The sequence below is a fragment of the Haloarcula halobia genome (assembly GCF_029338255.1).
Lineage (GTDB): Archaea > Halobacteriota > Halobacteria > Halobacteriales > Haloarculaceae > Haloarcula > Haloarcula halobia.
Genome location: NZ_CP119787.1, coordinates 496309 through 553200 on the forward strand (window position 1 = coordinate 496309; position 56892 = coordinate 553200).

Annotated in this window: 53 protein-coding genes (2 of these 53 cut by a window edge); 24 read left to right on the top strand and 29 right to left on the bottom strand. The window is 64.7% G+C overall.

Annotation, left to right across the window (positions count from 1 at the left end; translation table 11 throughout):
• The 3 genes in view from P1K88_RS02640 to P1K88_RS02650 are tightly spaced (at most 46 nt apart) and all read right to left on the bottom strand, a layout consistent with a single transcriptional unit that may run on beyond the window.
• Positions 1-149 carry the 5' end (the start) of a poly(R)-hydroxyalkanoic acid synthase subunit PhaE gene (locus P1K88_RS02640; RefSeq protein ID WP_276412327.1) on the bottom strand. The gene continues 397 nt to the left of window position 1, outside the view, so 149 of the gene's 546 nt are visible here — the first part of the coding sequence; its start codon is at positions 147-149; its stop codon lies beyond the left edge, outside the window.
• Between the two features lie 46 nt (positions 150-195).
• Complete coding sequence (locus tag P1K88_RS02645; protein WP_276412329.1) at positions 196-759, bottom strand: hypothetical protein; 564 nt, start codon at positions 757-759, stop codon at positions 196-198.
• Positions 760-766: 7 nt separating this feature from the next.
• Positions 767-1066 carry an AbrB/MazE/SpoVT family DNA-binding domain-containing protein gene (locus P1K88_RS02650; RefSeq protein WP_276412330.1) on the bottom strand — a complete coding sequence of 100 codons (300 nt, stop codon included), beginning with the start codon at positions 1064-1066 and terminating at the stop codon, positions 767-769.
• Positions 1067-1371: 305 nt separating this feature from the next.
• Here P1K88_RS02650 and P1K88_RS02655 point away from each other — a divergent pair, with 305 nt between their 5' ends.
• Positions 1372-1914: a MaoC family dehydratase gene (locus P1K88_RS02655; protein WP_276414110.1), complete on the top strand. Its 543-nt coding sequence runs from the start codon at positions 1372-1374 to the stop codon at positions 1912-1914.
• Here the strand turns inward: P1K88_RS02655 and P1K88_RS02660 are convergent.
• Both P1K88_RS02660 and P1K88_RS02665 read right to left on the bottom strand, forming a co-directional pair.
• Positions 1911-2753 carry an alpha/beta fold hydrolase gene (locus P1K88_RS02660; protein ID WP_276412332.1) on the bottom strand — a complete coding sequence of 281 codons (843 nt, stop codon included), beginning with the start codon at positions 2751-2753 and terminating at the stop codon, positions 1911-1913. The two genes, P1K88_RS02655 and P1K88_RS02660, sit on opposite strands and share 4 nt — an antisense overlap.
• Before the next feature lie 112 nt (positions 2754-2865).
• Positions 2866-4176, bottom strand: a complete 1311-nt coding sequence (locus tag P1K88_RS02665; RefSeq protein WP_276412334.1) for an oxidoreductase — start codon at positions 4174-4176, stop codon at positions 2866-2868.
• Between the two features lie 195 nt (positions 4177-4371).
• Here P1K88_RS02665 and P1K88_RS02670 point away from each other — a divergent pair, with 195 nt between their 5' ends.
• Complete coding sequence (locus tag P1K88_RS02670; RefSeq protein ID WP_276412336.1) at positions 4372-6309, top strand: cation:proton antiporter domain-containing protein; 1938 nt, start codon at positions 4372-4374, stop codon at positions 6307-6309.
• Positions 6310-6380: 71 nt separating this feature from the next.
• On the opposite strand, the gene P1K88_RS02675 is transcribed toward P1K88_RS02670, so the two are convergent.
• The 4 genes from P1K88_RS02675 to P1K88_RS02690 all read right to left on the bottom strand — a co-directional run bounded on the left by P1K88_RS02675 (position 6381) and on the right by P1K88_RS02690 (position 12054).
• Positions 6381-6833 (bottom strand): PaaI family thioesterase, encoded by a 453-nt coding sequence (locus P1K88_RS02675; RefSeq protein WP_276412338.1) that lies wholly within the window; start codon positions 6831-6833, stop codon positions 6381-6383.
• Positions 6834-6898: 65 nt separating this feature from the next.
• Complete coding sequence (locus tag P1K88_RS02680; protein ID WP_276412339.1) at positions 6899-10204, bottom strand: glycoside hydrolase family 97 N-terminal domain-containing protein; 3306 nt, start codon at positions 10202-10204, stop codon at positions 6899-6901.
• Positions 10205-10532: 328 nt separating this feature from the next.
• Entirely contained in the window at positions 10533-11798 is a 1266-nt protein-coding gene (locus P1K88_RS02685) for a tRNA(Ile)(2)-agmatinylcytidine synthase (protein WP_276412341.1), read from the bottom strand.
• A gap of 40 nt (positions 11799-11838) precedes the next feature.
• A complete protein-coding gene (locus P1K88_RS02690; RefSeq protein WP_276412343.1) occupies positions 11839-12054 on the bottom strand; it encodes a DUF7561 family protein in 216 nt (71 codons plus the stop codon).
• Between the two features lie 66 nt (positions 12055-12120).
• On the opposite strand from P1K88_RS02690, the gene P1K88_RS02695 reads away from it, so the two are divergent.
• The 3 genes from P1K88_RS02695 (at position 12121) to P1K88_RS02705 (ending at position 14721) form a co-directional block, all read left to right on the top strand.
• Positions 12121-12981, top strand: coding sequence for a YkgJ family cysteine cluster protein (locus P1K88_RS02695; protein WP_276412344.1), 861 nt, complete (start codon positions 12121-12123; stop codon positions 12979-12981).
• A gap of 70 nt (positions 12982-13051) precedes the next feature.
• Positions 13052-13990, top strand: a complete 939-nt coding sequence (locus tag P1K88_RS02700) for an NAD(P)H-binding protein (RefSeq protein ID WP_276412345.1) — start codon at positions 13052-13054, stop codon at positions 13988-13990.
• A complete protein-coding gene (locus P1K88_RS02705) occupies positions 13987-14721 on the top strand; it encodes a DUF7530 family protein (RefSeq protein WP_276412346.1) in 735 nt (244 codons plus the stop codon). The genes P1K88_RS02700 and P1K88_RS02705 overlap by 4 nt, the downstream gene beginning before the upstream one ends.
• On the opposite strand, the gene P1K88_RS02710 is transcribed toward P1K88_RS02705, so the two are convergent.
• Positions 14705-14881, bottom strand: coding sequence for a DUF5786 family protein (locus P1K88_RS02710; RefSeq protein ID WP_276275878.1), 177 nt, complete (start codon positions 14879-14881; stop codon positions 14705-14707). The two genes, P1K88_RS02705 and P1K88_RS02710, sit on opposite strands and share 17 nt — an antisense overlap.
• Before the next feature lie 224 nt (positions 14882-15105).
• Between P1K88_RS02710 and P1K88_RS02715 the strand changes: the two genes are divergently transcribed.
• A complete protein-coding gene (locus tag P1K88_RS02715; RefSeq protein WP_276412351.1) occupies positions 15106-16080 on the top strand; it encodes a DUF5784 family protein in 975 nt (324 codons plus the stop codon).
• Here the strand turns inward: P1K88_RS02715 and leuS are convergent.
• On the bottom strand, positions 16077-18737 hold the full coding sequence (gene leuS, locus P1K88_RS02720) for a leucine--tRNA ligase (RefSeq protein WP_276412352.1): 2661 nt from the start codon (positions 18735-18737) through the stop codon (positions 16077-16079). The two genes, P1K88_RS02715 and leuS, sit on opposite strands and share 4 nt — an antisense overlap.
• 146 nt (positions 18738-18883) lie before the next feature.
• Between leuS and P1K88_RS02725 the strand changes: the two genes are divergently transcribed.
• Positions 18884-20092: an inorganic phosphate transporter gene (locus tag P1K88_RS02725; protein ID WP_276412354.1), complete on the top strand. Its 1209-nt coding sequence runs from the start codon at positions 18884-18886 to the stop codon at positions 20090-20092.
• A gap of 17 nt (positions 20093-20109) precedes the next feature.
• Here the strand turns inward: P1K88_RS02725 and P1K88_RS02730 are convergent, their stop codons facing one another.
• Positions 20110-20541 (bottom strand): universal stress protein, encoded by a 432-nt coding sequence (locus P1K88_RS02730; RefSeq protein WP_276412356.1) that lies wholly within the window; start codon positions 20539-20541, stop codon positions 20110-20112.
• A gap of 318 nt (positions 20542-20859) precedes the next feature.
• On the opposite strand from P1K88_RS02730, the gene hisI reads away from it, so the two are divergent.
• Both hisI and P1K88_RS02740 read left to right on the top strand, forming a co-directional pair.
• A complete protein-coding gene (hisI, locus tag P1K88_RS02735) occupies positions 20860-21222 on the top strand; it encodes a phosphoribosyl-AMP cyclohydrolase (RefSeq protein ID WP_276412358.1) in 363 nt (120 codons plus the stop codon).
• Between the two features lie 4 nt (positions 21223-21226).
• Positions 21227-22345 carry a DUF7118 family protein gene (locus P1K88_RS02740; protein ID WP_276412359.1) on the top strand — a complete coding sequence of 373 codons (1119 nt, stop codon included), beginning with the start codon at positions 21227-21229 and terminating at the stop codon, positions 22343-22345.
• Positions 22346-22379: 34 nt separating this feature from the next.
• Here the strand turns inward: P1K88_RS02740 and glmM are convergent, their stop codons facing one another.
• Complete coding sequence (gene glmM / locus P1K88_RS02745) at positions 22380-23735, bottom strand: phosphoglucosamine mutase (RefSeq protein WP_276412360.1); 1356 nt, start codon at positions 23733-23735, stop codon at positions 22380-22382.
• A gap of 123 nt (positions 23736-23858) precedes the next feature.
• Between glmM and pyrE the strand changes: the two genes are divergently transcribed.
• From pyrE to P1K88_RS02765, 4 genes are all read left to right on the top strand, one after another.
• Positions 23859-24404, top strand: a complete 546-nt coding sequence (gene pyrE, locus P1K88_RS02750; RefSeq protein ID WP_276412361.1) for an orotate phosphoribosyltransferase — start codon at positions 23859-23861, stop codon at positions 24402-24404.
• 100 nt (positions 24405-24504) lie between these two features.
• The gene (locus P1K88_RS02755; RefSeq protein ID WP_276412363.1) at positions 24505-25941 is read left to right on the top strand and encodes an NCS2 family permease; all 1437 of its coding nucleotides are present in this window, start codon (positions 24505-24507) and stop codon (positions 25939-25941) included.
• A gap of 65 nt (positions 25942-26006) precedes the next feature.
• Complete coding sequence (locus P1K88_RS02760) at positions 26007-26264, top strand: glutathione S-transferase N-terminal domain-containing protein (RefSeq protein WP_276412364.1); 258 nt, start codon at positions 26007-26009, stop codon at positions 26262-26264.
• Between the two features lie 285 nt (positions 26265-26549).
• Positions 26550-26744: a DUF7511 domain-containing protein gene (locus P1K88_RS02765; protein ID WP_276412365.1), complete on the top strand. Its 195-nt coding sequence runs from the start codon at positions 26550-26552 to the stop codon at positions 26742-26744.
• A gap of 36 nt (positions 26745-26780) precedes the next feature.
• Here the strand turns inward: P1K88_RS02765 and P1K88_RS02770 are convergent, their stop codons facing one another.
• Positions 26781-27749, bottom strand: coding sequence for a transcriptional regulator (locus P1K88_RS02770; RefSeq protein WP_276412366.1), 969 nt, complete (start codon positions 27747-27749; stop codon positions 26781-26783).
• Positions 27750-27916: 167 nt separating this feature from the next.
• Between P1K88_RS02770 and P1K88_RS02775 the strand changes: the two genes are divergently transcribed.
• Both P1K88_RS02775 and P1K88_RS02780 read left to right on the top strand, forming a co-directional pair.
• On the top strand, positions 27917-29635 hold the full coding sequence (locus tag P1K88_RS02775; protein ID WP_276412368.1) for a helicase C-terminal domain-containing protein: 1719 nt from the start codon (positions 27917-27919) through the stop codon (positions 29633-29635).
• A gap of 253 nt (positions 29636-29888) precedes the next feature.
• A complete protein-coding gene (locus tag P1K88_RS02780) occupies positions 29889-30869 on the top strand; it encodes an AAA family ATPase (protein WP_276412370.1) in 981 nt (326 codons plus the stop codon).
• Between the two features lie 18 nt (positions 30870-30887).
• Here the strand turns inward: P1K88_RS02780 and P1K88_RS02785 are convergent, their stop codons facing one another.
• The 4 genes from P1K88_RS02785 to P1K88_RS02800 are packed head-to-tail and all read right to left on the bottom strand — an operon-like array spanning position 30888 to position 34289.
• Positions 30888-31622 (bottom strand): DUF7519 family protein, encoded by a 735-nt coding sequence (locus P1K88_RS02785; RefSeq protein WP_276412371.1) that lies wholly within the window; start codon positions 31620-31622, stop codon positions 30888-30890.
• Positions 31619-32890: a DUF58 domain-containing protein gene (locus P1K88_RS02790; RefSeq protein WP_276412373.1), complete on the bottom strand. Its 1272-nt coding sequence runs from the start codon at positions 32888-32890 to the stop codon at positions 31619-31621. Before P1K88_RS02790 ends, P1K88_RS02785 begins: the two co-directional genes overlap by 4 nt.
• The gene (locus tag P1K88_RS02795) at positions 32887-33549 is read right to left on the bottom strand and encodes a DUF7269 family protein (protein ID WP_276412374.1); all 663 of its coding nucleotides are present in this window, start codon (positions 33547-33549) and stop codon (positions 32887-32889) included. Before P1K88_RS02795 ends, P1K88_RS02790 begins: the two co-directional genes overlap by 4 nt.
• Complete coding sequence (locus P1K88_RS02800; protein ID WP_276412375.1) at positions 33546-34289, bottom strand: DUF4129 domain-containing protein; 744 nt, start codon at positions 34287-34289, stop codon at positions 33546-33548. Before P1K88_RS02800 ends, P1K88_RS02795 begins: the two co-directional genes overlap by 4 nt.
• A 255-nt stretch (positions 34290-34544) precedes the next feature.
• On the opposite strand from P1K88_RS02800, the gene aglM reads away from it, so the two are divergent.
• On the top strand, positions 34545-35846 hold the full coding sequence (gene aglM / locus P1K88_RS02805) for a UDP-glucose 6-dehydrogenase AglM (protein WP_276412376.1): 1302 nt from the start codon (positions 34545-34547) through the stop codon (positions 35844-35846).
• 66 nt (positions 35847-35912) lie between these two features.
• Here aglM and P1K88_RS02810 read toward each other — a convergent pair whose 3' ends face one another.
• The 3 genes from P1K88_RS02810 to P1K88_RS02820 are packed head-to-tail and all read right to left on the bottom strand — an operon-like array spanning position 35913 to position 39028.
• Positions 35913-36947: a class I SAM-dependent methyltransferase gene (locus tag P1K88_RS02810; RefSeq protein ID WP_276412377.1), complete on the bottom strand. Its 1035-nt coding sequence runs from the start codon at positions 36945-36947 to the stop codon at positions 35913-35915.
• Complete coding sequence (locus tag P1K88_RS02815; protein WP_276412379.1) at positions 36940-38076, bottom strand: 60S ribosomal export protein NMD3; 1137 nt, start codon at positions 38074-38076, stop codon at positions 36940-36942. Before P1K88_RS02815 ends, P1K88_RS02810 begins: the two co-directional genes overlap by 8 nt.
• 55 nt (positions 38077-38131) lie before the next feature.
• On the bottom strand, positions 38132-39028 hold the full coding sequence (locus tag P1K88_RS02820) for an NAD-dependent epimerase/dehydratase family protein (RefSeq protein WP_276412381.1): 897 nt from the start codon (positions 39026-39028) through the stop codon (positions 38132-38134).
• 107 nt (positions 39029-39135) lie between these two features.
• On the opposite strand from P1K88_RS02820, the gene htpX reads away from it, so the two are divergent.
• The 6 genes from htpX (at position 39136) to fer (ending at position 44738) form a co-directional block, all read left to right on the top strand.
• On the top strand, positions 39136-40017 hold the full coding sequence (htpX, locus tag P1K88_RS02825) for a zinc metalloprotease HtpX (protein WP_276412382.1): 882 nt from the start codon (positions 39136-39138) through the stop codon (positions 40015-40017).
• A gap of 214 nt (positions 40018-40231) precedes the next feature.
• Positions 40232-41425 (top strand): AI-2E family transporter, encoded by a 1194-nt coding sequence (locus P1K88_RS02830; RefSeq protein WP_276412383.1) that lies wholly within the window; start codon positions 40232-40234, stop codon positions 41423-41425.
• 485 nt (positions 41426-41910) lie between these two features.
• The gene (gene pspAB / locus P1K88_RS02835; protein ID WP_276412385.1) at positions 41911-42528 is read left to right on the top strand and encodes a PspA-associated protein PspAB; all 618 of its coding nucleotides are present in this window, start codon (positions 41911-41913) and stop codon (positions 42526-42528) included.
• The gene (locus tag P1K88_RS02840; RefSeq protein WP_276412387.1) at positions 42525-43007 is read left to right on the top strand and encodes a hypothetical protein; all 483 of its coding nucleotides are present in this window, start codon (positions 42525-42527) and stop codon (positions 43005-43007) included. The genes pspAB and P1K88_RS02840 overlap by 4 nt, the downstream gene beginning before the upstream one ends.
• 81 nt (positions 43008-43088) lie before the next feature.
• Positions 43089-44279 (top strand): inorganic phosphate transporter, encoded by a 1191-nt coding sequence (locus P1K88_RS02845; RefSeq protein ID WP_276412388.1) that lies wholly within the window; start codon positions 43089-43091, stop codon positions 44277-44279.
• A 69-nt stretch (positions 44280-44348) separates the two neighbouring features.
• Positions 44349-44738 carry a ferredoxin Fer gene (fer, locus tag P1K88_RS02850; RefSeq protein WP_276412390.1) on the top strand — a complete coding sequence of 130 codons (390 nt, stop codon included), beginning with the start codon at positions 44349-44351 and terminating at the stop codon, positions 44736-44738.
• Positions 44739-44892: 154 nt separating this feature from the next.
• On the opposite strand, the gene P1K88_RS02855 is transcribed toward fer, so the two are convergent.
• The 6 genes from P1K88_RS02855 to P1K88_RS02880 form a co-directional block, all read right to left on the bottom strand.
• Positions 44893-45105: a hypothetical protein gene (locus tag P1K88_RS02855; protein WP_276412392.1), complete on the bottom strand. Its 213-nt coding sequence runs from the start codon at positions 45103-45105 to the stop codon at positions 44893-44895.
• Between the two features lie 54 nt (positions 45106-45159).
• Entirely contained in the window at positions 45160-46071 is a 912-nt protein-coding gene (locus P1K88_RS02860; RefSeq protein WP_276412394.1) for a S1C family serine protease, read from the bottom strand.
• A gap of 144 nt (positions 46072-46215) precedes the next feature.
• Positions 46216-47550 (bottom strand): Cdc6/Cdc18 family protein, encoded by a 1335-nt coding sequence (locus P1K88_RS02865; protein WP_276412397.1) that lies wholly within the window; start codon positions 47548-47550, stop codon positions 46216-46218.
• Positions 47551-48600: 1050 nt separating this feature from the next.
• The gene (locus P1K88_RS02870; RefSeq protein WP_276412399.1) at positions 48601-49200 is read right to left on the bottom strand and encodes a hypothetical protein; all 600 of its coding nucleotides are present in this window, start codon (positions 49198-49200) and stop codon (positions 48601-48603) included.
• Positions 49201-49210: 10 nt separating this feature from the next.
• Positions 49211-50239, bottom strand: a complete 1029-nt coding sequence (locus tag P1K88_RS02875) for a hypothetical protein (RefSeq protein WP_276412401.1) — start codon at positions 50237-50239, stop codon at positions 49211-49213.
• A gap of 417 nt (positions 50240-50656) precedes the next feature.
• Complete coding sequence (locus P1K88_RS02880; RefSeq protein ID WP_276412403.1) at positions 50657-51409, bottom strand: hypothetical protein; 753 nt, start codon at positions 51407-51409, stop codon at positions 50657-50659.
• 751 nt (positions 51410-52160) lie between these two features.
• On the opposite strand from P1K88_RS02880, the gene P1K88_RS02885 reads away from it, so the two are divergent.
• Positions 52161-52529 carry a DUF7344 domain-containing protein gene (locus P1K88_RS02885; protein ID WP_276412404.1) on the top strand — a complete coding sequence of 123 codons (369 nt, stop codon included), beginning with the start codon at positions 52161-52163 and terminating at the stop codon, positions 52527-52529.
• Between the two features lie 13 nt (positions 52530-52542).
• On the opposite strand, the gene P1K88_RS02890 is transcribed toward P1K88_RS02885, so the two are convergent.
• Complete coding sequence (locus tag P1K88_RS02890) at positions 52543-56115, bottom strand: Eco57I restriction-modification methylase domain-containing protein (RefSeq protein WP_276412405.1); 3573 nt, start codon at positions 56113-56115, stop codon at positions 52543-52545.
• Positions 56116-56158: 43 nt separating this feature from the next.
• The gene (locus P1K88_RS02895; RefSeq protein ID WP_276412407.1) at positions 56159-56440 is read right to left on the bottom strand and encodes a hypothetical protein; all 282 of its coding nucleotides are present in this window, start codon (positions 56438-56440) and stop codon (positions 56159-56161) included.
• Between the two features lie 270 nt (positions 56441-56710).
• Here P1K88_RS02895 and P1K88_RS02900 point away from each other — a divergent pair, with 270 nt between their 5' ends.
• A protein-coding gene (locus P1K88_RS02900) for a hypothetical protein (protein ID WP_276412409.1) crosses the window boundary here: on the top strand, positions 56711-56892 show its beginning. Its footprint extends 235 nt past the window's final position; only the first 182 of its 417 coding nucleotides appear in the window; its start codon is at positions 56711-56713; its stop codon lies beyond the right edge, outside the window.

The following is a 56892-nucleotide window of genomic DNA, read 5'->3' on the forward strand; positions in this document are numbered from 1 at the left end:
TGGGGCATGCTGTCCTCGACGGCGTCGGCCCAGGATTCGACGAACGCGGCCTGTGCCTTCATGTTCTGTTCCATCGAGTCGACGACCGCGTCGTTCATCTCCTCGACCATCTCGGTCCACTCGTCCTGCATCTGGTTTGTATCACTCATTTGTTGTAATTGGCGGGTACGCGCACAAAAAACGGCTGGTTCGTTGTTACGCCTCGACGTCGACGTCGACGGCGTCGGCGGCCTGGGCCTGGACTTCTTCGACCTGGGCCTGGATCTCCTCGACCTGCTCCTGGACCTCTTCGAGCTGGTCGCCGAACTGCTCGGCGGCCTCGACGGACTGGGCCTCCAGTTCCTCGTGGGCGTCGACGAGCATCTCGACCTGCTCGCTGACGGCGTCCAGGTACTCCTGGGTCATCTCGTCGTAGGCGTCGACGCCCTCGACCATCTCGCTTTCGACGTTGTCGAAGAGCTCGGCGTGGTTCTCGAGCAGGAAGTCGTACTGCTCGTCGACGGCGCTGCGCATCTCCTTGACGGTACCGGCGACGCCGGGGACGGTCGACTCGATGGCGTCGAGGTAGCTGTGGAAGGCGGTCTTCGAGAGCTCGACGCCGCGGCGCTGGGCCGACTCCTGGGTGTCGAGGCTGTCGATGAGCGCCTCGTTGACGTTCTGCTGGAACGCGACGCTCTGCTCGAGGGCCTTCTGGCTCTGGGTGATCGTCGCACGCTGCATCTCGAACGCTGTCGTGACGGGGGTGGTGTAGTCTACCATTGGTGTATTACTCCTGTGAGGTTCGCTTGACCGGAAGGACGACTGCTTGGACGATGTCCCCTTCTTCGATGTCGAGCGCCTCGCGCTCGGCGTCGGGGATGCTGATGCGACCGCCGCTCTGCACGCGGGTCTTGAAGGTCGCCATCTGACTCATCGCGCCGAGCTGGTTCATATCCATGCTCGGCATCCCACCGCCAGCGAACAACTGCTTCATCATCTCCTGCTGTTGTTCCAACGCTTGTTCGCTGGCCTGCTGCATCCCCCGGAACATCGGGGGCCACATCAGACTGTCGTCCTCGTCGGCCATCGTGATACCACCTACACCCTTCAACGACTTAAAACTTCCGCTGAATACCATCTGATACCATTCGTTACCATCAGTTGGTTTGAGATAGGATACTCCTGATTTCCACCGCTCGGCCGGGTGAACACCGATTTCTGTCAATCCGGGACAGAGTAAACCGGCGTTTCTGCAGGGTAGACGGCTTCTATCAGTCGAGAACGATGAACCATCACCAAGGTTTAATAGGCCGACCGCTAACGTACGGGGCAATGAGTTCTGAATCTCATCGGAACCCGCTGTTGGACACCTGGACGGAGACGTCTTCACACATGTTCAACAGCGTCGTGGCTGCAAACCGGGCGGCCTTCGCCGCGTTCGGTGTCCAGCACGATGGGGAGGACGTAGCGCCCGCCGACCGAATCGAACCGGACGAGGACCTCCCGGAGTGGCACGTCTCGCTGTCGGCGGACCACCCGGACCACCTCGGCGTGGGCGACCGCGCGGAGTTCACGAAGACCATCTCTGAGAACGACATCCAGCAGTTCGCCGCCGCGAGCGGGGACACGAACCCGCTGCACCTAGACGAGGAGTTCGCCGCGGAGACCCGCTTCCGCGGGCGCATCGCCCACGGGACGCTGGTCGGCAGCCTCATCAGCGCCGCACTGGCGCGACTGCCCGGCCTCACCATCTACCTCTCGCAGGACCTCGAGTTCCACAACCCGGTCCGCATCGGCGACCGGCTCACCGCCGAGTGCGAGATCGTCGAGGACCTCGGCGACGACCAGTACCGCCTGACGACCCGCGTCCTCAAGGAGGAGACCGTCGTCATCGACGGGGAGGCCGTCGTCCTCATCGACGACCTGCCGAACTAGCAGAACGACCGGACCGCCCGGTTGAACCGCTCGGGGCGCTCGCGTGGGGGACAGTGCCCGCAGTTCTCGAATATCTCTACCCGACCCTCGTCGAGCGACTCGCCCGCCCGTCGCGACCAGCTGGCGGGCAACAGCGGGTCCGCGCGGCCGTGGACCACCAGCGTCGGGACCCCGATCTCCGCCAGGCGGTCCGAGTAGTCCGTCCTGAACCCGTTTCGCTGGAACTCGTGGCGCTGCCAGCGCCGCATGGCCCGCACCGTCCGGTAGTCGACGACCGCGTCGACGTCCTCGACCAGTTGCTGTGGCGGTTCGGTCGCGCCCATGCTCCGGAGGCTCGCCCGGATCGCCGGTTTCGAGGCGCTCACGCCCTGCCAGAGCATGTTCCCCAGCACCGGCGTCTGGAGGACGCCCGTCGCTGCCTGGCGCCAGTAGGCGTCCGACCCGAGGCCGTAACTGCCGACGAGCACGAGGCGTTCGACCGGGCCGCCGTCGAGCGCGTGGCCCAGCGCGAGCGCACCGCCCATCGAGAGGCCCGCCAGCGCGGGTTCCGCGACGTCGACGCCCGCTAAGAACGCCGCGACCGTCTCGAGGTAGTAGTCGGTCGTGTACGCGCGGTCGGGCTTGTCGCTCTCGCCGTGGCCCGGCAGATCGGGCGCGTAGACGGTCCGGTCGGTCGCGAGCGCCGGGAGCGCGTGGCGCCAGGAGACCGTGGCGGCGTCGAGGCCGATGCCGTGGAGGAAGACCAGCGGCGGGCCCTCGCCGCCGGTTCGGTAGTGGATGTCGACCTCCTCGCCGTCGACGGTCACCGTGACCCGTTCCGACCGTATCTCGCCTGTCATTCTCCGACGCTCGGTGGCGGAGGGCAATCAGCCTTTCTCTCACGCATCCGACCGGTGAATTACCGTGTCGGTAGGCCAACGTTTCCCCCCCGCCGGGGTGTGTGTCGCTGTCTCAGTCGCGCCTCTCTCGCTCGTAGGCACCATCCCGTTCGAGGCGTGCCTTCGCCCGGACGACCGAGGGGGTCCGGCACCGCCCCGGTTCGCCGGCCACCTGCGGGACGGTGCAGTTGTTGCAGCTCGCACAGAGGGCGTCGTGGCCCTCGAGCAGCCGGGCCCCGAGTCGCGGTTCGGCGTAGAACGGCCGTGCCATCCCCACCATGTCCGCCGCGGGTGGCCGCTTGCCCGCGCCCAGGAACCGGTCGCAGTCCGCCCGCGTCCGCACGCCCCCCTCCAGCAACACCGGGACGTCGACGCGCTCGCGGACCGCACGACAGAACGGGGCGTTCCACCCCGGCTCCGGTCCGAAGCGGTGCGCCTGCCACCGGTTCAACAGCTCGACCACCCGCGCACGGACGGGCCCGCCGAACGCGGCGGCGTAGTCGTCCTGCAGGTCGCTGGCCGCCCACGCCCGGTCCGGGAACGCGCCGCGGACGATGCTCATGTCCCAGAACGTCGAGACCTCCACCGGGACCAGCGCGTCGTAGCCGATCGCCGCCAGGCGCTCGGCGACGTCGACGGCCTCGGCCCGGGAGATGTACCGGCGGACGAACGCCGGCGCGACGGTCTCTGCCGGCACCTTCGTCACCAGCGGCACGTCCCCGGCGTGGTCCCGGACGGCGTCGTGGACCGCCTCGAGGAACCGCACGCCGTCCGCGAACTCGTCGTCGCGCCGGTTGTAGAACGGCGAGAGGAACTGCTGGACGAGGCTCATGTTCGCCGCCGAGAGGTGGATGCCGTCGTAGCCGGCGTCGGCGGCGTAGCCCGCTACGCGGCCGAACTGCTCGGCCAGGTCCCAGACGTCGGTCGTCGAGAGCACCTCGGGGCGCAGCGAGACGATGCCCGCCCGGTCCAGCGCCCGAAGCTGCCAGGGCGGGTCGGAGACGGCCAGCTGGCGCTGGTCGGGGTGGCGCTCGCGGTACCCGGCGTGCCAGGTGCTCATGCTCCGGAGGCCGCCGTGGGCCAGCTGGACGAAGATGGTCCCGCCCGCGTCGTGGACGGCGTCGGTCAGGCGCTCCAGTCGCGCCACGAACGCCGGGTCGTGCACGCGAGTCATGTTCGGCGCGGCACACCCGCCCCTGTCGGTGACGATGCTCGCACCCTGGAAGACGAGGCCGACTCCCGAATCGGCCGTCGGGACGAGCTCGTCGACGAGCGTCTCGACGGCGTCGGGACCGTTGCCCGCACACTCCAGAACGGGCGCGCGGTACAGGCGGTTCGGGAGCGACAGGCCGCCGACGCTCACGGGGTCCGTGAGTGCCGTCACGGCACACCGCCCGGACCGTGGCCCGACTCGAGTCCCGTCATGTGTAGACGTACCGTCCCGGCGAGGCAAAACTCTCTCGCCCGCCCCCCGTCGCCGGCGTCGGGCGCACACGGCTCCGTCGCTCGAATCCCGTCCGACGCAGTAGACGCGTTTATCAACAGCGGGTTCGTTGGCCTGCACAGATGGAGGGAACACGTGGCTGGTAGCACGCAACTGCTCATCCCGCTGGTCGCGGGTATCATCGGGCTGGGGGTGCTCGCACAGGTACTTGCCGCCAGGCTCAGGATGCCGAGTATCATCTTCTACCTCCTCGTGGGGGTCCTCATCGGCCAGCCGGGGCTGGGCATCGTCAACTCCGAGACGTTCGGCGGGGCGCTGTCGGCCATCGTCGGCCTGGCGGTCGCCATCATCGTCTTCGAGGGGGCCTACCACCTCCGCTTCGAGCGCATCCGCGAGGCGCCGGCCGCGACCTTCCGCCTGGTGACGCTGGGGGCGGCCATCGCGCTCGTTGGCACCGCAGTTGCCGTCAAGTTCGCGTTCGGCGTCGGGTGGAACCTCTCCGTTCTCATCGGCGCCCTGCTGGTCGCCACCGGCCCGACGGTCATCACGCCGATCCTGAACGTGGTGCCGGTCCGGGACCGCGTCGCGACGGCCCTGGAGACGGAGGGCATCGTCAACGACGTCACCGCGGCCATCATCGCTGTCGTCGTCTTCGAGACGGTCAACCCCACCACGTCGAGCGAGGGCCTGCTCCAGGCGTTCGCGCTGCGGCTCGGAACCGGCCTGTTCGTCGGCCTCGTCGTCGCGGGCCTCCTCTACTACCTGCTTCAGTACGTCGACCTCTCGCCGGGCGACGCCCCGCGGAACGCTCGCCTGCTGGTACTCGCCGGGGCGCTCGTCGCGTACGCGGCGGCCAACACCATCGCGACGGAGGCCGGCGTCGCCGCCGCCGCGACGGCCGGGATCGCGCTGGGGAACATGGACCATCCCTACGAGGCGGACGTCGAGTCGTTCAAGGGCGACATCACGCTGCTGGTGCTCTCGTTCGTCTTCATCGCACTGGCGGCCCAGCTCGACCTGGCGGCGCTGTTGCGCGTCGGTATCCCCGGCCTCACCGTCGTCTTCGCCGTCGCGCTCGTCATCCGTCCGCTCCTGGTGTTCATCTCGACGGCCGGCGACCGGTTTACGACAAACGAGAAGCTCTTCATCAGTTTCGTCGGCCCGCGGGGCATCATCCCCGCGTCCGTCGCGACGCTCTTTGCCGTGGAGCTGAACAACGTCGCGGCAGAGCTGCGGACGGAAGCGGCGAACGCCAGCGGGGAGGAGGCCACGCGACTCGCCGCCGAAGCCGCGGCGCTGAGCACGCAGGCAGAGATTCTGCTGGGCACCGTCTTTCTGGTCATCTTCGCGACCGCGCTCTTCGAGGGCGGTCTCGCGCGATTCCTCGCGGAAAAACTACACGTCATACCAATGCGTCTGATAATCGTCGGCGGCGGTGAGGTGGGCCGAGCGCTCGCCGAGCGCCTCGAAGACCGGGGCGAGAACGTCGTCATCATCGAACAGGACGAACAGATCGTCGAACGAGGGCGAAACGAGGGACACACCGTCGAGATCGGGGACGGCACCGACACGGACGTGCTGCGTTCTGCCGGGGCCGACAACGCCAAGACCGTCATCGCCGCGACCGGCGACGACGACGTGAACCTGCTGGTCTCGCAACTGGCCAGCTCCAAGTTCGACGTCGACCGGATCATCGCCCGCGCGAACAACCCCGACAACGTCGAGGCCTTCGAGGACCTGGGCGTGCGGACCATCTCCTCGGCGATGGCGACGGCCTGGGCCATCGACAACCAGATCGAACGCCCGGCCATCGCCCACTGGATGACCGACATCGGCCGCGTCGGCGACGTCCAGGAGGTAGCGGTGACGAACGATGATATCATCGGGAAGTCGGTCCGCGAAGTCGGGCCGATGCTCCCCGAGGCCTGTCTCATCGCCCTGGTCAGCGGCGACCAGCACGGCGACGCGGAGGTTCCGACGGCGGACTACGTCATCCAGGAGGGCGACATGGTGACCCTGCTGGGGCGACGCGAATCGGTCCGGGACGGGATGGAACTCGTCGGCAGCGCCTGAGCAGGCTCGTCGGACGGCGACACTCACGTCCCCGTAGAGGCTGGACCTGGCGGGACGCCGGACCGGGCGACTCAGTCGTTCCGGAGCGTCTCGATGGCCGCCTCGTCGACGCCGTCGGTCCACGGCGATCCGTCGCCCTCGCCGTCTGTCTTGTACGTCCCGCGAGCGCTGGCTACGTGGTGCCCGTCGGCGTCGTACACCTCGACGTCGACGACGGCGACGCTGCCGCCGTTCCTGACCACGTCGGCCTCGGCCCGGAGGTCGGCCGTCGCCGGCGCGAGGTAGTCCATCCGCATGTCGACCGTCGGCGAGATGGTCCCCGACAGCGAGACGACGGCCGCCCCGCCGGCGGTGTCGGCGAGCGAGTAGGTGACCCCGCCGTGGGCGATTCGGGTGGCTGGGTTCGAGGAGTGTTCCTCGCGCAGGGGGAGTTCGGCCTCGGCGTGACCGTCCGCCGCGGCCGTCATCTCCATCCCGAGTTCCTCGACGAACGGAATCGCGTTGAAGGTCGCTGTGACGCTCATTGGACGGTCCTTGCGCTCGTGGCGTATAAGTCCACGAGAACTGCGAGCAACGGGCCCGCCGTGGTCTACTCGACGGTGAACTCGTCGAACTCGGCGATGCCCATCGAGTTGGTGTGCGAGCAGGTGAACACGGCCGCGTCCTGGCGCGCCGCGGCCTCCGGCAGGTCGGCGCTCCCCACCTCGGTCCAGTCCTCGCCGTCCTTGCTGTAGGCCCCGGTGAACGTCTCGCCGTCGCGCTCGATGCGGAGCCAGAGCGGGGCGTAGGTCTCCGTGTCGCGCTCGTCGCTGTCGAGGTGGCCGTCGCCGTCGGCGTCCCAGGCGAACTGGAGGCCGTTGAACGGCGTCACCGCGAGCACGACGTAGCCCGCCGACTCGCCGGCCGCGGTCGCGTCGTCGCGGACCATGATGCCCGACTTCGCCCAGTCGTGGCTGTCCTCCTGGCCGAGCACCCGGGCGACGACCGTCCCGCCGTCCGCGAGGCTCCGGGCGTCGACGACGGCGCCGTACTCGTCGGCGTCGGTCCAGACGTCCCGCCCGGCGGCGTTGACGTGGAGCGTCTCGCCGTTCTGGTCGAGTCCGAACTCCGCGTCCCCGGTGGCGAACGTCGTCAGTCCCTCGGGAATCGGCTGTGTCATCGGGATGCGGTCGTCGATGCGGACGTCGTCGAACGTCGCCCGCCCGCCTTCCGTCGTGCTGGCGCTGTGGACGAGCGCGGCGTCCTGTCGCTCGGCGGCCGACGGGACGGTGCAGGTCCCGACCGACTCCCAGGTCGTGCCGCCGTCGGTGCTGACGAGTCCCTCGAACGTCGATCCGTCGCGCTCTAGGCGCAGGCGGACCGGCGTCGACCCGAAGGCCCCGACCGCGCGGTCGACGTAGCCGTCGTCGTCGCCGTCCCACTGGAGGTGGACCCCGAGGTTGGGCGTCACGACCAGCGCGACGTAGCCCAGCGACTCGCCGGGCGCGGTGACGTCGTTCCGCAGGACGATGCCCGAGCGAGCGGTGGGGTCGGTGCCGGCCTGGGACGTGACCGCGGCCTCGACGCACCCCTCGGACCCGACGGCGTCGGGTTCGTAGACGGCGGTGTAGTCGTCGGTGCCGCCCCACATCCCCTCGCCGGCCGTCTCGATGGTGAACTCCGCGGCGTCGTAGGCGACGTCGTGCTCGGGGGCCGACGCGAACGTCTCGTAGTGGCCCGGAACCGGGTCCAGGTCGCCCGTCGCTGGCGTCAGGTGGACCGCCTGGCCGCCGCCGTGGGGCAGGGGCGCCCACAGCGTGTCCCCGCCCTCGATCTCGAAGTGCTGGACGTCGACGGCCGACTCGTAGCCGTAGGTCGTCGCCTTGTAGCCGTCCTGGTAGACGTGGGCGTCGTAGGTGCCAGCGAGGAAGTCCAGTTCGATGGGGACCCACTCGGGGTCGGCGACGGCGGTCCCGAGCCACCAGTCCTCACCCTTGCGGCGGGCGACGGTGACGTGCTGGCCGATGTCGCCGTTCAGGACCCGGGTCTCGTCCCAGTCGACGGGGACGTCCGTGACGAACTGGAAGGCCTCCCGATCGAAGTCGTAGTTGACCGGTCGATCGGTCACCATCTGGAGGCCGCTGTGGAAGATGACCAGCTGGGCGAGTTCCCGGGCCCGGGTGTTGTTGACCCGCGTCCCGGTGTACTCCCGGTAGGTGAGGTTGAAGATGCCGGTGTTGTAGTCGACGGGGCCGGCGAGCATCCGGGTAAAGGCCAGGCTCGGCGTGTGGCTCGGCGGGTTCCCGCCGCCCCGGAAGTTCTGGTACTCCATCCCGGAGACGCCCTCGCGGGTCATGAAGTTCGGGTAGGTCCGGCGCTTGCCCGTGGGCTTGACCGGCTCGTGGTTGTTGATCAGCAGGCGGTACTTCGCGGCGGTCCGGACGACGTGGTCGTAGTGGTTGATGACCGGCTGGGAGTGGTGGTGGTACCTGACCCCCGAGTCGTCCATGTAGACGCCGTCCTCGTTGACGTAGCCGGTCTTGACCGCGCGGACGCCGTTCTCGGCGTACCACTCGAAGGCCTCCTCCAGCTGGCCCTCGTAGGAAAAGCGGTCGAGGCCGGCGACGTTGGACCCCGTCTCGTTGTGGGCCATGAAGGAAACGCCCTTCCGGTCGGCGTAGTCGGTGACCTCGTCGAAGTCGAACCGGTCGTGGGTCTCGGTAAAGAGCATGTCCTCCCAGCCGAAGGGGCCGTCGTCGGGCTTGTTGTCGCCGTGGCCCCACCCGGAGTTCCACCCCTCGGCGAAGACGTTCTCGATGCCGTGCTCGGCGGCGAAGTCGATGTACTCCTTGACGTTCTCGGTGGTCGCGCCGACGTCCGGGCCGGGTTCCCAGGTGGTCTTGCCGATGTGGATCTCCCACCAGACCCCGCAGTACTTCTGTGGCTCGATCCAGTCGGTGTCCTCGTAGGCAGAGGGCTCGTTGAGGTTCAGGGTCAACGTCGACTCGAGCAGGTCCGCGGGCTCGCTGCCGAAGATGAACGTCCGCCACGGCGAGGCGTGGGGCGCGACGCCGACGACCCGCCGGACGTAGTCGGGGTACGGGACCAGGTCGGCCTCGAACCGCGTCGGCCGGTCGTGGTAGCGTGCGAGCGTCATCTCGGCCCAGTCGGAGAGCGCCGCCTCGTGGATGGCCATGTAGCAGTCCTCGGTGACGCGCATCGTCACCGGCGTGTTCATGCCGTCGACGTCGGAGGTCTTGTCGTGGTTGCCGTAGTCGTAGCCGGCCTCCGAGAGCGGCGTGTTCTGGTAGACGTACTCGTAGTTGTTCCAGTTGTTCGGGATCCACCAGGCGCTGAAGTCGTCGGTGAACTCGAAGCCGGTGCGCTCGGCGGTCAGCGTGAACTCGTCGATCCCGTCGTCGGACGGGATGGTGTAGCGAAACGCCACGCCGTCGTCGTAGGCCCGGAACGTGAGGTTGAGGTGGTGGCCGGAGTCGTGTGCCAGGCAGACGGTGAGCTCGTTGTAGTGGTCGCGGACGGACTCGTGTTCGCCCCACACCGGCTCCCAGGTGGTGTCCGCGGTGGTCCGGTCGGACCCGACGACCTCGAAGTCCTCGAGGAGGTCCGGCTGGTGGGCGAACTCGAACCCGAGCGTGGAGGGCGCGATGGGTGTGACGCCCCGGTAGGAGACGCTGTAGAAGGGACGCCCGTCGACGAGTTCGAACGTGATGGTGGCGTCACCGCTCGGCGACGAGACGGACTGCTCGCTGGCCGTCGACCCATCGACGACGAGCTCGGTGGCCGCGCTCGCTGGGACAGGGGTGGACGCTCGCTGTGACGGCGGCTGGTGGCGGCTCGACCCGTCTGTCGACGGGCTCGAACCGATGTCAGCGCCACCCGTGTCAGGATTGGGCATGCTCTATATTTCCAACGGGTGTTGTTAATTCTGTCCTTTTATACCGTCCACTCGCCGAGCGGTCGCCGCGCGGCTGTCGAGCAGTGCTTCCGCCCGGTCCTGTCCGTGGATTCGTACGTGTCGTAATCACTTTGCTACGAGCGCGCGCTCGACTACAGGCGGCGCCGCACGCCCGAACGCGCGCCGTGTCGCCCGCCGCCGCTCGCGTCGCCGGCGTCTCTCCGCCCTCGGTTTCCCCTCGAGATGCTCTGTAATGTGCCGGTTATCGCGGTAAGTGGTAACAAATCTTTCGGGCGCGGCCCCGCGCCCGCCTGTCCGCCGGCCCCGCTCACCGCTCCGGGTGTGTCGGCGCGTCGAACCCGCCGCGGACGAGCGGTTTGGCGATGTGCCGGCGGGCCACCGGTGGCACCTCGTACCACCCTCGCTCCAGGTCCCGGGTCAGCGTACGCTCTGCTTTCACGTCGGCGTGGGTCGAACAGTCCCGGCAGCGGTAGCCCTGGTCGCGCCCGGCCGAGGACATCGACCGGCCACACGACGGGCAGTCGGGGGTCACCAGCTCGGTCCGCACCAGGTCGCGGACGGCGAACTTCTCCAGCTTCAGCGTCCCGTCGCTGACCTCGCCACAGGCGGTGACCCGGTCGCCGACCCGGAGCGCCCGGACCAGGCCGCGGAACCGCTTGGTCGGTTCGAACGCCGCACAGGGCAGTCGCGCGCCGTCGGCCGCCAGATCGACGAAGACGTGGCCCCCCTCGCGCGTCTCGGGGGCGGTCGCCACCTCGCCGGTGACCCGGAACGCCCGGTCGTCGGCGACGTCGTCCAGCGCGGCGTCCTGCAGGTGGCCGTCGGTGCCCTGGTTGGTGACGAACGTCGTCGCCGTCGCGACGGGTTCGCTCTCGATGGCCGCGGCGACCTCCCGGCACGCGTCGGGGTCGTCGCCGCGGATGCCATAGAGGACCGGACAGGGCGTCCGGGGGACACAGACGGGGTAGCCCGACGCCCGGTCGACGGTGTCCCAGACCGACGGGTAGTAGTCGTCGGCCGCCGCGAAGACGCTCTCTGTGTCGACGTCTCGCTCGGTCCCCCAGCGCCCGCGCTCGCGGTAGGCGATGTGTTCGTAGGTCCACTCGTCGAAGGCCGCCCAGGCTCCGGCGGCCGCGAGCGCGCCCACCAGGCCACGGCCGGTGCCCCGCTCGATGCGGGCGAACCCGACCGCGTCGGCGAGCGTCTTCGCGGCCGCCGGGTCCTGAATCGTCCGGACGGCGCCGACGGCGAAGTCGGCCACCGCGTCGGGGACGGCCCCGGGCGCACAGTCGGCGACGACGGCGCCCGGGTTCGTGCGGGGGTCGTCCGTCTCGGCCATCTCGAGGACGTCGGCGAGCAGGCGGCGCGCCCGGTCGGCCGCCAGGTCCGTGTGGACCGCCAGGGCGGCGTTCCCCCGGGTCTTGTGCTCGACGGCGGGGTTCAGGCGCACGAGCAGCACGCGCTCGACGCGCCCGCCCGCGTCGCGAATCGCGTCGGCCAGTCGGCTGGCGGCGTAGGTGGTACACATCCCGCGCTCGCGGGAGTCCGTGTCGTCGATGCCGACCAGCGTCACGGGCGCGCCTAGCCGACTGGGGCCCAAACCGGTTTCTATCTCATTCGACGCCCGTGAGGTCGGCCACGTCGGCCTCGGTGACCTCGCGGTCGTCGGGCAGTCGGTCGATGCAGTCGTAACAGAGGAAGTGCTCGGTGCCGTCGGCCAGCTCCAGGATGATGCCCTCGGTGGGGTCGTTGGTGAGCGACCAGAGGTTGGCGATGCCGCCGCCGATGGACACAGACGTCCCGCACCCGTCACAGGGCTGTGTGGCCATGGGCTTTCTAGGGCCGACCGCCGCTAAGACCTTTCCTTTTTGTCATACGGTATCGACTACCACGACATGGAGGTCGACTGCGAGGGCTGTGCCGGCTGTTGCATCGACTGGCGCTCGCTCACCGACGCCGACATCGATCACGAGCGCCGCGGCCCGTTCGAACCGCTCGACGACACCTACAACCTGGCCCCGCTGACGCGCGACGAGGTGCGCGAGTTCGTCGCCGCGGGCTACGGCGATGCGCTCTGCCCCCGCCTCTGGAAGGCTACCGACGACCGGAGCGTCACCATCGGCGACGTCGACGTGGCCGCCATCCAGGGGCGCCCGGTCTTCTTCGTCGGCTTGCGAAAGCCACCCAAACCCGTCGCCCCGTTCGACGGCGACTCGACCTGGCTGCACGCCTGTGTCTTCCTCGACCCGACGACCCTCCAGTGTCGCATCCACGGCGACGACCTGTATCCAGAGACCTGCGCCCGGTACCCCGCCGAGAACCTCCGTCTCGACGTCGAGACGGAGTGTGAGCGCGTCGAGCGCGTCCACGGCGGCACTCGGCTCCTCGACGACACCGCGCCCGACGTCGACCCGCTCTTTGGCCCGGCCGCCGTCGGGAGCAAGGTGTTCGCCCATCCCGCGCCCGACCGGGTGACAGACAGCGTCGCGCGGTTTCGCGACGGCGAACCGACCGCCGCCGACCGCGCGGAGTTCGTCGGCGTTGCGGCGGCCGCCAGCCCGGGCACCCTGCTGGTCAACGACGCCCGCTACGAGGCGGCCCGCGATGCCGTCATCGAGGCGGACTCCTGGGCCGGGCGTGCCATCGACGCGTGGGGCGCCGACGCAGGCGCCGTCGGGAGCGCTGGGCCGCCGCCGGCCGTCGCCCGCGACGTCGAAGACGTGGCCGGCGCGCCACCGACGCCCGGGTGGGAGTGACCGGCGTCCGTCCGCCGGCCACGCCCGCGAGGGGGAGTCTTTTAGCGCCTGGCCCCCGTCCATCGCAGGTATGCACGTGCTGGTCACCGGTGCGACGGGGTTCGTCGGGAGCCACCTCGTCTCTGCCCTCCGCGCCGCGGACCACGACGTCCGCGCCCTCGTGCGCGACCCGGCGGGGTACGACCCCGCGCCGGGCGTCGAGGTAGCGACGGGTGACCTGCTCGAACCCGGCAGCTTCGACGCGGCCCTCGAGGGCGTCGACGCTGCCGTCTACCTCGTCCACTCGATGGGGGCCGGCGACGACTACGAGGATCGCGACCGCCGCGCGGCCCAAAACTTCCGGGCGGCGGCCACCGAGGCGGGCGTCGACCGGGTCGTCTACCTGGGCGGCCTGGGCGGCGACGACGCCCCGCTCTCGAGGCACTTGCGCTCGCGGCGCACCGTCGAGCACCTCCTTGCGGCCGGGACCTACGACCTGACCACGCTCCGGGCGGCCATCATCGTCGGGGCCGGCAGCGCCAGCTTCCAGCTGATCTGTGAGCTGGCCGCCCGGTTCCCGCTGCTCGTCACCCCGCGGGCCGTCGCGACGGACTGTCACCCCATCGCCATCGCCGACGTCGTCGAGTACCTCGTCGGCGTCCTCGAGACCCCGGCGACGGCCGGCGGGACCTACGAGATCGGCGGCCCGGAGGTGATGAGCTACGCGGAGGTCCTCCGGCGGACGGGCGCCCGGGCCGGGTCGGGTGTCCCACGGATCGTCTCGCTCCCGGTGCTCTCGCCCGGCCTCTCCTCGTACTGGGTCGGGTTCCTGACCGACGTCCCGGCGAGCGTCGCGCGGCCGCTGGTCGCCGGCCTCGACACCCCCGTGGTCGCCGACGACGCCCCGATTCGCGACCTGGTCCCGGTCGACCTGACCCCGTTCGAGACGGCCGTCGACCGCGCGAAAGCCCAGCTGCGCGACGACCACGCGCCGCGGCCGACGGCCACCGACGGCGGGGCGGGCCGATGAGCGGCGACTCGCCACGCCCCGAGTACGGCGAGACGTGGGTGTACGAGAGCATCGTCGGCGCGCTGCCGGGCATCCGGTTGCCGACGTGGGCGGCCATCGCCATCCAGCTGCTCATCTTCGAGACCGCCATCGTCGCGCTGTCGTGGTACTACGACACCTGGAACGCCGCCATCGCGGCGACGGCGGTGGTCTTCGTCGCCACCGTCGGGAGCGTCGAGATGCTGCGCATCAGCACTCTCATCCGGCGCATCGACGTCCCACAGCCCTACCGGGCGCTGCTCTTCTCGTCGAACATGGAGGTGGTGCTCTCGGTGCTCGCCTACGTCGCCATCCTCTCGCACCTGTTCGTCTTCGACCCCCAGACCAGCAGCAGGCCGCTGGTGACCACGCTGTTCGGCGAGGAACCGCCGGTGCTCGTCGTCTACCTCCTCCTGCTGGTGCTGTGGGACGTCAGCTACCGCATCGGCACCGGGTGGTGGGCCACCGTCACCGGTCTGTGGCGTTCCGCGCGGTACCGCTTTGACCCCGAGACGGCACGGGTCTTCCAGCGCGCCGACGTAGAGACCTGGGGCTTCGGCGTCCTGCAACTGGTCCTGGTGCCGTTCGTGCTGGACCAGCCGGTCCTGCTCGCGTCGCTCCTTGCCCACGTCACCGCCGTGACGGTCGTGACGGCCGTCTCCGTGGCGCTGTTGCGAATCAGGGCGAGAAAGCCGGCTACTGCTCCGAGTTGATCTGCTTGAACTGGTCCAGCAGCTCCTCGGTGGACTCGTCGCCGTCGTAGGTCACGGTCCCGTGATACGCTGTCCGGTCGTCGTCCTCCGAGAGGTCGACTTCGGTGTTCTTGCGCTCACGGCGTTCGTGTTCGTCGTCGTCGTACGCTCCCATCGACATAGGTTACCACATGACAACTAGCGTGGTAGCGCCTATCAATGTAACGGTCGTTCCAATAGTTTCGGCAACAGCTGTTTTCGCAACGGTCGTCCGTACCCGCGTGGTCCGGCGGTCGCCGGATCGAGGCGGCGCCCCTCGCGCCGGCCCGCCTGGTACCGGCCACCGTGTCCACCGCTGACACGTCGTTCGGAACGCATTAGAGCGCTGACCGACTACGATCTACCGTGGCTGGTCCCTTACGATTTCGACACTCGACCGACCGCTGGAGCGAAGACCGCATCCGGCGCGACCTCCTCGAACCCCTCCAGGACCGTTTCGGCGCGACGCTGAACGGCCCGTGGTTCGCCCCGCCCGAGGGGTGGGCCGCCCGGCGCCTGGAGATGGACAACGGCGACCTCGCGCTGTTCGTCTGGAACGGCCAGGAGGCCTACTGGATGGGCAACACCGAGACGCCCGAGACGCTGTGGCGCACCGACAAGTACACGTTCGACGAGGTGGCCGACCCCATCGCCGAGTGGGGCGAGCGCGAACTGCTCGCCCAGCTCGAGGTCGAGGACCCGTGGCTCGCCGACTACGAGCACGTCGCCCACTTCTTCCTGCCCGTCTTCCTCTCGAAGGACGGCCGCGAGTCGACCCGCACGTTCTTCCGGGACCACGCCGGGGGGTTCCCAGACGCGACGCGCGAGGCGGGCCTGCGGTTCTACGACGACTTCCTCGCGACGGGCGTCTTGGACGACTACCGCTACACCATGGCGAGCAAGCTCGGGACCAGCCAGGGCTTTGACCTCTCGCGGATGCAGGCGACGATGGGCGAGTTCAACGTCGCCAAACTGCTCGTCGAGGCCGGCAACGACTTCGAACCCGAGGTCGAACTCGGGTCGGGCCACGCCATCGACTTCCGCGTCGGCGACACGCTCGTCGAGGTGACGCGCCCGCGCCCCCCGTCGCGCCGGCAGGTCAACACCGGCGTCGCGGCGGTCAAGGCCTCCGGCGACGCCAAGACCCGCGACCAGCTGGCCGCGCACCCCGGCGCCGTGCTGGTCGTCGACGCCACGTCCTTCGCCGACGACGAGTGGCGCCGCGTCCTCGGCGAGCGCCCCGACGTGGGCTACCAGCCGCTGGTCGTCTTCCGCTATCGCCCCGACGGCACCGTCGAGGGCTACTCCCACGGGTCGATTCCGTTCCCGCTGCCCTTCTAGGAGATGTGAATCGCGGGTTTGTTCGGCCGGGCCTTCGTCGCTAGGTCGTCGCCCTCGCTCGCCCGGCGCACGGACACTTCGGCCCCGAACTCCTCGGTGAACAGCCAGGCGGCCTGCTCTAAGACCTGGAGCTCGCGCTCGCCGTCGACGATCGGTTCGAGGCCCGCCCCGTTCGCGGCGAGTTCGCCCGCGTACTCGGCGACCGCGTCGCCGTGGGCCGCGACACTCTCGTCGGCCATTATCTCGCCGACGATGGCGTCGTCGGGGTCGGCCGCGCGGGCGATCTCGTAAGCCCGGTACTTCCAGTCCTCGGCGACGACGACTTCGATCTCGTCGGGGTCCTCGATGTCGACCACGTCGGTGATGTCCCGGACGTCGCCCAGCGTCCGGCGGACGAGCTCGCGCTCGATGCGGTACTCCGAGACGTCCCGCAGCGCCTCGGGCCAGCGCGCCGTCGACACCAGTCCCTCCTCGTCGAGCAGGTGCCACAGCTCCTCGCCAAGGTAGGGGGCGATGGGCGCGACCAGCGCGGAAAGCGTCCGCAGGCCGCGGCTGTAGGCGAACCGGTAGGGCGTGTCGTAGCTCGCGTAGCGGCGCAGGAGGCTGGCAAAGCGCTGGAGCTCGCCGACGACGCGGTGGAACCGGAACCGCTCGTACTCGTCGGTGACGGCGGCGATGGTGCGGTCGATCTCCCGCTCGAGGTACGCGTCGTGGGGCTCGCTCTCGGTGCGGGCGTCGATGCCGTCGGCGTACTCGCTCACCAGCCGGTACAGCGTCTGCTGGAAGTCGTAGACGGCCGAGACGTCCTTGACGGTCCACTCGAAGTCCTGGTTGGGGTGGGCCGCCGAGAGGACGAACAGCCGCGTCGTCTCCGCGCCGTACTCGTGGGGGGCGATGTCGTTGCCCTTCGACTTTGACATCTTCTCGCCGCTGTGGAGCACCGTCCCCTGGTTGATGAGTCGCTCGACGGGCTCGCGCCGCTCGAGCAGGCCGATGTCGGCCAGCGCCCGCGTGAAAAAGCGGATGTACAGCAGGTGGAGGACGGCGTGTTCCTCGCCGCCGACGTAGACGTCCACCGGGAGCCACTCGTCGGCGGTCTCCTGGTCGAACGGGGCGTCCTCGAACTGCGGCGAGAGGTACCGCAGGAAGTACCACGAGGAGTCGACGAAGGTGTCCATCGTGTCCGTCTCGCGTTCCGCCGGCGCGCCGCAGTCGGGGCACTCGGTCCGCTTCCACTCTTCTGCCGCGTCAAGCGGGTTCCCGGTCGTCTGGACGTACTCGGGCAACTCGACGGGCAGGTCTTCGTCGGGCACCGGCACGTGGCCACAGTCGTCACAGTGGACGACGGGGATGGGCGTGCCCCAGTAGCGCTGCCGGGAGATGAGCCAGTCCCGCAGGCGGTAGGTCGTCGCGGCGGTGGCAGCCTCGTGGTCCAGCAACCGGTCGCGGGCGGCGGTGCTCGCCAGGCCGTCGTACTCGCCGCTCGCGGTCAACATTCCGTCCTCGGTGAACGGGGCGTCCGGCAGGGCCGTCCCGCTGCCGTCGACGGGTTCGACCACCTGCTCGACGGGCAGGCCCTGCTCCGTGGCGAAGGCGTGGTCACGCTCGTTGTGCGCGGGGACGCCCATGACCGCGCCCGTGCCCACGTCGTCTAGCACGTAGGCGGCGACGTACACCGGCAGTTCCTCGCCGGTGAACGGGTGGGTCGCGGTGAGTCCCGTCTCGACGCCGCTCAGGCCCGCGTCGTCGGTGGCGGCGACCGACTCGACGTACTCTGCAACCGCGTCGTCGCGGTCGGCCACCTCGCGAGCGACGTCGTGGCCCGGCGAGAGCGCCAGGTAGGTCGCGCCGTAGACCGTATCCAGGCGCGTCGTGAACGCCTCGACGGTCGTCTCGACGCCCTCGCCCGCCAGCTCGAAGGCGACGCGGGCCCCCTCCGTCCGCCCGATCCAGTTGCGCTGGCTGTCGCGAACCCCCTCTGGCCACCCATCCAGGTCGTCGAGACCGTCGTACAGCGCCTCGGCGTAGTCGGTGATGGTGAAGAACCACTGGTCGAGATCGCGCTGCTCGACGTCGGTCCCACAGCGCCAGCAGACCCCCTGGACGTGGGCGTGTGAGTGGTCGTGGTCGGCGTCGGCGGGCGTCTCGACCTGTGCGTCGGCCAGCACCGTCTCGCAGTCCGGACACCAGTTGACCGTCGCCGCGCCGTACTCGACGAGCCCCTCGTCGTAAAAGCGGGTAAAGAGCCACTGGTTCCACCGGTAGTACTCCGGGTCGCAGGTGGTTATCTCGCGGGACCAGTCGTATCCAAAGCCCATCTCCCGGAGGTCCGCGCGCATCCGGCTGATGCAGCTGCGGGTCCACGACTCGGGGTCGGTGTCGCGCTCGTAGGCCGCGTTCTCGGCCGGGAGGCCGAAGGCGTCCCACCCCATCGGATGGAGCACGTCGTCGCCGGCCATCCGCCGATAGCGGGCGTAGGCGTCCGTGATGGCGTAGTTGCGGATGTGACCCATGTGCAGCGACCCCGACGTGTAGGGGAACATCCCCAGGACGTAGGTGGGGTCCTCGGCGTCGTCGGGGCACTCGTAGACGCCCTCTCGCTCCCAGACGTGTTGCCAGTACTCCTGGACCTGCGCGTGGTCGTACCGTCGGGACATTCGATACCTCGGTGTGGGTCGGGGTGACACATGAGTGTTCGGCTACGGCGCCCCCACCCGGCCTCCGCTCGCGAACCCTTATGCCTGCCGGGCGTGAACCGCCCTGGCAATGACCGAATACGGACCGCGCCGGGGTGACTGACGCCGTGGTCGATGTCGTCTTCTGGGTGCTGGTCGCCCTCGCGACGGTGACCGGCCTCGTGACCGCCTGGGCGCTCGGCGCCAACAGCAACTCGCCGCCCTTCGCTCCCGCTATCGGCGCGAACGCCATCTCGACGATGCGGGCCGCCTTCCTCATCGGCATCCTCGCGGCCGCCGGGGCACTCACGCAGGGCGGCAGCATCTCCGAGACCGTCGGTGCGGGGCTCATCGGCGACGCCTCGATCACCTCGCTGGCGGCGACGGCCGGCCTGCTGACCGCGACGCTGTTCATGGCCTTCGGCGTCTACACCGGCTACCCGGTCCCGGCGGCGTTCGCGACGACGGGCGCGATGGTCGGCGTCGGCCTCTCGCTGGGGGGTACGCCGGTCTTCGACACCTACCGGCGCATCGGCCTGTTCTGGGTACTGGTGCCCCCCGTCTCGGGTGGCCTGGCCTACCTCACGGCGACGCTCCTGCGCCGCGACGACATCCCCGAGACGGTGGGCGTGCCGCTGCTCGCGGCCGTCGTCGGCGGCATCGTCGCCAACGTCGAACTGAGCGTGATTCCCGCGCCGCCCGGCGCCACGCAGAACTCGCTGGCCGGCGCCCTGGCGATGGCCGTGCCAGCACCCGCCGTCGGGGGCGTCGACCCCGTCGTCGTCGCGGCGACGCTCCTGCTCGCGGCGGTCAGCTTCGCCTTCATCCGCCGGCGCACCCGGCAGTCCGTCGACCGCGGCATCAAGACGTTCCTGGTCGTGTTGGGCAGCGTCGTCGCCTTCTCCAGTGGCGGGAGCCAGGTCGGCCTGGCCACGGGGCCACTGGAGAACCTCTACCGGGCCGAACTGGGCGCGCCGGCGCTCGTCCTGCTGGGCATCGGCGCCACCGGCATCCTCGGCGGGGCGTGGATGGGCGCGCCGCGACTGCTCCAGGCGACCTCCCGCGAGTACGCTCAGCTGGGGGTCAGACGCTCCATCGCGGCGCTCGTCCCCGGCTTCATCATCGCCCAGCTGGCCATCGCGCTGGGCATCCCCATCTCGTTCAACAACATCATCATCTCGGGGGTCATCGGCGGCGGCCTCGCCGGCGGCTCCGCCGGCGTCTCGCGGCGCAAGATCGGCGTGACAATCGGCTTCTGGCTCGTCACGCTCGTGACGTCGGTCGTCGTCGGATTCGGTCTCTACCGCGTGTTCTCGACGGTGCTGGGCATCTCCTGAGGCTCCCTGTCCCGTGACTACCGGACGACCGTCACCGTCACGGGCGCCTCGCTGACGACGCTGGTCGCCACCGTCCCGAGCAACCGCCGGGCGATCTCGTGGCGCTCGCCGCCGTGGCCGCCCATCACCACCTGGTCGACGTCGTTGTCCTCGACGAACGAGAGGATGGTCTCGGCGGGGTCGCCCGTCTCGACGGCCGTCTCGACGGTCCGGTCGGCGTCGGCCGCACGGCGCTGTGCACGCTCGACGAGTCGCTCGGCACGCTGGCGGGCGTTCGTCTCCCGCTCCGTGCCCGCTCCGAGGACGCCGCCCTCACTCATCCCCTCGTCCAGCGGCGTGACCACGTTCAGCACCGTCACCCGGCAGTCGAAGGTGTCCAGCGCGTGGACGAGCGCCTCGTCGGCCAGCGGCGAGCCGTCCAGCGGGACCAGTACGTGCGATGGGGCCATACTCGAACTGGTGGACGGAGGTACAAGTAGCCATGCCCCTAGCAGTGGTTTCTGGTTACGCGGAGTAGAACGCTGACAGCCAGAAAGCCCCCTCGTTCTCAACTCCCGCGGCTCGCTGCGCGCGCTTCGCGTGCCTGCTTCGCCGGGGTTCGTTGAGAACTCGTCCCCTTTCACTCCCGCCCATGCCGGCTGATAATCCGGCGTCGGGTGGGACTGAGCGCGGGGGCTTTCTGACTGTTCATATCCAAACCAACTGAATCACGCACCACTCCTAGCCCTGTCACAAGACCTATCTTCCGGACGGGCCTCCGACCGAGTATGACCGACGTGGACCTCGCGTTCGACGGGCAGGCGTACATTCCCGCCGTCGCCCAGGACGCCGAGACCGGCGAAGTACTCATGCTCGCCTACGTCACCGAGGCGGCGCTGGAACGGACCCGCGAGACCGGCTACGCCCACTACTACTCCCGGAGCCGCGACGAGCTCTGGAAGAAAGGCGCCACCAGCGGCCACACCCAGGCAATCGAGGAGGTCCGCGTCGACTGCGACGGCGACGCCCTGCTCTATCTCGTCGACCAGACCGGCGGCGCCTGCCACACCGGCTACGAGTCGTGTTTCTACCGGACCGTCGACGGCGATGAGGTCGGCGAACAGGTGTTCGATCCCGACGACGTCTACTGAATCGATGGCCGACTCCGACGCCGTCAGAGAGCTAGAGGCCGCCGCCCGCGAGTACGAGACCGCAAGCGAACGCGTCGAGGACGTCGGCCGGGAGCGCCTGGCGACCTGCCGGGAGATATACCGGGAGTTCCGCGACCTGCTGGACCGCTACGAGGAGACGGCGACGGGCAGCGGGAACTTCCAGGCGTTCACCGAGTTCCAGGGCGCCGTCGCGTCGCTGACCGCCGATCTGGACGACGACCTCCCGGAGCGCGAGACCTTCGAGGCCGTCGACGAGGCCCTCCAGAAGCGACGGCTCACCGAGGCCGACTTCGAGCGGGCCCGCCGTGACCTCGAACCCGTCGCTGACCTCGTCGCGCGTCTCGACGACCTCGAGGCGGCCCGGGAGGCCTCCCGCAAGGCGCGCCGGGACGCGCGGCGTCGCCTCGACGACCTCGAGTCCCGCATCGCGGACCTCGAGCGCCTCCAGCGCCTGGGCGAGGCGGATCTGGACGCCCCGGTCGAGGCGCTGCGCGACCCCATCGAGGCCTACAACGAGTCCGTCCGCGAGGCGTTCCGGGCGTTCCGTAGCGAGCAGTCGGCCCGCGAGGTGCTGGAGACGGTGGCGCGGGCCGACGCCTATCCGCTGGTATCGTTCCGGCCCCCGCCCGAGGACCTGCTCGAGTACGTCCGGACCCACGAGGCCGGCGCGGAACCCGTCCCGAGGCTGCTCGAGTACGCCGACTATTCGACCTCGAAGCTCGACCACTACGTCGACGACACGGCCGCGCTCAAGCGCGCCGTCGCGACCCGGCAGACGTACCTCGAGCGCCTCGACGCGGGGCCGGTGACCGTCGACTGGCCGCCCCCGCCCGCCGACCACCTGGTCTGGGTCACCCGTGCCTACCAGTCGGTCGTCGTCCGTTTCGCCGACGAACCGGTCGTGGCCCGCCTCCGCGAGGTCCGGGCGCTCTCCCGCCGGGACGACTACGCGCGGCTCCGGGACAGCGCGCTCGCCCGGGACCAGCTCACCGAGGCCGAGCGGGCCCGACTCGAGAGCGGGGCCGTCGAGCGCGACCTGGCGGCCGCCCGCGAGGAGCGTGACGCCATCGAGGCGGCCCTGGAGCAATACGACTCGCTGTGACTGCCGGCGACCCACTGCCCCGACCGCACCGGCGCTACGACCGGGCGACGTCCACGAGTTCGTCCGCGAGCGACCGGGCCCGGTCGACGTCCCGGGCCTCGGCGTACACCCGGACGACGGGTTCGGTCCCCGAGGGGCGGGCCAGCACCCAGGCGTCGCCGTAGTCGAGTCGCCAGCCGTCGGTCGTATCGAGATCCGCGGCGGCGTCGGTGGCGTGGGCCTCGATGCAGTCGAGCATCGCCTCGCGCTCGGCCTCGTCCTCGTACTCGAGGGCGCGCCTGACGGTGTGGTAGTCGCTGTACGGCTCGACCAGTTCGCTGGCCGGCCGCTCCGCGACCAGTTCGCAGAACCGCGCGGCCGTGTACGCGCCGTCCCGGGCGATGCGATAGCGCGGGAAGAAGAGCCCGCCGTTGCCCTCGCCCGCGATGGGGACCGACTCGCCGGCCGCCGTCAGGTCACGGATGCGACTGACGATGTTCGTCGACCCGATGGGCGACAGCGAGAGGGCCGCGCCGGCGTCCTCGACGACGTCGACGAGGCGCTGTGAGGCGTTGACCGCCGAGACGACGGTGTCGCCGGCGTCGAGTTCCGCCGCCGCGAGCGCCGCGAGCGAGCTCTCGCCGGGGACGTGGCGACCCCGCTCGTCGACGAATATCGCGCGGTCGGCGTCCCCGTCGTGGGCGACGCCCAGGTCGGCACCCGTCGACTCGACGTACGCCCGCAGGTCCCCCAGGGTCTCCGCGACGGGTTCGGGGTTCCGGCCGGGGAAGTGGCCGTCAGGCTGGGCGTGGACGGTGTGGACCGTACAGCCCAGTTCGCGAAAGAGGTCCGGGCTGACCAGCGATCCTGCACCGTGGCCGGGGTCGACGACGACGGTGAGGTCGGCGGCGGCGATCCGCTCGGCGTCGACGGCCGCGACGACCGCCTCGCGGTAGGTCCGCCGGGCCGACTCGACCCGGCGAGCCGTCCCGGTCTCCGCCCAGCCCACGTGTGTCACCGCGTCTTCGGCGAGCGTCGTCTCGATGCGGTTCAGCGCGTCACGCGTGAGGCCAACGCCGTCGGCGCCGACGACCTTGACGCCGTTGTAGGCGGGCGGGTTGTGGCTGGCGGTCACCATCAGCCCCGGCACCCCCGTCCGCTCGCAGTAGGCCTGCAGGGCGGGCGTGGGGACGATTCCGAGCCGGTCGACGTCGAGCCCGAGGCTCGTCAGGCCGCTGGTGGCGGCGTCGGCGAAGGTCTGGCCGGTCGTCCGGGTGTCCCGGCCGACGGTGACCCGGTCGTGGTCGTCGGCCCAGGCGCTCCCGGCCGCCTGTGCGATCTGCATGACGAACCGGGGTGTCAGGTCCGCCCCCGCGACCCCCCGGACGCCGCTCGAGCCGAAGACGTGCATTCGAACGGTCATCTGTGCCCGACTGGCTTAGAAATGTCGACGTTTCACCCCTCGTGTCAGCGGTCCAGCAGGCGCCGGACCGATTCCAATGGGTATTAGCCGCGGCGTCGACGAGAGTGGCGTATGGCCACCGACGCACTCATCGAGGCGCTTCGCGACGCCGACGCGGTGAAGTTCGGCGAGTTCGAGCTCTCCCACGGCGGCACCTCGAACTACTACGTCGACAAGTACGTCTTCGAGACGAACCCCCGCTGTCTCGAACTCATCGCCGCGGCCTTCGCCGAGCGACTCGACGGGACGAAACTCGCGGGCGTCGCCCTGGGCGCGGTCCCGCTCGTGGCGGTCACCAGCGTCGAGACGGGCCTCCCCTACGTCATCGCGCGCAAGCAGGCCAAGGCGTACGGCACCGGCAACCGCATCGAGGGCGACCTGCAGGAGGGCGAGGCGGTCGTCATCATCGAGGACATCGCCACCACCGGCCAGAGCGCTGTCGACGCCGCCGAGGCCCTGCGCGAGGCCGGCGCCGTCGTCGAGCGCGTCCTGGTCGTCGTCGACCGGGAGGAGGGCGCCCGCGAGAACCTCGCCGAGCACGGCCTCGAACTCGAATCGCTCGTGACCGCCTCCGACCTGCTCGCGGACGCGCCGGCCGACGTCGACGTCGACGCGTAACTGACAGACGGCACCGGCGAGGTTCCGGAACAGTCGCTGAAACGACTATTTTCGAGCGGTCTCGCCACGTTTATGCCCCGTTACCGTGAGTTTCGCACAAATGGCGAGCACACTGGAGCAGTTGTTCAACATAGACGAGCACGACACCGACGTCAGGACCGAGGTCCTGGCGGGGGTGACGACGTTCCTGACGATGAGCTACATCGTCTTCCTCAACCCGGTCATCCTGACGGCGTTCCCCGACGACAACACCCCGGGCGGCATCGCCATCGACGGCTTCTCTCCCCCGGAGGTCCTGCAGATGCTTGCGGTCGTCACCATCCTCTCGTCGGTGGTGGCGATGCTGGTGATGGCCTTCTACGCCAACCGGCCCTTTGGCCTCGCGCCAGGCCTGGGCCTGAACGCCTTCTTTGCCATCACGGTCATCGGCGTGCTGGGCGTCCCGTGGCAGACGGCGCTGGCCGCCATCGTCGTCGAAGGGATCCTCTTCGTCGCGCTGACCGCTGTCGGCGCCCGCGAGTACGTCATCCAGCTGTTCCCCGAACCGGTGAAGTTCGCCGTCGGGACCGGTATCGGACTGTTCCTTGCCATCATCGGCCTGGACGCGATGGGCATCGTCGTCGACGACCCGGCGACGCTCGTGGGCCTGGGCAGCATCGCCAGCGACCCCGTCGCCATCCTCTCGGTGCTCGGCCTGTTCCTGACTTTCGTCCTCTACGCCGCGGGTATCCGGGGCTCTATCGTCGCCGGCATCTTGCTGACGACGGTGCTGGGCGCCGTCGTGACGTTCCTCGGGATGGCCGAACCCGGCGTGCTGGCGACCGATGCCGTCCGCAACGGCGGCTTCGACGCATCGCGACTCGCCTCGGCGCAGTACGACATCACGCCGCTCGCCGGCGCGTTCGTCGCCGGCTTCGGCCAGGTCGAGGCGTTCTCCTTTGCCCTCATCGTCTTCACGTTCTTCTTCGTCGACTTCTTCGACACCGCGGGCACGCTGGTCGGCGTCGGCCAGGCAGGCGGCTTCCTCGACGAGGACGGTGACTTCCCGGACATCGACAAGCCCCTGATGGCCGACGCCGTCGGCACCACCGTCGGCGGGATGCTCGGCACCTCGACGGTGACGACGTACATCGAGTCCGCGACCGGTGTCGAGGAGGGCGGCCGCACCGGACTCACCGCCCTCGTCGTCGCTGGGCTCTTTCTGGCCTCGCTGGCCGTCGTCCCGCTGGCGACGGCGATCCCGCTCTATGCCTCCCACATCGCGCTGGTCGTCGTCGCCGTCCTGCTGATGCGCAACATCGTCGACATCCAGTGGGACGACTTCGCCCACGCCGTCCCGGCCGGCCTGACCATCATGGTGATGCCGTTCACCTACTCCATCGCCTACGGTATCGCCGCCGGCATCGTCTCCTATCCCATCGTCAAGACCGCCCAGGGCGAGTTCGACGACGTGCTGGTCGGCCAGTGGGTGCTGGCCGCGGCCTTCGTCGTCTACTTCGTCGTCCGCACCGGCGGTGTCCTCCAGACGGCGGTCTGACGGCGCTGCACACACCGGACACAGCACCGACGCGCTTTTTCCGCTGGCAGGACTAGACACGGCCGATGACGAACCTCGAACTCTACGAACTGTCGGGCTGTCCCTACTGCGCGAAAGTCAAGCAGAAACTCGACGAGCTGGGCCTCGAGTACGAGTCCCACATGGTCCCGCGCTCGCACGGCGACCGCACCGAAGTCGAGGAGATCTCCGGACAGACCGGCGTCCCCGTCCTGGTCGACCCCGACCACGGCATCGAGGGGATGCCCGAGTCCGACGACATCGTCGAGTACCTGGAAGAGACGTACGGCAGCGGCGCGGCGTAAGCAGGACGCGAGCGTAGCGAGCGGTTTTTTCGTCGACGTTTTTCAACGAGCGGTGAGCGAACGAAGTGAGGTCACCCGAGGCAGAAAAAGGTCGGACTGACATCGTCGAGTACCTGGAAGAGACGTACGGCAGCGGCGCGGCGTAAGCAGGACGCGAGCGTAGCGAGCGGTTTTCCGTCGACAGTTTTCGCGTCGAGCAGTGCGACCGCCGATTCCCAGCCCGCAGGAATCGGTGGCCCGTCTTATGTCGTCGGTCCGTGACACTCTAGGTAGGGTCGAGACACGATGCCACTCACCGACGCGCACCCCGACGAGGCTGTGTCGCCCGCCGAACGCGCGTCCGTCGACCTCGTCAGCGCCGTCGACGACGAGGCCGACCCGACGCAGCTGACGGTCTACTCCGACCGTGACGACGAGATAACGACCCACTGGATTACCGTCGACCTCGACCACGCCGTCGACCTGGCGGAGATGCTCTGACCGCTCGGTGACGGCTCGCAGTCCCGCAAACCCGCGTCAGGCCACTTCTTCGGGTTCCTCGCCGCGTTCCATGATGAGGTCCCGGAGGTCGTCGGCGTCCCGGATCTCTTCCATCTCCTCCTCGGCGATGAGCGCCGTGCCGTCGACGGACTCGCGGGTGAGCTCGTCGACGACGTACACCGAGCGCGTCCGGGTGACCTCCCCGACCGAGGACATGATGCGGGCGCGCTTCTCGGCGGTCTCGGTGAGCGCGGAGTGGCCGGTCAGCACCTGTTCGCGGCGCTGGGCGTTCTCGCTGACCGTCTTGAACGGCGCGCGGTCGGTGGGGTGGACGGTGAAGCCGATGCGGGTAAAGACCGTCGCGATGGGTTCGTCCTCGGGGGCGACGTCGGGGTCCTCCGGCGTCGGCTCGTCGTCGCGGATGTCCTCGGTGCCCTCGAGGACGTCCACCGGCGAGGTCAGCGGCGCGTCGAACAGCTCCTCGAGCTGGGCCGCCACCTCGACGGAGGCGTCCATGCCGTCCTCGTACTTCGAGACGGTCCGTCGGGAGACGCCCAGCTCCTTCGCGAGGCGCCCGAGCGACCACTCGCGGTCCTCCCGGGCGTCGGCCAGCACCTCGGAGTCGATGTTGACGTACAGGCCCCCCGGCGCGGCGTAGATGAGCGGCGGCACCTCCTCGACGAACAGGTCGACCGCGGTGTCCGGCGAGAGCACCGGGACGCCGTGGCGGAAGTACACCACGCCCGGATTGAGTTCCTCGTCGCGGGTCCGAAGACCGAGGACGATGGGCGTCGCGTTCAGGTAGGTTCCGAGGCGGCGCATCTCGGCGCCGGTGTAGGCGTCGAAGGCGTCGATGTTCCCCAGAATCTTCACGAGCAGCACGTCCTCGCCGCGCCGCGCCGCGACGTCGAAGCTCTTGGGCCGGATGGCACAGCGTTCGCTCACCAGGAAGCCGGCGTCCTCGAGCATCGCCGTGACGTTGCCGACGAGTGCTGATCGTGACATAGTGCTACGTTCCTCTACGGAGAGTAAACCATTCACCGCATATATGCGTTGTGCTGGTTAGTGGGGCGCTCTATCCCGCGTTCGATCCGCCAGCGGCCGCCACGGCCGGTCGCGCCGGGTCAGGGCGACAGGAAAGGTTTACCCCCCGCCGTCCGTCACTCCAGAGCGTGTACCCGGCGCGGATTCACGACGAGTTCCCGGCGCCCGCCTACCGCGGGAACCAAAAGCAGGCCCTCTCTGACATCCGGTCGGCGTTCGAGGACGGGAACGACGTTGTCCTGGTGCGGGCCCCCACCGGCAGTGGCAAGTCCCTGCTGGCCAGAGCCATCGCCGGCTGTGCCCGGACCGCCGGCGAGGCCGCCCCCGAACAGGTCGTCGACGCCTACTACACGACGCCGCAGGTCTCCCAGCTGGACGACGTGGCCAGCGACGACCTGTTAGACGACCTCTCGGTCATCCGCGGGAAGAACAACTACGACTGCATCCTCCCCGGCGAGACGGACACGCCGGTCAACCAGGCGCCCTGCGTGCGCGAACGCGAGTTCGACTGCCAGGTCAAACACCGGTGTCCGTACTTCTCGGACCGCGCCATCGCCTCGAACCGACGCATCGCCGCCATGACGCTGGCCTATTTCATGCAGACCGCCGGCAGCGACGTGTTCGGGAAACGCGACGTCGTGGTCGTCGACGAGGCCCACGGCCTGGGCGAGTGGGCCGAGATGTACGCGACCATCGACCTCTCGCCCGAGACCATCCCGATGTGGTCGGACCTCGAGGTGCCCGACATCGACGGCGTAGACGACGCGGTACAGTTCACCGAGCGGGTCGAACACCTCGCCGAGCGCCGCGTCAAGGAGTTGCGGGGCAACGCCGAACTCACGGGCGAGGAGGTGGCCGAGCGCGACTCGCTGAACCAGCTGCGGGGCGACCTGCAGTGGTTCCGCGAGGACTACACCGACGCCGAGAGCGCCACAACCTGGGTCGTCGACCAGACGGAGTCGGCGGTGACGGTCAAGCCGATGAACCCCGAACGCTACTTGAACCACACCGTCTGGGAGCGGGGGAACCGCTTTGCCCTGCTGTCGGCGACCATCCTGAACAAGGCGGCGTTCTGTGCCAACGTCGGCCTCGACCCGGACAGCGTCGCACTGGTCGAGGTCGGTCACACCTTCCCCGTCGAGAACCGCCCGCTGTACGACGTCACACAGGGGAAGATGACCTACGAGCACCGCGAGGAGACGCTGCCGACCATCGCCCGGACGCTCGTGCGCATCATGGCCCGCCACCCCGACGAGAAGGGGCTGGTCCACTGTCACTCCTACGCGATTAAAGAGCGGTTACGGGATCTGCTCGAGGAGTTCGGCGTCGGCTCGCGGGTACGGGACCACGACCGGGAGGGGCGCGACGCCGCGCTGGCCGCCTGGAAGCGCAGCGACAATCCCGACGTCTTTCTCTCGGTGAAGATGGAGGAGGCGCTGGACCTGGAGGGCGACCTGTGTCGCTGGCAGGTCATCTGCAAGGCGCCGTACCCGAACACGCGGGACTCGCGGGTCGCCCGCCGCCTCGAGGACGGTCAGTGGGGCTGGTACTACCGCACCGCACTCCGGACGGTCATCCAGGCCTGTGGCCGCGTGGTCCGCGCGCCCGACGACTACGGCGCGACCTACCTCGCGGACTCGTCGCTGCTGGACCTCTTCGAGCGTGCGAGTCACGACACGCCCGACTGGTTCGGTGCGCAGGTGCGCCGCCTGTCCGACCCGGACCTCCCGCAGTTCTCGCCGGACCGTGCGCTGACCGGCGTCAGCGCACGGACCCGCCGCCAGCGCGACCGGTCGCGGTCCCGGTCCGGCAGCGACACCCACCCCCTCTCTGACGTCTGGGACTAGAAGATGACGAAAGAGAGCCCGTAGACGATTCCCGACCCGACCATCAACAGCGTGAGGAAGATGGCCAGGATCTGCTGTCTGTTCATGGGAATCCTTGGCCAGACGGCCTGTTAGATGTTACGCCCCCGTAGGGCCCCCGGGGACCGATTCGGCGTCCTGGCCCGCCGCGTCGGGCCCCGACACCGTCGGATACGGCCGCCGTCCGGGAGGTAGGTCGGCGATAACAATGCCGGCACGGTTACTGCTCTGTCACATGTCACCGGAACCGTCTATCGACGACGTCACCGACCACTGCACGACCGTCCTCGACGACGTCGGCGACGCGGTCATCGCCGAGCGCGAGACGCTCGAGACCGTCCTGACGGGCTTTCTCGCCCGCGGGCACGTCCTCTTAGAGGACGTCCCCGGGACGGGCAAGACGCTGACGGCCCGCTCGCTCGCCGGCGCGCTGGGGCTGTCTTTCACGCGCATCCAGTTTACCCCCGACTTGCTCCCCGCCGACGTCACCGGGAGCTACGTGTTCAACGAGAAGGCCCAGGAGTTCGAGTTCAGGCCCGGCCCCATCTTCGGGAACGTCGTCCTGGCCGACGAGATAAACCGCGCCTCGCCGAAGACCCAGGCCGCGCTGCTGGAGGCGATGGCCGAAGGCCAGGTCAGCATCGACGGGACCACCCACGAACTGCCAGAGCCCTTCTTCGTCATCGCCACCCAGAACCCCATCGAGCAGGAGGGGACCTTCCCGCTCCCCGAGGCGCAGGTCGACCGCTTTATCGTCAAGACCAGCTTCGGGTACCCCTCTGCCGGCGGCGAACTGGAGATCCTCAACCGCCGGGCGGCCCGGACCGACCGGACGCCGGCGGTCAGCTCGCGGCTCTCGCTCCCGCCCGCGGCGCTGCGGACCGCTCCGGAGTCGGTCCACGTCGACGAGGAGGTCCGGGAGTACATCGTCTCGCTCTCGCGGGCCAGCCGCGAGGACCCGCGCGTCAAGACGGGTGTCTCCCCGCGGGGCACCCAGCGGCTCTTCGAGGCCGCCAGGGCCTACGCGGCGCTCCGGGGTCGCTCGTACGTCACGCCCGACCACGTCTCGCGCATCGCGCCAGCCGTCATGGCCCACCGGCTCGTCCTGACGCCCGACGCGCGGGTCGACAACGTCGACAAGCGCGCCGTCGTCGCGGACGTCCTCGACTCGGTGCCCGTGCCGACGGTCACCTACGCGAGCCAGCCGTCCGACTGAAGACGCGTCCGCTTTCTCTTACCGGTACAGCGCCGCCATCGAGACGACGGCGGCGACGACCAGGCCCAGCAACACCACGAGCGGCAGCTCCGTCGCCCCGTTCTCGAAGAGCACCGTCGCCCCGAGCACGAGCAGGGCGCCGAAGCCGGCACTCGCCCCGGCGTGGAGGAGTTCGACCGAGGTGGTGTCGGCGTCGCTCCGCAGCTGCTCGCCGAGGCTGATGCCGTGTTCGGCGACGTCCCAGGCGATGATGGCGCCGGTGGCCGCCACGAGCAGCGTGCCCGGGTCGGCCCGCTCGAAGATGCCGACCAGGACGACGCCGACGACCAGCGCGGCCAGTCCCGCCGAGACGAACCGCCGGGCGAGGTGGTCGCGGACCGGCCGCAGGCCCAGACCGAGGAGGACGATGCCGAGCACGCCGGGCCCCAGGCGGGCCCACCCGACGCCGCCGGCGAGCGTGAGGGCGCCGTGTAGCAGCGACAGGACGACGATGCCCGCTCCGATTGCGGTCACCTCGCTCGCGCCGATGCCCGCGGTCGGGACGGCCCGCTTCCTGACGGTCACTTCGTCGGGCATCGCCGCCGGCGCCGGGAGGCGGGCGGCCGTGACGACCACCGCGACGCCGACAGCCGTCCCGATGACGGCGAGGCGCTGGGTGGACGACCCCGCCAGCAGGAGGGCGACGCCAGCCGCCAGCACGAGCGCGAGCGCACTCGAGAGCGGCGTCGGGCGGTGGGAGACGGCGGTGCTCATGCGGTCCTCCGTCGGCGCCCCTCGTTCAGCAGGACCGTCCCGAGCGCCGCCTGGGGGTCCCAGTCGACGACCGGCACGTCGGTCTGGCGGAGCGCGTGGAGGCGGTTGGCCCGCTCTACGCGCGCCAGCCGCTGGCCGAGCGTCTCGCCCGCGGTGACGTCCGGACTGATGACTGTCGTCGCGTTGCCGCCCGCCTCCAGGCGTCTGATGGTCTGGAGGATCCACTCGTCGGTCAGCGGCGAGAGGACCACGACCTGCGTCGAGGCGTCGAGGCGGGCGTACAGCTGCCTGCGCTGGTCCTCGAGGTCACCGTCCTCGTCCGGTTTCGAGGGTGTCGACGACAGCGTCGGGTGGGACGTGAGCAGGCGGCGCACGCGGGTCACGTGCTCGGTCCCGCTTCCCGGCCGCTCCCAGCAGAACTCGCGGCCGAACGCGGCCAGGCCGACCTGGTTCTGGGCGCCCTCGAGGGCGCCGAGCAGCTGCTCTGTGGCCGCGATGCTGTGGGCGACGGCGTTCGGGTCGGTGTCGCTCGCCGATCGGTAGGCCGGTTCGCGCGCGTCGACGAGCAACAGGACCGAGCTGCGCCGCTCCTCGCGGAACTCGATGGTGGTCAGTTCGCCGGTCTTGGCCCACCGCTTGGAGTCGATGCGCCGGAGGGAGTCACCGCGGTTGTACTCCCGGACCGTGTGGAACTCGGTGCCGTTGCCGCCGCCGTCGGTGGTCAGCTGCCCGGCGAAGTTGTCGGTCTGTCGCCGCAGCGGGACCTCGGGGACCGTCTCGGTGCAGTGGAGTTCGCCTTCGGCGGAGACGGTCAGCTCTACCTCGTGGGCGCCAGTGACGTCGCGGACGATGACCGTCGCCGGGTCGAACGTGTGGTGCCCGTGGTCGGCGTCCAGCGCGTAGGTGAACGTGGTGGTCTGTCCGGGCCGCAGGACCGCCGCGTGGCGGGGGTTCCCCGACGCGACAGTGAGCATCGGCGGGACACCGTCGACGAGGCGGACGTCCGCCAGCGTTCGTTCGCCGACGTTGGTGAGGTGGGCCGTCACGGTGACGTGCTCGCCACGCCTGGGGTGACGGTTGTCGAGCCGCCGCTCGAGTTCCAGCTCGACGGTCGGCGGGCCCGAGAGGCGGGGATACGCCGCAAAGCCCGCACCGACGATGCCAAGTAGCAGCACCGCCGGCCGGTCGAGCAGGATGCCGACGGCGACGGCGAGCAGGGCGACGGCGACGATGCCCCGCCAGCGTCCGGTGGTGCGAACCGTCGTCACCGGCGGTCACCCCCCGACTCCTGCTCGAACCGATCTACCACGGCGTTCGCGGCCTTCCGGACCTCGTGTTGCCCCCAGCGCTCGCCGCGGAGTGCAAGCGACGCCTCCCGGTGGAGCATCGGCGTCGAGTGGCGCTCCTCGCCCAGGAAGGCCGCGACTACCTGGTCGTCGGTCCACTCGCCCGTCGCGACCCGTTCGCGGGCCACCTCGCGGGGGACCTGCTCCGTCCGGACCATGGCCTGTTGTGCCGCGGTGCTGAGTCGCTCGCGGAACGCGTCGCTGGACGCTCTGGGGTTCGAAACCGCCAGCGAGCCGAGGTACGCGTCGAGTTCGTCGCCGGGCCGGCTGGCGTCTCGAATCGTCTCCGGGTCCGGCGGCGCGGCCTGACTGACCCGGCCGGCGGCCCGCCGGACGAGCATCACGACGACGATGCCCAGCGCGAGCGTCCCGAACGCCCCGAGCAGGAAGTAGTCGTTCCCCGCCAGGGCGACCAGGCCGTCGACCGGGAGCGCCTCGGCGGCGCCCGAGACAGCGGCGGCGGCGACGACGGCGAAGACGACGAGACCGGCCCCCACGAGCAGGTACCAGCCCGCTCGCCGGAGGCCCCGGGTCTCGCTCACGGCGACCGACGCGAGCTCCCTGAGGTCGGCCGCGCTCATCGCACCCCTCCGTCGAGCCGCTCTAGCATTTCCCTGGCGCGCTGTTCGTGGGTCTCGAGCGACGAGACGGCGCCGTACTGGACGTCCTCGAAGAGCCGCCGGAGCCGCTCGACGGTGTCGGTATCGTAGCCGTGCTCGATGGCCAACCGGGCGCAGATCCGGGGGGTGTATCGTTGTGGCTCGTCGATGCCGGCCCGACTCAGCAGTTCTGCCCAGGCCCGCTGGACGTCGTTCTCGGGCATCGCGACGGCTCCGTGGTCGCCCTCGTCGTCGACGTCGACGTAGGCGCCACTCAGTGCGGCGAGCAGCGGGTCGAGCCGCCGCCGGTACCGGTAGACGACGACGGCGCTCGCGACCCACAGCAGGGCGGCGACGAGCAGCGACACGACGTCTATCCCGGGGTCGGTCGGGGTGGTACCGGTCCCCTGGGGCCCGCCGGAGTCCGGTGCCTCGCCGCCGGACGTGACGGCCGCGTTCACGCCGCTATCGCTCGCGGCCATCTCCGGCTGCTGGCTCGTCGCGCCGGTCTCCGGCGGGTCAGTGTACTGGTCGTGGAGGCGCTGGGTGGCCGACTGTATCTGCTCGCCCCGCTCGGCGCCCAGCGGGAAACCCTCGTTGTCGAGGTCGATGGCGTCTTCCGGTTCCGTCGTCATCGACGACTCGAGCGCCGAGGCCGAGAACCCGATGGCGAGGACGACCACGCCGACGACGAGCAGCGAGACGATGCGTTCGGTGTTCATGGTGCCTGCCTGTTGGCGAGAGCCATCAGCTACTGCCCGGGAGGACGGTGACGGCGGGCCTTGTAATGGAGTCATTACGCCCGGGTAGGCAGCGGGGGACCGTCGCGGTCGCTCCCCCGTTCGGACAGTCCGGGCACGGGGCCTGACAGGGCATTCCCGGCCCGGGAATGCCCTGCTAGACACTCGTTACCGCCAGGTTCGGCGCCGGGAGTAGGACCCGAATTCTCAAGGGCGCCGCTCGCAAAGCCACGGCCGATGAACGTCAGCATCGTCGGCAGCGGGTACGTCGGTACCACTGTCGCAGCGTGTCTCGCCGACCTCGGCCATCACGTCACGACCATCGACGTCGACGAGGACGTCGTCGCGGCCGTCAACGCCGGCGAGTCCCCCATCCACGAACCCGGCCTGGACGAACTGGTCGCCGAACACGGTGGCGGGCGCCTCCGGGCGACCACCGACTACGCCGTCGTCCCCGAGACGGACCTGACGATGCTGGCCCTGCCGACACCCTCCAACGAAGACGGAAGCATCGACCTCCAGTACATGGAGGCCGGGGCGGCCTCGGTCGGGGAGGCCCTGGCCGCCGTCGACCGCGACGGCCCGCACCTGGTGGTCACGAAGTCGACCGTCGTCCCGACGACCACCGACGACGTCCTCGCGGCCCGCATCGCCGAGGCCGGCCTCGAACGCGGCCGGGACTTCCTCGTGGCCTCGAACCCCGAGTTCCAGCGGGAGGGGACCGCCGTCGCCGACTTCCTGAACCCCGACAAACTCGTCTTCGGGACCGACGACGACCGGGCGCTCGCCACCCTCCACGAACTGTACGCCCCGCTCCGCGAGGCCGCTGATGGCGAGGTGCCCGTCGTCGAGACCGGCATCGCCGAGGCCGAGATGATAAAGTACGCCAACAACACCTTCCTCGCCGCGAAGGTGAGCCTCATCAACGACATCGGGAACATCTGCAAGGAGCTCGGCGTCGACGCCTACGCGGTGGCAGACGCCATCGGCCTGGACGACCGCATCGGCGAGCAGTTCCTCCGGAGTGGGGTCGGCTGGGGGGGAAGTTGTTTTCCGAAAGACACAGATGCAATAATATCTGCCGCCCGCGAGCGCGGGTACGACCCGAAGATGCTCTCGGCGGCCGTCGAACTCAACGACGCCCAGCCCGAACGCCTGCTCTCCCTGCTGGACGAACACGTCGACGTCAGCGACAAGCGCGTCGCGGTACTGGGCCTGGCGTTCAAGCCGGGGACCGACGACATCCGCAACACCCGCGCGGTGCCGGTCATCGAGGGGTTACAGGCCCGCAGTGCGGCGGTCGTCGCCTACGACCCCGTCGCCACCGAGAACATGCGCGAGCAGTACCCCGCCATCGAGTACGCGGACTCGGCCGCCGCCGCGCTGGAGGAGGCGTCCGGTGCGGTGGTCGTCACCGACTGGGACGAGTTCGCGGCCCTGGACGACGAGTTCGACGCGATGGCAGACCCCGTCGTGGTCGACGGCCGCCGCATCGTCGAGCGCCGCGAGGGCATCACCTACGAGGGACTGACGTGGTAGCGCCCGTCGCCCCGGTACGGGCACTGTGACCCGGTAACGAGTGCTTACCGGGCCACTCCCCGCCCCTCAGGTGATTCTGGCGTCCACGACGACGTGGGCGACCCCCTCGCTGTACCCTTTCACCTCGCGCGTCGCCAGCACCTCGACCGACCGGTCGGCGTCGGCCGCGGCCGTCTCGAGTCGCTTGACGGGCCGGTCGAAGACCAGCGCCTCGGGCGTGGCCTCGTGCATGTGGACGACGCCGCCGGATCGCAACGCCGCGAGCGCCGAATCGAGGTACTCGTGGGCCTCGTAGTAGCCCATCATCACGCGGTCGACCGTCTCCGTCTCGCCCAGGCCGGCGACGACCGCTCTGCAATCGGCCCGGTACGGTTGCACCCGGTCGTCGACGCCGTTTCGCACCAGGTTCTCGATCAGGTAGCGGAAGGCCGTCGGGTTGCGCTCGACGGCCGTGACCTGCGCGCCGGCCCTGGCCATCGGCAGCGTGAAGTAGCCGATGCCGGCGAACATGTCCAGCACGCGCTCGCCCTCGCTGACCACCTCGCCCATCCGCGCCCGCTCGGCCTTGTTGCCCGGCGAGAACATCACCTCGGCCAGATCCAGCCCGTACTGGGTCCCGTGTTCGGTGTGGACCGTCTCGGTGTCGCCCTCGCCGGCGACGACCTCGACGTCGGGTTCGCGGTGGGCCCCCGAGATGCCGCCCCGCGCGAGCACGGTGTCGGCCTCGCCGTGTAGCGCCAGCAGCGCCTGCCCGAGCTCCTCGGGTCGCGGGGCGTCGCCCACGTCGACGAGGACGACGCTCCCGACGACGGCCCACGACGAGGGGGCCCGGTCGAGTTCACCTTCGGTCCAGCCGCGCTGGCGGAGGTGGTCCTCGAGGGTTCGTAGTCGCGGTTCGCCCACTTGCTGGACGACCTCGCGGACCTCGACCGAGGACGGCGAGTCGGTCACCGGAACGGCGACGCTGTCGGTGTCCCACGAGCGGACGCTCCGGTCGGCGTCGTAGACGCCCTCCGCGTCGAGTGCGTCGATGACCGACTGGGCACGGGGCTTGCCCACCACGACGGCGAGCCGCCGGTCGCTGGTTGCTTCCTCAGACATCCTCGTCGTCGGCTCCGTTCGCTGGCAGCACGTGCAGGCCCGCCCGGCTCTTCAGCACGGGGACCGCCTCGGCGTCGGTGTCGAGGTACTCGGGGCGTGGAACCGTCACGCTCTCGAACGTCTCGGGGTCGAGCACCTGGACGGCGTTGGCGTCCTCGACGGCGACGAGCGTCGTCGGCTGGCCGTCCTCGCGAAAGCCCAGGCGCTCGGCGTCCGGGGCGTCCTCGTCCTCGAAACTGGCCTCGAAGTGATCGCCGGTCGCCAGCCGGACGCCCTTGAGGTTCCCCTGGACCGACCGGACCAGCACCGGGCCGTCGCCGTCCTCGGGGTCGATGACCTCGCCCTGCCGGTAACGCGGCAGGCGGACCGCGTAGGTCATCCGGTAGACCGGCTGCCCGTCCTCGTCTTCGGTGATGAGGCGCTTCGAGTCCGAATAGGAGCCACCCAGCTGGGCCGTGATGCGTTTCGCGATGCCGTGGCCCATCTGGGTCGTCGAGATCTTCATGTTCAGCCCCTCGGGAATCTCCTTCGTCTCGGTGATGAAGGCGTTGCGGTCGCCGGTGGCCTCGCGCTCGGCGACGTACGCCTCGGCGATGGATTTTGCTCGCGCTACCTCCCGGTCGGTGGGGTCGCGCTCGTCGGCCCTGACCTGGACGATGCTGGCGAACGACCCGCCGGCGATCTTCCCGCAGCGCTCGCAGGTCCCACGCGAGATGCTGACCGGCACCACCACCTCCTCGGTGACCGGCGTCTCGCGGACGACGCCGGAGAACTCGGCGTGCATCCGGATGTTGTTCTCGTCCAGGTGCTCGGGGGCGACCTGCCAGGCGATTGACTGGGCGTCGACGTGGACGCCCAGCGCCTCGCTGACCTGTTCGACGGCGACGTCGGTGTAGTCGTCGGCGCCGACGTCCACCCAGCGGTTCCCCTTGTGGACCGCCCCGCAGTGGGCACAGACCTGGACCTGGATCTCCTCGGGCGCGTCGACGAGCTCGAACGCCTCGAAGTAACAGGCGTCACACAGCACCCGCTCTGAGTCCCGGCGCGCGCCCGGCAGGTCCGGTCGGTCGTCGGGCACGCCCGACATCTCGTCGCCACACTGCGGGCAGAAGGCTCCGGACCGGCTCATTGTCCCGTCGTACTGGACTCAGCCGGTTACGTATTGCGTTTGCTCGCCGCCGGCGTCACTCGTCGAGCAGACTCGGTTCGGGAATCGTCTCCTCGGAAGCCTCGCGCCACGAGTGGGCCGGCTCCCACTCCAGCAGCCCCTGTGCCTTCGCCGTCGAGAGCGCCGACTGGTCGCGCTCGAGCTCGCACTCTGCGGGCAGTTCGCCCCAGAACGCCTCGACGAGGTCGGCGGTCGGCCGGCCGACGTAGTTGTCGGCCGCGGCGACGTGGAACGCCTCGTGGCCGTCGAGGTCTGCCTCGAGCGCGGCCGCGACGATGGTGGTGACGTCCCGGACGTCGACGTACGACCAGCAGTTGCCTGCGCCGCCGTCGATGTCCCCCTCGACCACGTCCAGGCAGTTGTACTCGCCGGGGTACTGGATCCACGAGGGGCGAATCGAGGCCACGTCGACGCCGTCCCGGCGGACGACCATCTTCGCGATCTCCTCGCCGGCCACCTTCGAGGTGCCGTAGGGGTCCTCGGGGGCCATCGGGTGGGCCTCGTCCATCGGGAGGTAGGCCGGCAGCGGCGTCTCCTCGGCGAACGCGAGGCCGTAGGCGCTCTCCGACGAGGCCCACACGACGTCCGCACCCGCTCGACCGGCGGCGTCTAAGACGTTGTAGGTCGCCGAGACGTTGGTGTCGAAGACGCGCGTGCCGGCGTGACGCTCGGGGGCCGGAATCGCCGCCCAGTGGACGACGGCGTCGGGCGCAATCTCGCTGACGAGGTCCCGGACCTCCGCGCCGTCGGTCACGTCGACGGCCTTGAACTCGACGCGCTCGCGGACGGGGACCTCCCAGCCAGGGTGGTCCAAGTCGACGCAGACGACGTGGTACCCCTCGCTCGCGAGGTGGTCGCAGATCCAGCGCCCGGAGCGGCCGCGGCCGCCGGTGACGATGACAGTCTCGGTCATAGCCGTCGTTGGTCCCGACCGCATAAAGACCCGGGGACACCGTTGGCATCGCGCCCGTCCGACACGCGATGACGAGGTTTTAGAGGCTCCGTCTCCTACCCCGGCCCATGGAGTGGCAAACCGACTGGGGGCTCCGTGGGCGGATGGCGCTCACCATGTTCCTCCTGTTCGCCCTGTATATCGTCTTCCTCGGTGCGCTGACGCTGTACTTCCAGAACCTGGCGCTCATCGCCGTCGTGATGGGCGGGTTCCTGTTCGTGCAGTTCTTCTTCAGTGATAAGATCGCCCTGTACTCGATGGGGGCCAAAGAGGTCAGCGAGTCGGAGTATCCGGAACTCCACCGCACGATCGACCGGCTCTCCCAGCAGGCCGACCTCCCCAAACCGACGGTGGCCGTCGCCGACTCGCGGGTACCCAACGCCTTCGCGACCGGCCGCTCGAAGAAGAACTCGGCGGTCTGTGTCACGACGGGCATCATGAACACCCTCGACCAGGAGGAACTGGAAGGGGTCATCGCCCACGAACTGGCCCACATCAAGAACCGCGACGTGGCGGTGATGACCATCGCCTCGTTCCTCTCGACGATCGCCTTCCTCATCGTCCGCTGGGGCTGGCTGTTCTCCGGCGGGCGCAACCGCGGCGGCCAGCAACAGGTCCCCGTCTTCGTCGCCATCCTGGTCTCGCTTGTGGTCTGGATCGTCTCGTTCCTGCTCATCCGGGCGCTCAGCCGCTACCGCGAGTTCGCCGCCGACCGCGGCGGGGCGGTCATCACGGGCAAACCGGCCGCGCTGGCCAACGCCCTGATGAAGATCGACGGCCGGATGGACAAGGTCCCCAAGGAGGACCTGCGCTCGGAGGCGGAGATGAACGCCTTCTTCATCATCCCCATCAAGTCGGGGTGGCTGGGCCGCCTGTTCAGCACCCATCCCTCGACCGAGAAGCGCGTCGACCGCCTGCGTGACCTGGAACGCGAGCTGGAAGGCTTCTAAAGTACCTTTTTCGGCCTCGGGTTTCCTCGCTCCCTTCGCTCGCTGCGGGAACCGCGATCAGCGGATCAGCCAACGATCCATCTCGGTTTTCGACCGCTCCGGTCACCTAAGTACTCTATAACTACACCCGTCCGAGTGAACCTGTACTCAGCCGCCGGCAACGCGCCGGCGGAAATCCATGTTCGGATCGGGTGACTACTCTCGTCTCGTCTGGATGGGGCTGGCTTTCGTCCTCGCGGGAGTCTTGCTTTTCGTGCTCTATTCGTTCGTCGGAACGTTCGTTCTCGGCCTGTTTCTTTACTACGCGACCCGCCCAATCTACGCCCGTCTGCGGCGACGAATCCGGCCGCCGAGTCTGGCGGCAGCGGTGGCCCTGTTTGTACTCGTACTGCCCGTCGTCTTGTTGTTCTGGTACACGGCCGCGCTTGGTCTCGGGGAACTCCGGTCGCTCGCCGCATTGGACCTGTCTGGCTACGGAGAGCTTCTCGGCCCATACACCGACTTCGCCGGTCTGACAGCGGAACTCCAAACGGTGCTCCAGACGCTCGTATCCGATCCTGGACAGCTCCTGGCGGAATCGCGTCTCCGAGGCATCCTAACGGATACCGCCACAGCGATGACGGAGTACCTCGGAGTCGTTCTCACGGGACTGCTCCACCTGTTTGTCGCGCTGGCGCTCGCGTTCTACCTGCTTCGAGACGGCGACCGCTTGGTCGCGTGGACCCACAACAACTTCGCCGACGAAACGCTGGTCACCTACGGACGTGCGGTGGATTCCGACCTCAAGACTGTCTTCTTCGGGAACATTCTGAACGCACTGCTTATCGGGACCGTCGGCGCGATCGTGTTTTCGATCCTCGCGGCGATCGCGCCGCCGGCCGTTCCAGTTCCGGTCCCGATCCTGCTCGGTCTGCTCGCCGGTGCCGGCAGTCTCATTCCTGTCGTTGGAATGAAGATCGTCTACGTCCCGGTCTCACTCTATCTCGCCGGCCTGGCCGCGATCTCTGATCCCCAACTACTCTGGTTTCCGCTCGTTTTCTTCGCCGTCACGTTCGTCGTCGTGGACACGATCCCGGACTTGGTGATCCGTCCGTACGTCTCGGGGCGAAACCTCCACGTCGGTGCGGTAATGTTCGCATACATCTTCGGCCCGCTATTGTTCGGGTGGTACGGGCTCTTTCTCGGACCCCTGATTCTCGTCGTCATCACGGACTTCGCACGCGTGGTCGTTCCAGATCTAGTCGGATCGGGTGCGGACACGCGGCCGACCTCGCCGACCGGCGAATGGGTTGCTGGAGGGGCAGACGTAACTACGGCTGACGGTGATACTCGTGACCCCGATATCGCGGCCGGGACCGACGAATCCGGACAAGCCGACGATTCCGAGGAGAACCCTGACTCGACGTGAACGTGTCCACTCGCGGTAACTCTACGTCTCCGATGTACCGTCGTTTTCAGACCGTTCGGCCATGCAAGACTTGCGCTCTGTATGCAGCACGACTACTGAAACCTGTCTCCGACCGGCGAGGTTCAACAGACTGGTGACACGCTCGGAACTCGTCTGTCTCCTCGATAGTTCGTTGTCCGGCAATCTATGACACGAAGGCCATCTCGAGTGTCGGCCTCAGACCGACCCTCGGGCGGGACTGAAAGGGGCGGCACGCTGGACGAAGGCGGACGACGCAAGCACCGAATCGAAGCGAGGAGCGCAGCGAGGTCGTTCGGAAGACCTCCGGTCTTCCGTGATGACGAAAGACGGTAACGCCGTCTTTCGAACCACCCCCGAGTCCAGCGTGTCGGGGCTTTCTGGTTCTTGATACCGGCCACTGCTGACGTGTATTCTCGTCACGCTAGGAGCGAAACCACTTGAGGGTCGCCTCCCTTCACACCTGTATGGGACTGCTGGACGGACTCAAGAGCGCCCTCGGCATGAAAGCCGAGGCCGACGCCACCCGGGATGCCGACCCGGACGACCTCTTTGGCATGAGCACCGCCTACATCACGATGGAGGCGGAACTGGGCTACGAACCGACCGGCGAGGCGGCCCTCTGTTTCGCCGACGTGGACAACACCGATTTCCGGGACGCCATGGAGGAGGTCGAGTCCATCCTCGAGGCCGGGAAGGTCGAGACCGGCACGGAGGCGACCTTCGAGACGGACGACCACGGCTACCAGTGGATCGTCTTCGAGGACCCGGACTTCGAGGACCTGCTGACCGCGATTCACTTCGCGGCCGACACGCTCGTGGAGCGGCGCTACGGATCGCGCCTGCTCGCGGCGCTCTTTTCGTTCGAGCGCGAGCACGACGGTCAGCCGGCCTACTGGGTCTACTCCTTCCGGCGGGGCGCCTACTACCCGTTCGCGCCCGACACACGCGAGAGCCACGAGCGGGACTCGACGGCGGAGTTCAAACTGGAGAGCAACCTCGACGGCGAGATAACCCTCGAGCAGGAGAAAGAGTACTGGTACCCGCTGTGGCCCGACAAGCCCGGGTGGCACCCGTGGGAGTGAGCGAGAACAGTCCGACGGTGGGCGACGACGGGCCGGCGGTAGGGGCCCATCTGCGCGCGGCCGGCGACGACGGGCCGGCGGCCCCCCTCGCGGCCGGCGTCTACCGCGTCGTCGGCACTACGGAGACGACGGTGACGCTCATCGAGGTCGGCGACGGCGACGGCGAGCGCGTCCACACTGGGCGGGTCGTCACCGTCGACCGGGACGGGCTCTCGGCGCTCGAAACGGTATCGAACCCGGACGACGACCGCTCGCTTCGGGCCCGCTTCGACGGCGGCATCGAGGGGCTGCGCCTGTCGGCGGGGCAGTTCTGGCGCTCGCTTGCGGCCCGGCCGCTCCCGAGCGCGGCGGCATTCGCCCTCTTTGCCACGGGCGAGGTCGGCAGTCGGGTCCTGACGGGCTACGACGTCGTCTTCGGGGTGCTGATACTCGTCGGCGGCCTCAGCCTGGTCTACCTCGGCAGTCTCGGGATGGACTGACCGAACCACGGCTCGTGTCAGCCAGGACCACGAGCGGTCGTGTTCGGTACCCTTTAGCCGGCGGCCCCTCTGACACCGGATATGGTCGAGGTTCTCTTCGCTATCGGTATCATAGTGGCTATCTTCGTCGGGTTCAACATCGGCGGCTCCTCGACCGGTGTCGCCTTCGGTCCGGCCGTCGGGAGCAACACCCTCTCGAAGCTATCGGCGGCGGCACTGATGACCGTCTTCGCCCTCGCCGGCGGCCTCATCGTCGGTCCGGCCGTCGTCCGGAGTCTCGGGAGCGACCTCGTCGCCACCTCGTTCTCGCCGCTGATCAGCATCGTCGTCCTCTTTTTCATCGGCTTTGCCCTCTTCCTCTCGAACGTCGCCGGCGTCCCGGCCTCGACGTCGATGACCGCGGTGGGCGCCATCGCCGGTCTCGGCCTCGCCCGGGGGACGCTCAACGCCGGCCTGATGCTCGAGATCGTCTCCTGGTGGCTCGTCTCGCCAATCATCGCCTTCTGGGTCAGCGGCGTCATCGGTCGGTACTTCTACCCGCGGCTGGTCGAACTCTTTGCCATCTCCCAGAGCGAGGGCTCGCTGGTCGACGTCGACCGGTCGGGGGCGATACCGACGGTCACGCTCGGCGAGAACACCACACCCCGGGAGTTCGTCGGCACGACGGTCGTCATCGGCATCGGGTGTTACATGGGCTTCTCGGCGGGGGCGTCGAACGTCGCCAACGCCGTCGCGCCGCTGGTCGGGAACGGTTCGCTGGCCATGACGCCGGCCATCCTGCTCGGCGGTGGCGCCATCGGCCTGGGTGCGTTCACCATCGCCCGGCGGACGATGGACACGGTGGGAAACGACCTCACGGACCTCCCGCTGGTCGCGGCCATCGTCGTCGCCGCCGTCGCCTCGACGATCGTCACCTTCCTCTCGGCGCTGGGCATCCCCGCGAGCTTCGTCATCATCGCGACGATGAGCATCGTCGGCCTCGGGTGGGGGCGGGCGACCCGGACGACGCGCCTGACCGACACGGTGAAAGGCGAGGTGCCGGTCGCCTCCGTCGGGTCGCTGACGGCCGACGACGCGCCGACCGTCGGCGACCGGACCGAGACGCCGAAACACCCCGAACCCATCGGCGAGGAGTCCCGCGACGACATCCCGAAGGCGTCGGACCTCTTCGAACCCGGGACCACGGCGCGGGTCATCTTCCTCCAGAACATCGTCCCCTCAATCGCGACGGTGGCCGCCTACCTCGTCTTCCGGTTTCTGCCGGTCGCCTGACCGGATTCCCCCCACGAAGTCGGCCTGAAGGGCAAAGTCTAACAAGTCGGGGTCCGAACCTCGCAGGTGATGCCAACCGTTGAGTACCTTAACTACGAAGTAGTGGACGACCAGGGCTGGGACCTGTACGCCGACGACCTCTTCGAGAAGGCCGGCGACGCCGGCCTCGACGCAGAGGACCACGGAACGATCGAGGTCAACGAGGGCGAGTACATCCTCGAGGCCGCGGAGGCACAGGGCTACGACTGGCCCTTCTCGTGTCGCGCCGGTGCCTGTGCGAACTGTGCCGCAATCGTCCTCGAGGGCGATATCGACATGGACATGCAGCAGATCCTCTCCGACGAGGAGGTCGAAGAGAAGAACGTCCGCCTGACCTGCATCGGCAGCCCCGACGCCGACGAGGTCAAGATCGTCTACAACGCGAAGCACCTCGACTACCTGCAGAACCGCGTCATCTAAAACAGTAGCGGGCCACACTGTGGTCACAAAGCACTGAGATACGGTCTACCATCGCAGGTAGTCCGCCCCAAATATGACGTTTTTAGCCGCTGCATCCCGGTGTAACACGTATTACGAGTGACTTCCATCAGATTATTCTAACGGAAGTGTGGGGTCACCCGTCTCGCACATCGCTTGGCCCATCCTCCATTCGCTGTATCTCCTCGTTCGCAAAGTAGAACAGCATCGCGCTCACCGCCACGACGATACCGCCGACCGACTCCAGCACTGACACGACCTGATACTGGCCGAGCTGTAAATTCACCACAATCAGCACGTCCAACCACACGATGATGCCCCGTGTTATGTCAGTCTTGATGGGTTTCAACAGAGCCAGTTATTGGCATATGCGAGAACAAAGTACGTACTGAATTTCGGGATTCTAGCTGAATTGCGTGACGTATTGTTCGATTATGGGGGTGGACTCGTGCGTGGCAACTTCGTTGCTATCGTATTCTTCTTTGACTTCTAACGGAACAGGTTCTGGGTCGCCACGACTGCCACCTTCTTGGAGTGTATTTCCAGTCGTAAGTCCAACAACATTTCCGTCTAAATCCACCAGTGGACTGCCACTGTTCCCAGAGACGTTAGGGACTGAGGAGAGTATCCCACCACCATAACTTTCTTCTAGATATCGTCCGAGAGCAACTACCCATTCACCGACTGAAAATGGGTGACCGACTTGAACAACGGGTTGTCCCTTCGTGAGAGTGTCACTATTTCCAAGGGAAAGTGTTGTTTGTGGTGAGAAATCAGTGTCAAGAACAGCCACATCGTGATAGGGCGAGTTATTGTGATCTGATTTACCAGTTAAACTTGGTGAAAATTTTTCACCGTTTATTGTCCAGCATTCAAAACTGTCGCTGTCACCAACAACGTGACTGTTCGTTACAAGAGTATCGTCATCAATGAACCACGCTGTCCCACCACCTCCGGTGCCGGCCTTTAATACTACAACAGCTTGTCGTACTGTCTCTCCGATGGAAAGTGCTTGGGAGCGGACTTCGTCTGAGAAATCGGAATCTCTATTCGATTGGGATTCAAGTTCCTCAATTCGTTGTTCTTTTTCTTCAAGTTCTTGCTCTAATTCACGTATTCGTTCTTGCGATCTCTGGTCTGCGGGAGTTGAACTGGGAGTTCTCGTGGAAGTTGAACTGGGAGTTCTCGTGGAATTATTGGTTTCTCTTGAGGAGCCTGTTCCACCTCCTAGGTCACTTGTGCAGCCTGCAAGGAGTCCTGAGGCGGCAACAGATGCTGAGAGGAGGAATTGTCGTCTTGAATTAGTATCGGACATTATACGTATGAGAGAAGTCTGTTATTTATATTCTCTTATGTGCAGTCCAATAGATCCAATTGACATCGCCGAGGCCGCTACCTCCTGCTATGTGTGGCCTTTATTGTTAGGTAAATCGTCATTCGCTAGGACATACCAAAATATTCACACAGAGTTCCCGGATACGTATACTGTGTCATTCAAGATGCGATCCATCTCTGATTGAGAAAGGCTTCCGTTCATAAATACTGCCTCACACAGACTCTCTATCAGATCGTACGAACCACCAGAGAATTCAGCATTACTCAATCCTTCAATCAACCTCAGAAGCTCAACTCCGAGCCCATACTTGTTATAGCTTCCCCCGTCTACCTCTTGGCGACCGTTGTTGGTGTGGGATCTGCTCAAGAGACCCCGTTCGGTAAGGCTCCGCAGATGCTCTTGGATGTGACGTGTTGAATAATCGCATCCAAACATACTGCTCAATGCTCCCTGTACCTCTGACGTTCTAAGTGGTGTCTTCCCTTGGGCCGCTGCGCTGCCAATGATATACAGTATTCTGCAATGGTTGTCACCCAGATTCTGAATAGCAGTACTGACCCATGCAGGAACTATTTCTTTCTCCGCTTTCTCAACATCCTCCTCAGTGATTTCTCGCGGTTCTGAGTTCGACTGCTCTTCAGCTTCGATACGCATACGGGCGATATCGCCAGCGTGCGACAACAATTCCAGTCCATCACGAACATCTCCACCCATTCGACTACACTTTGCTGCACTCAGTTCGATGATTTTCTTCGAGAGCACCCCGTCGCAGAATCCGATCTCTCCATGTTTCCTCAGTATCTCTCGTAGTTCACTGGTGGTGAAAGAAGCAAATACGAGCTCCTTGAATTGCAGTGTTGATCGGGTAGCTGGCTTTAGTTCATCGAGAACATGGCCATCGTTTGCGATACCAATGATGCCGATATCCAGGTTGGAAAGACCAGCCCTCTCATGGATTCGGGACAGGTCATTGAAGAACTTGTCCGGCTCGCAGATGTCATCAGCTTCATCAATAACAACGTACAGAACACCGGTTAGCCGAGCCAGTTGATTATCCAGTTCAGATTTCACTTTGTCATAGGAGTTGCCGGTCTTAGGGAGTTGCTCTTCGTCTTCGTCACCATATTTGGCTCGTAGCTCGTTAACGACCTTGATGAGCATCTGGTAGGATTTACTTCCCTGAGATGAGGTCACGCTCACTGTGGACAATGTCCGATCTGCACCAGCTAGTTCCTTTTCAAGCAGATCAAGGACGTATTTTGTCGTAGATGTCTTTCCAGTTCCACGCTCACCGCTCACGAAGATATTCGGTGGAGAGCGATTTCTCAGTATTGGCTGGAGCAAGCGAATGTAGTTGTCAACAATCTCGTCACGCTCAACGAAGAGGTCTTCACGATATTCGTCACGAAAGGCCTCTTCGGAGCTGAAGATGGTGGATTCGGTTTTGAAACGCGACATGGTGACTAAGCACATTTCTGACTTATAAGGGTTCGCCAAAGTTCGGTCAAACCGTCACTGGGATTGGCGGCAGACACCCACACCAGATTTCCGGAGAAGTGTTCATCGAGAAGGGGTCGGCCACTCAACCACCACTACGCACAGCACCCAGAGAGATACTGCATTTGTTCCCAGTACGGAATTGTTAACACTACCCACATATATAACTTACTCAAATAATATACAAATAATTCTATTCTTTCCCCCACCCCCATAGATGATTGGATAACTCCGGAAATTTGGTGTGTGGGTGTGGGATGGTCGAATACGCCGGCGGTTTTACCATTTAGCAAAACACGGCTCTGTTGAAATCCTATTTTTCGGACATAATATAGCGTGCAACAGCCGGTCAGTGCGGGTGCGTATCACTCAGCTTTAGCTACAAGTACAGAGACATTTGAGAGATTTGTGCTAAACGACAATATCACTCCCCCCTCAAATTCAGTTATTTGCCATGAACTGCACTCATTGTGGTCGTGAAACTCGAAAAAGCATTCGAATGTTTAGATTTGAACGCGCTGACAAAGAACTACAGCTTCGTCTCTGTGAGGACTGTATCGATGAGTTGCTGTCTGACGAAAACGTGGAGTTAGCACATTAGTAGTACGTGCACAGTCTGTATTGACCAAAGCTAGGCCAGACTGTGTCACCTGCTGAGGATTTCAGCAGAGTCCAAAACACGTTTTTCGTTTTGTCCTGTTGGAAAACAGAACCAACCTGAAATAATCCTCCCGAATGGGCTTCACCCGTCGAACATTATTCTCGCAAAAACCGGGCGATCGACGTTTTGCTTCAAGTAATCGGCTAAAGACTGTGGAATGGTGAGACTCGGTGAGACAATCTCTCTAATGTTCTCTCGGACAACAATAGTTTGCCTCTCGGTCAATTCTTGGGAGATCGTTACCCAGCAGCAGTTCTTCCACGTCAAAATCCAGCACGAGGTATTGGTCATAGACTTTGATTTCGTCATCGTCCCTCCCGTAGAGCTCCCCGACCCCCTCGAATGCGATTTCAGCTTCGATTCTGATACCAATCTCGAACAGTCTCTACTTGGCCATCTGAAAGTCGCTCAACGGGCGTTTTTCCAGCGCGCATATCTCGTTGACGCTGGTCTCCGATAGCGCGACGAATCCCATCTACAGGGACATCTGGGTGCTCAAAAGACCAGCTTTTCCCGAAATCTTTTATCACGAGTTGTGCTCTGTGTGGTTGGTATGATTGGTCGGTAATCTGGGCAACAAAGTAGTATGTCTGCTGGTCTATCGTCGTCTTGGCAAGGGAATAGGTTGTCTGATGGCCGATTGCGTTCGTTTTTGCTTCAACTAATGACTTGGAAGCCCCATTAGAGACGTGTTTTCCGATTGTCTCGGCTAATTTGGTTCGCTGGAGACTAGCAGAATCTTCTCGCTCCGTCTCGGTGGCTTGTGAGGTGCTTGGCTCGGGGTTCGATGCTGGAGCTTGCTGCTTGACTTCCACGGTTTCTGTTGGTGTCTGTTCGGGCTCGTCACGTTCTCGAAGGCTAGTTTTAAGCAATCCCTCGAAGGTCATCTCTGTCTCAGTACTGTACTTACCGTCGTTTTCATCGGCGCTATCGTTTGCGTAGTCAGTCATAGATGAGTGTCTATTTGAGAGTGAGTTCTTGGAAGACGTCTGGGCGGCGGGTTTGCGCCATTGCTCGGATGTTATCCGCGGTGGTCACTGAAGTGATGATTGGGCTTTGAAGCGATGGAACCGACCCTGATGGAGCATCGAAAACCCGTTCGAGTCGCTCCATTGCATTTGTGGTGCTGAGATCTGGAGCATCCCATCCGGGATGTCCGTCGGGTAACTCGATCGATCCATCTCGGACGAACGTAGAGAGCAATCTGTTGACGTCTTGTTTTCGGTATACGACCCAATCGCTGTCCCCTGGGAGAATTGCATGTAGACGCGCATCGTCAGTAATGTGTGATCGGTTATTTGGCCGCATTTCGACCTCACACGTTGCAGCGACTGTTCCATCATCACCGTAGGCGACAATATCGTACACTTTGTCGTCCAGTTCCGGGGATACATCGGCGACATCGGCGGCCCTAATGTACGTTTTTACACGCTTGCCTGCTCCCGTATACGCGTGTTCGGTGAGACGAACTATGTATCGATGGGCAATGCCTTCGTTCGCATCAGATCTGAGGCTAGTGGATTTCTCATCGAAACCTCGTACGGCCTGCATGTCCAGATATTCCTTTGCAGTGGGCCCCAAATCCCACAAGGTTCGTCGAGCGATTTTGCGTCGGGGAATCTTGTCCGATCCATTATACACTGTGGGGGGTTCTATTACGTCCAGTGCCTCTGCTCGTTCTAACGTTGTTGGTGATAGAAGTTGATTGATTTCACTGTGTCCCTGAGCTAGGTCAATAGTAGTGGTCGTGTTCTCTACTGTTGTGCAACCGCGCGCGAAGTGATCTGCGATACATTCAGCAAGAAGACAAATATTAATTGCTTCATCTGTTGTCTCTGTTTTTTCTGCGAGGGCATTGAGTAACCGTGCAAATCCATCGAAGTCTTGATGACTATCTCGCCAAAGATGGGGCTGACGGTCTTCTGTCGTTGTAATCGTAGAAAGTTCATTTGGTCGCTCGGGGGATGATGGTTTGGATGGGGTATTCATTGATATCTATTCAATATAATTTGTCTGAAAATAAAACACTTATCTATGCGTACCAGTTGATCATTTTCACTCGATTATTTTCGCCTCTCAATTTTTCAGTACTGTATTCTGCTTTCGAACGGGTTAGAGCCAAATTGACGGGAAAAAACTCGCTTTTCAGTGTACCAAGAATAGTGGAGTATAGGGAGTAAAAAGAGATTGAATAGCTATCAGTTACTGTTGTTGCTGGCGAATGGCTATCGTCCTTCGGAGTCGAAATTGTAGACAGAAATTTTGTTGACAATGTCTGAGTTCCGTTCGATAATGGCTTTCCAGTTGTCCAAGCAGATACTATATGATATAGAGAGATTCGGAAAGGAAGAGATTATGCAGTCTTCCTTCACAGTGTGAATAGTTGTTGCAATACCTCGTTCTGACTCATGGAGGGCCACGAACTGGTGAGACTCGTTCGATCTTACCTTGTTGGACATCCTTGAGGAATTCATCGATATCCCAACCGGCACGTTTGGGAAGTGTCTGCTGGCCGTTTTCGAGGTGCCAACTTACGTACATCTGTCCACGACCGGGCTTTCGGTAGATTGTCACCCGATTGCCCTCGATCTTGAAATCGCCATGGTTGAAACAGTTGACATATCGATTATAGGTCGGGATATACAGTTCATGACGGCCAAGCCATGGTGTTGGTGGTGAGAATTCGTCCCAGCGAACCGGAGTCCCCAGAGAGAGTTCTCCGTCCGCAAGTGAGGCAACACCCAGTGATGGTTCTGAGGTAGTAAATTCTTCCAAAATATTCTCAGTTTCTCGCCGTTCTTCGTGAGCATCCACAGTGAATATCCAGCAAACGGAATAGCCAAATCGGAGATGGCCTATGGTAGCTCGCAGCCGATCTTTGTTTGATGCGGCAGTCTCGACTTCAATGACAAATCGCTGCGGCATATGGGATGGAGACTCGGAGAGTTGACAACGGATATCTCCAATCAAATCTGACGTTTTCTTCTCTGTTTCTATCGTACCTATGTAATCCGGGTCGGAGCGAAGTCGATCACAAATTGCTGCTTTGACAGCCCAGTGTTGCTCAGACTCGTTTTGCTGTTGAACCGACGAGTCCAAGGTTATCGCTGGGTGGACTGTAAAAGTGCGTGTCACATATGAAGAGTCGTTGTGACCCATAATAACTAGACCTCAAATAAAATAGAGCCCTGTCATATTTAGGCCGTCATATAGAAAACACTCTGGGGCGACCTACAGATATGGTGGCATCTGACTCTGACGAACGAGCGATTAGAGATCCCGTGATGTGCCAGTATTGCGAACAGACTGCTGGTCAGCAATACCTCGAAACGCTCCTCAATAGCGACGACGCCAGCACTGTGGATGACTGAATTTACTCCGACTGCCAGTCCCAAGCATGATCTCGACCCGTCGGAAGGGTGTCTTCTCGGTTCTAATCAGGGGATTAGGATATTGTTAACCAGTTATATTCTAGATTTAGACCAATCGTATACATACATGCTGATAGACTAGCAATCCACGTGACAACTTCCCCGACTTCTGCTGAACAAACGATGCTGGAGATTATCGCGTACCATGACCCCATTGACTACCATCGACTTCGTCGGCTAGTCGGAGAGAGATTGAACGGCCAATACAGCACGGAACGTCACCGAGAAGCCTTGGAGAATCTGAAGGAATTGGACATGGTCATCAAGCCCGGCATGTCGCATGAATACCTTCATATCACGGATATTGGCTGGAGTCATTTGGGCGGAGACACTCCCCGGCACGCGGACAACATCGAAACTCAAGAGGCTCCTGTGTGCCCAGTGTGCGCGACAGATGATCTGGTCGAAACCGATTGGTAAGAGAGCTGGTCTTCGCTTTTATACTAGCAGCTGGCGCAGACTCGTTGTAGAGAGAACTGATGAGTCTGCTTCAGAAACTGAAAGATACTGTATCGCAACCAACCAACAGGCCGGTCAATACATCGATTACCCCGGACGATGCCTACAAAGCTGTCAGTAATGAACGCAGACGTCGTGTTCTCGGATTTCTCTCAGAGCACGATGTCGGCGAGACAGTTTCTGTATCTGATCTTGCCGACCGGTTATCCAACGGAGAAAACCGTACAGCCTGCTACGTTGCCCTAATCCAGAGCCATATGATTGTCCTATCGACAAAAGACGGTATTGGGGCTGTAGACTACGATACACAGGCGAAAACTGTGACTGTGCGTCCGGAGGTGTTTGTGCTGCACCAAGCAGCCAAGGCGTTCGAAACCGAACTCAACTAAACGTGCTTTCTCGTCACCAGTTCAGTAACGTTCCCTCATGCGGTGGGGTATTCGACTCAAGAACTTGTCGTTCCTCGTCGTTGAGCTTGTAGAGATCATAAACAGCGTCGTTGAGTTCCGAATATGCATCCAGAATCTGCTGTCGGTCTGAAGGCCCACAACTTTGGATTTGCTTCGTGCATTCCTCAATCGTTTCTATGAGATGCTCGTCATCCTGGGGAGGGGCCGGAAGACGTCCGAAATAGATCGGTGTCAAATCCATCGAACGGATCGCTCGATTGTAGATTCTCGTGTACGCATACCAAGCAAACAAGCTGGAATTCATCAGCCCACAAAGCAGTTCGACAGAGTGATTTTTGGGGATTGCATGAATGGAGGTGTCTGGAATAGTCGCCCCATCATAATCTACGGCACACTGAATGACAATTCGGTCAGTCGGGTCGGTTATGTGTGCGAGAATACGCTGGAATACAACCTTTTCTTTGCCTTTCCCAGCTAAGTGGAAGTTCGAGCGTTTCTTGATATCCGAGTCAAGATAACTCTCACTCACGAATCGGAACTGGCCAATGTCGTCACCTCGATATGCCAGCAAATCGCTCGGGTCGCCCGTGAGGTACGATTTGAAGGCATCTATTCCCTTTGTTGCCTCTGCAAACTCGACATCATCGAATGTATCGTACTCGCTGAGTTTTTTGAGAATATCCTCGTTCTCCTCGTCAACCCACATATAGAATCCATCTTCATCGAAGGCAGACTGCTGGTACCCTTGCTCGAAGAACTCAGTGTTACTGCCGTTATCGTTGCGCCGACCGACGACAATATCATCATCTACGTCGGTGGACGAGAACATCAGAATGATTTGCTCTTGTTTGACACCGTCGAACGCTTCGCGGAGGTCAATCAGGTAGTCGAGGTCTGTTTCCAAGAGATGGTTGCGAGCGTCGGCCCACCGGTACGCGTACGTGAGTGCCTTCGGAACAACGAATGAGACTTGTCCACCACTGCGGGTGAGGTGTTCAGATCGTGAGGCGAACACCATGGATGAGTGGTTCTCGTCCGGGTAGTTACCCAGTGCAGATTCGGCCTCTGAAATATCGATGCCATATGGTGGGTTTCCAATGGCTACGTCGAACCCACCATCTTGGAACACTTCATAGAACTCCAGTGGCCAGTGAAGGTACTCCACGTCTTCTAAGTCCTCTTCGGTCAAATACCGGAAGATTTCGAATTCTTCGATATTCCCCTCAACCCTATCGAGTATCTGTTGAAGACGGCCCTCGGGGGTGCGGATGACGTACTTGTTGCTGAGCGTCATCGAGACGTAGCCATCTTTCCCCTTGTTGATTCGAAGGCCCTTCGCATCACGGAACTCGTCGTCAAGTTCCTCTTTCCGACTATCACTTAATGCGTCCTCAAATTCTATCGAGATTTTTTCGATGGCTTTTCCCGGCAGATCCGGCGCTTCAACGGTATCCATCTCATGCTCGAACGACACATCAGCATTCCGTAGGTCATCAAGGAGTTTCTCGTTCAGTGTGGAGTTATATTCCGTATCCAGCTCTTGGATTTCGTCCTCGATGTCGTGTGCGTCCTCACCATACAGTTGTTTGTACTCGTTCACCAGCTCTTGTCGTTCCTCAACGAGTTCCTCAACAGACTTCTCTGTCCATTCGCTAAGTGGGGACTGCTGATGCTCGTCATTCTCATCCTCAATTTGCAAACGTTGGGTGTCAGTGTACCCAATCAATGAGTTCCCCTCCCGAATGTTGAACGCCACGTTGGGTAGCGCGAGTTCACCCGGGTCTAAATCATCGAGATCGGTCTCAGAGAGATCAGCCATGATTGAAAGCCAAAGGCGTAATTTAGTGATCTCGACACCTGGCCCGACAATATCAACACCGTACAGGTTCGCAAGCACCGTTCGTTTCTTTAGAGTATGGTTAGCTGGGGAGTCACTGTGCTTCTCGTACAGAGAGCGACGAATCGCTACAATTTCATTCAGTACAGACGTCAAAAAGTGTCCACTCCCACATGCAGGGTCAAGAACACGGAAATCATCCACAGTTGCGATTAGAGAGTCAATCTGGTCTTCATTGGGTGACAGTGCATCGACCAGTTCGTGGATATCGTCATATCGAGCTATTTCGCCTTCGCGCCAACCCCAATCCTGTTGCAGCGTCTGTTTAAATTCAGTCAACAACCCCTCTTTTACCGACCTGTCTGCGGTATATCGGGTGATATTGTCTGGAGTGTAGTACGCCCCGAGATCCTTCTGAGCACCAGTTTCTCCGGCCAGATAATTTATTGTTTTCTCAAAAACTGTCCCGAGCACACTCGGATCAAGCTCGTCGGGCCCACCAGTAGTTGAGAACTCATAATCCTCCAGCAAATCAATAATATTGAGCAGGACAGCGTCCGAAACAGTGAATTTCTCTTCGTCCTCAATGTTAGCTCGGAATAAACCACCGTTCAGATACGGGATATCTCGATACGTGGAACGCTCTTGGATTTTGTCGGGTCGCTTTCCTTTGGGTTTATTGAAAACGTCATACACTAACGGTTGAATAAATGTGGAATAGAAGTCACCAAGATGCTCGCCGTCTTCGTGTGCTTGTTTCACCTCATTCAACAGAGCATCATCAACAACACCAGTGTCCTCAAGGAATTTGATGAAAACCAGGCGGTTCATTAATTGAACAGAGAATAGTCTCCGTTCCTCTTCGCCCGCGCTTGCTGGTGAATCAAGCCCATCTGCTACGAGGCATCTGTCGGTGTCGCGTCCGTCGCTGTCTTCATCGGTGATTCCGAAGACAATCTCAATATATCCGTCATAGAAAGACTCAGTGATCTCCTTCTTTTTCCGGCGGATTATCGACTGAACACCAGATGCGATGTTGGTGAAATTGTCAAAATAGAACGTACGATAGAACTCTTCAAGCGTTTGAAGGTGTTCCTCAGAAAGGACATCCTCAGCGTCCGATTTATTCGTTGCCTGGTCTTCAAATAGCGCGATAAATACGGGAGTGAGGTCTATACTACTGATTTTATTAATCGTGTGCGTGTCGGGGTCTTTTTTCAGGAGAATCCACCGCAGACCGTCCGTCACCATGCCGAAGTCACTCTCGAATGGTTCGTGATGGAGCCATCCCTTCACTTGACCAATCCCGTGTTTTTGTTGGTCGAGGCGCTTGTTGATGGGTTCTGCTTCGATCAGAAGCTGGGTGGAGTCTATGTTTGGGTAGTCGTCAAGCGGAACGCTGTAGTCTACCCATTGGTCTTCATCTTCTGCTGGGGTATTGACTTCCTGATGTGCGTACGGGAAGTTGAGCTCCTCGAACAGCTGTTCGATAATGACATTTTTTGTGAACTCCTCTGGGGCCTGGCCTTTCTGATCGTGGGCCGAGGTGAGGAGAGTCCCATTTTTGAGTATATCTTTCAGGTCGTCGCCATCGATGCGTTGGCGTAGTTTAGCGACAATGTCCTGGATTTTGTTTCCGAGCTGGAGGGGTATATCGTCGGGGACAGATGTTTGGAGGTCTTGGAGCGTGAATTCTGTCGGTGTAGATCGAGACCGCCGAGAACTCATGATACTTTACAATCTAATTATGATGTCTTCATACTTTCCCTGTCTATGTGTTGTGTTCCTCTTTCAGTTCTTGTATGTCTGCTTGGATGTCGTCAAGGACTTCGTGCATCTTCTCCTGCTGTGAACCCTCGCAAATCTTCTCTCGTAGTTGGTCAGCAATTCCTGGTTCGTGTTCGTCGAGTAGTGAGAGGTCTTCTTCGATTCGCTCCAGTCGTTTGCGGACGCGTGCTCGGGTATTGGCTTGGTATTTTTTCGGGTGTTCTACGTCTTCTGCTTCGCCGGCTATGATTTCTCGTTCGCGGTCAGTCAGTAGTGCTCGTGACATTTTGCGTGTTATTGTGTATGCATCGCGCCCATTTAAAATACACGAGTAGGTGAGTATACTATATCGGCATTTGCATTACCATTTTATACCTCTGGTGTTTACTATCACATACTATATGAATAACTCAAACAAACAAAATCCTGAAATTACCGTTTCAGAATCTGACGACTGCATCCACATTGACTACACAGACGACCGTCCAACCCTCGAAGAATCTCTCCAAGGAACGGATATCCGGGTTGCTGGCGACACCACGCGGGGTGACGAATAATGTCACGCTGGGATTCTCTCATCCCACTCACAGACACGTGGGAACTTCAAACGAAAACGGCAGAAAAGCGTGTGTACGAACACGCTGAACGCGTTGCTCGCATCGAGCTGATGATGGACGATGACCTGGTAACGCAAGCAAGTCTCTACGGGCGACGCGACGGGGAATGGTCACAGTCCGC

What these genes read in the sequence shown, in the direction of transcription:
- P1K88_RS02645 (WP_276412329.1), bottom strand. Translation starts at nt 759, where the DNA reads ATGGTAGACTACACCACCCCCGTCACGACAGCGTTCGAGATGCAGCGT.
- P1K88_RS02650 (WP_276412330.1), bottom strand. Translation starts at nt 1,066, where the DNA reads ATGGCCGACGAGGACGACAGTCTGATGTGGCCCCCGATGTTCCGGGGG.
- P1K88_RS02655 (WP_276414110.1), top strand. Translation starts at nt 1,372, where the DNA reads ATGTTCAACAGCGTCGTGGCTGCAAACCGGGCGGCCTTCGCCGCGTTC.
- P1K88_RS02660 (WP_276412332.1), bottom strand. Translation starts at nt 2,753, where the DNA reads ATGACAGGCGAGATACGGTCGGAACGGGTCACGGTGACCGTCGACGGC.
- P1K88_RS02675 (WP_276412338.1), bottom strand. Translation starts at nt 6,833, where the DNA reads ATGAGCGTCACAGCGACCTTCAACGCGATTCCGTTCGTCGAGGAACTC.
- P1K88_RS02680 (WP_276412339.1), bottom strand. Translation starts at nt 10,204, where the DNA reads ATGCCCAATCCTGACACGGGTGGCGCTGACATCGGTTCGAGCCCGTCG.
- P1K88_RS02690 (WP_276412343.1), bottom strand. Translation starts at nt 12,054, where the DNA reads ATGGCCACACAGCCCTGTGACGGGTGCGGGACGTCTGTGTCCATCGGC.
- P1K88_RS02695 (WP_276412344.1), top strand. Translation starts at nt 12,121, where the DNA reads ATGGAGGTCGACTGCGAGGGCTGTGCCGGCTGTTGCATCGACTGGCGC.
- P1K88_RS02700 (WP_276412345.1), top strand. Translation starts at nt 13,052, where the DNA reads ATGCACGTGCTGGTCACCGGTGCGACGGGGTTCGTCGGGAGCCACCTC.
- P1K88_RS02705 (WP_276412346.1), top strand. Translation starts at nt 13,987, where the DNA reads ATGAGCGGCGACTCGCCACGCCCCGAGTACGGCGAGACGTGGGTGTAC.
- P1K88_RS02710 (WP_276275878.1), bottom strand. Translation starts at nt 14,881, where the DNA reads ATGTCGATGGGAGCGTACGACGACGACGAACACGAACGCCGTGAGCGC.
- leuS (WP_276412352.1), bottom strand. Translation starts at nt 18,737, where the DNA reads ATGTCCCGACGGTACGACCACGCGCAGGTCCAGGAGTACTGGCAACAC.
- P1K88_RS02730 (WP_276412356.1), bottom strand. Translation starts at nt 20,541, where the DNA reads ATGGCCCCATCGCACGTACTGGTCCCGCTGGACGGCTCGCCGCTGGCC.
- hisI (WP_276412358.1), top strand. Translation starts at nt 20,860, where the DNA reads ATGACCGACGTGGACCTCGCGTTCGACGGGCAGGCGTACATTCCCGCC.
- P1K88_RS02740 (WP_276412359.1), top strand. Translation starts at nt 21,227, where the DNA reads ATGGCCGACTCCGACGCCGTCAGAGAGCTAGAGGCCGCCGCCCGCGAG.
- glmM (WP_276412360.1), bottom strand. Translation starts at nt 23,735, where the DNA reads ATGCACGTCTTCGGCTCGAGCGGCGTCCGGGGGGTCGCGGGGGCGGAC.
- pyrE (WP_276412361.1), top strand. Translation starts at nt 23,859, where the DNA reads ATGGCCACCGACGCACTCATCGAGGCGCTTCGCGACGCCGACGCGGTG.
- P1K88_RS02755 (WP_276412363.1), top strand. Translation starts at nt 24,505, where the DNA reads ATGGCGAGCACACTGGAGCAGTTGTTCAACATAGACGAGCACGACACC.
- P1K88_RS02760 (WP_276412364.1), top strand. Translation starts at nt 26,007, where the DNA reads ATGACGAACCTCGAACTCTACGAACTGTCGGGCTGTCCCTACTGCGCG.
- P1K88_RS02765 (WP_276412365.1), top strand. Translation starts at nt 26,550, where the DNA reads ATGCCACTCACCGACGCGCACCCCGACGAGGCTGTGTCGCCCGCCGAA.
- P1K88_RS02770 (WP_276412366.1), bottom strand. Translation starts at nt 27,749, where the DNA reads ATGTCACGATCAGCACTCGTCGGCAACGTCACGGCGATGCTCGAGGAC.
- P1K88_RS02780 (WP_276412370.1), top strand. Translation starts at nt 29,889, where the DNA reads ATGTCACCGGAACCGTCTATCGACGACGTCACCGACCACTGCACGACC.
- P1K88_RS02785 (WP_276412371.1), bottom strand. Translation starts at nt 31,622, where the DNA reads ATGAGCACCGCCGTCTCCCACCGCCCGACGCCGCTCTCGAGTGCGCTC.
- P1K88_RS02795 (WP_276412374.1), bottom strand. Translation starts at nt 33,549, where the DNA reads ATGAGCGCGGCCGACCTCAGGGAGCTCGCGTCGGTCGCCGTGAGCGAG.
- P1K88_RS02800 (WP_276412375.1), bottom strand. Translation starts at nt 34,289, where the DNA reads ATGAACACCGAACGCATCGTCTCGCTGCTCGTCGTCGGCGTGGTCGTC.
- aglM (WP_276412376.1), top strand. Translation starts at nt 34,545, where the DNA reads ATGAACGTCAGCATCGTCGGCAGCGGGTACGTCGGTACCACTGTCGCA.
- P1K88_RS02810 (WP_276412377.1), bottom strand. Translation starts at nt 36,947, where the DNA reads ATGTCTGAGGAAGCAACCAGCGACCGGCGGCTCGCCGTCGTGGTGGGC.
- P1K88_RS02815 (WP_276412379.1), bottom strand. Translation starts at nt 38,076, where the DNA reads ATGAGCCGGTCCGGAGCCTTCTGCCCGCAGTGTGGCGACGAGATGTCG.
- P1K88_RS02820 (WP_276412381.1), bottom strand. Translation starts at nt 39,028, where the DNA reads ATGACCGAGACTGTCATCGTCACCGGCGGCCGCGGCCGCTCCGGGCGC.
- htpX (WP_276412382.1), top strand. Translation starts at nt 39,136, where the DNA reads ATGGAGTGGCAAACCGACTGGGGGCTCCGTGGGCGGATGGCGCTCACC.
- P1K88_RS02830 (WP_276412383.1), top strand. Translation starts at nt 40,232, where the DNA reads ATGGGGCTGGCTTTCGTCCTCGCGGGAGTCTTGCTTTTCGTGCTCTAT.
- pspAB (WP_276412385.1), top strand. Translation starts at nt 41,911, where the DNA reads ATGGGACTGCTGGACGGACTCAAGAGCGCCCTCGGCATGAAAGCCGAG.
- P1K88_RS02845 (WP_276412388.1), top strand. Translation starts at nt 43,089, where the DNA reads ATGGTCGAGGTTCTCTTCGCTATCGGTATCATAGTGGCTATCTTCGTC.
- fer (WP_276412390.1), top strand. Translation starts at nt 44,349, where the DNA reads ATGCCAACCGTTGAGTACCTTAACTACGAAGTAGTGGACGACCAGGGC.
- P1K88_RS02860 (WP_276412394.1), bottom strand. Translation starts at nt 46,071, where the DNA reads ATGTCCGATACTAATTCAAGACGACAATTCCTCCTCTCAGCATCTGTT.
- P1K88_RS02865 (WP_276412397.1), bottom strand. Translation starts at nt 47,550, where the DNA reads ATGTCGCGTTTCAAAACCGAATCCACCATCTTCAGCTCCGAAGAGGCC.
- P1K88_RS02870 (WP_276412399.1), bottom strand. Translation starts at nt 49,200, where the DNA reads ATGACTGACTACGCAAACGATAGCGCCGATGAAAACGACGGTAAGTAC.
- P1K88_RS02875 (WP_276412401.1), bottom strand. Translation starts at nt 50,239, where the DNA reads ATGAATACCCCATCCAAACCATCATCCCCCGAGCGACCAAATGAACTT.
- P1K88_RS02880 (WP_276412403.1), bottom strand. Translation starts at nt 51,409, where the DNA reads ATGGGTCACAACGACTCTTCATATGTGACACGCACTTTTACAGTCCAC.
- P1K88_RS02885 (WP_276412404.1), top strand. Translation starts at nt 52,161, where the DNA reads ATGAGTCTGCTTCAGAAACTGAAAGATACTGTATCGCAACCAACCAAC.
- P1K88_RS02890 (WP_276412405.1), bottom strand. Translation starts at nt 56,115, where the DNA reads ATGAGTTCTCGGCGGTCTCGATCTACACCGACAGAATTCACGCTCCAA.
- P1K88_RS02895 (WP_276412407.1), bottom strand. Translation starts at nt 56,440, where the DNA reads ATGTCACGAGCACTACTGACTGACCGCGAACGAGAAATCATAGCCGGC.